At 63.5% G+C, this 46350-nt stretch carries 54 protein-coding genes; 25 read left to right on the top strand and 29 right to left on the bottom strand.

The annotated features are described in order from the left end of the window. The 8 genes from CSQ93_RS20845 to CSQ93_RS20810 form a co-directional block, all read right to left on the bottom strand. Positions 1–276, bottom strand: a 276-nt coding sequence (locus tag CSQ93_RS20845) for an IS1 family transposase (RefSeq protein ID WP_199534468.1), incomplete at its 3' end; no start/stop codon positions are given. A gap of 321 nt (positions 277–597) precedes the next feature. Further along, a complete protein-coding gene (locus CSQ93_RS20840; protein ID WP_099379681.1) occupies positions 598–1125 on the bottom strand; it encodes a DUF2867 domain-containing protein in 528 nt (175 codons plus the stop codon). 114 nt (positions 1126–1239) lie between these two features. Continuing rightward, positions 1240–1890, bottom strand: a complete 651-nt coding sequence (locus CSQ93_RS20835; protein WP_099379680.1) for a DJ-1/PfpI family protein — start codon at positions 1888–1890, stop codon at positions 1240–1242. Positions 1891–2020: 130 nt separating this feature from the next. Beyond that, positions 2021–2410 (bottom strand): hypothetical protein, encoded by a 390-nt coding sequence (locus CSQ93_RS20830; RefSeq protein WP_099379679.1) that lies wholly within the window; start codon positions 2408–2410, stop codon positions 2021–2023. 164 nt (positions 2411–2574) lie between these two features. Further along, positions 2575–3918 (bottom strand): ABC1 kinase family protein, encoded by a 1344-nt coding sequence (locus tag CSQ93_RS20825; protein ID WP_233516278.1) that lies wholly within the window; start codon positions 3916–3918, stop codon positions 2575–2577. Beyond that, entirely contained in the window at positions 3915–4649 is a 735-nt protein-coding gene (locus tag CSQ93_RS20820) for a TetR/AcrR family transcriptional regulator (RefSeq protein WP_158301307.1), read from the bottom strand. Before CSQ93_RS20820 ends, CSQ93_RS20825 begins: the two co-directional genes overlap by 4 nt. Positions 4650–5403: 754 nt before the next feature. Next, on the bottom strand, positions 5404–6855 hold the full coding sequence (locus tag CSQ93_RS20815) for a serine hydrolase (protein WP_099379677.1): 1452 nt from the start codon (positions 6853–6855) through the stop codon (positions 5404–5406). Positions 6856–7047: 192 nt separating this feature from the next. Continuing rightward, positions 7048–7464 carry a hypothetical protein gene (locus CSQ93_RS20810; protein ID WP_099379676.1) on the bottom strand — a complete coding sequence of 139 codons (417 nt, stop codon included), beginning with the start codon at positions 7462–7464 and terminating at the stop codon, positions 7048–7050. Between the two features lie 74 nt (positions 7465–7538). Between CSQ93_RS20810 and CSQ93_RS20805 the strand changes: the two genes are divergently transcribed. The 6 genes from CSQ93_RS20805 to CSQ93_RS20780 all read left to right on the top strand — a co-directional run bounded on the left by CSQ93_RS20805 (position 7539) and on the right by CSQ93_RS20780 (position 12139). Continuing rightward, positions 7539–8003, top strand: a complete 465-nt coding sequence (locus CSQ93_RS20805; RefSeq protein WP_099379675.1) for an SRPBCC family protein — start codon at positions 7539–7541, stop codon at positions 8001–8003. Between the two features lie 272 nt (positions 8004–8275). Beyond that, positions 8276–9046 (top strand): creatininase family protein, encoded by a 771-nt coding sequence (locus tag CSQ93_RS20800; RefSeq protein WP_099379674.1) that lies wholly within the window; start codon positions 8276–8278, stop codon positions 9044–9046. Positions 9047–9100: 54 nt separating this feature from the next. Then, positions 9101–10372 (top strand): YVTN family beta-propeller repeat protein, encoded by a 1272-nt coding sequence (locus CSQ93_RS20795; protein ID WP_099379673.1) that lies wholly within the window; start codon positions 9101–9103, stop codon positions 10370–10372. 114 nt (positions 10373–10486) lie between these two features. After that, on the top strand, positions 10487–10858 hold the full coding sequence (locus tag CSQ93_RS20790; protein ID WP_099379672.1) for a VOC family protein: 372 nt from the start codon (positions 10487–10489) through the stop codon (positions 10856–10858). A 26-nt stretch (positions 10859–10884) separates the two neighbouring features. Next, positions 10885–11220, top strand: coding sequence for a hypothetical protein (locus CSQ93_RS20785; RefSeq protein WP_099379671.1), 336 nt, complete (start codon positions 10885–10887; stop codon positions 11218–11220). A gap of 280 nt (positions 11221–11500) precedes the next feature. Beyond that, positions 11501–12139, top strand: a complete 639-nt coding sequence (locus tag CSQ93_RS20780) for a phasin family protein (protein WP_099379670.1) — start codon at positions 11501–11503, stop codon at positions 12137–12139. 118 nt (positions 12140–12257) lie between these two features. On the opposite strand, the gene CSQ93_RS20775 is transcribed toward CSQ93_RS20780, so the two are convergent. Continuing rightward, the gene (locus CSQ93_RS20775) at positions 12258–13292 is read right to left on the bottom strand and encodes an alpha/beta hydrolase (RefSeq protein WP_233516277.1); all 1035 of its coding nucleotides are present in this window, start codon (positions 13290–13292) and stop codon (positions 12258–12260) included. A gap of 105 nt (positions 13293–13397) precedes the next feature. After that, the gene (locus tag CSQ93_RS20770; RefSeq protein WP_099379669.1) at positions 13398–14288 is read right to left on the bottom strand and encodes a LysR family transcriptional regulator ArgP; all 891 of its coding nucleotides are present in this window, start codon (positions 14286–14288) and stop codon (positions 13398–13400) included. 202 nt (positions 14289–14490) lie between these two features. On the opposite strand from CSQ93_RS20770, the gene CSQ93_RS20765 reads away from it, so the two are divergent. Further along, positions 14491–15096: a LysE/ArgO family amino acid transporter gene (locus CSQ93_RS20765; RefSeq protein ID WP_034757131.1), complete on the top strand. Its 606-nt coding sequence runs from the start codon at positions 14491–14493 to the stop codon at positions 15094–15096. A gap of 4 nt (positions 15097–15100) precedes the next feature. Here the strand turns inward: CSQ93_RS20765 and CSQ93_RS20760 are convergent, their stop codons facing one another. After that, on the bottom strand, positions 15101–16528 hold the full coding sequence (locus tag CSQ93_RS20760) for a coniferyl aldehyde dehydrogenase (RefSeq protein ID WP_099379668.1): 1428 nt from the start codon (positions 16526–16528) through the stop codon (positions 15101–15103). Between the two features lie 147 nt (positions 16529–16675). On the opposite strand from CSQ93_RS20760, the gene trxC reads away from it, so the two are divergent. The 5 genes from trxC (at position 16676) to CSQ93_RS20735 (ending at position 19458) form a co-directional block, all read left to right on the top strand. Further along, a complete protein-coding gene (gene trxC / locus CSQ93_RS20755) occupies positions 16676–17128 on the top strand; it encodes a thioredoxin TrxC (protein ID WP_099379667.1) in 453 nt (150 codons plus the stop codon). 70 nt (positions 17129–17198) lie between these two features. Beyond that, on the top strand, positions 17199–17708 hold the full coding sequence (locus tag CSQ93_RS20750; protein ID WP_442778341.1) for a MarR family winged helix-turn-helix transcriptional regulator: 510 nt from the start codon (positions 17199–17201) through the stop codon (positions 17706–17708). Then, positions 17705–18451, top strand: a complete 747-nt coding sequence (locus CSQ93_RS20745; protein ID WP_099379665.1) for a HEAT repeat domain-containing protein — start codon at positions 17705–17707, stop codon at positions 18449–18451. The genes CSQ93_RS20750 and CSQ93_RS20745 overlap by 4 nt, the downstream gene beginning before the upstream one ends. An 18-nt stretch (positions 18452–18469) precedes the next feature. Further along, positions 18470–18805 carry a DUF6616 family protein gene (locus CSQ93_RS20740; protein WP_099379664.1) on the top strand — a complete coding sequence of 112 codons (336 nt, stop codon included), beginning with the start codon at positions 18470–18472 and terminating at the stop codon, positions 18803–18805. Positions 18806–18867: 62 nt separating this feature from the next. Further along, a complete protein-coding gene (locus CSQ93_RS20735; protein ID WP_099379663.1) occupies positions 18868–19458 on the top strand; it encodes a DUF1287 domain-containing protein in 591 nt (196 codons plus the stop codon). Here the strand turns inward: CSQ93_RS20735 and pdxR (CSQ93_RS20730) are convergent. Beyond that, entirely contained in the window at positions 19427–20899 is a 1473-nt protein-coding gene (pdxR, locus tag CSQ93_RS20730; protein ID WP_099379662.1) for a MocR-like pyridoxine biosynthesis transcription factor PdxR, read from the bottom strand. The two genes, CSQ93_RS20735 and pdxR (CSQ93_RS20730), sit on opposite strands and share 32 nt — an antisense overlap. 104 nt (positions 20900–21003) lie before the next feature. Here pdxR (CSQ93_RS20730) and CSQ93_RS20725 point away from each other — a divergent pair, with 104 nt between their 5' ends. Together CSQ93_RS20725 and CSQ93_RS20720 are read left to right on the top strand one after the other, a co-directional pair. Continuing rightward, on the top strand, positions 21004–21444 hold the full coding sequence (locus CSQ93_RS20725) for a carboxymuconolactone decarboxylase family protein (protein WP_099379661.1): 441 nt from the start codon (positions 21004–21006) through the stop codon (positions 21442–21444). Between the two features lie 80 nt (positions 21445–21524). Then, the gene (locus CSQ93_RS20720) at positions 21525–21833 is read left to right on the top strand and encodes a hypothetical protein (protein WP_099379660.1); all 309 of its coding nucleotides are present in this window, start codon (positions 21525–21527) and stop codon (positions 21831–21833) included. Between the two features lie 6 nt (positions 21834–21839). Here the strand turns inward: CSQ93_RS20720 and CSQ93_RS20715 are convergent, their stop codons facing one another. Next, positions 21840–23015, bottom strand: a complete 1176-nt coding sequence (locus tag CSQ93_RS20715) for a multidrug effflux MFS transporter (RefSeq protein ID WP_099379659.1) — start codon at positions 23013–23015, stop codon at positions 21840–21842. Positions 23016–23204: 189 nt separating this feature from the next. Between CSQ93_RS20715 and epsC the strand changes: the two genes are divergently transcribed. Next, positions 23205–24158 carry a serine O-acetyltransferase EpsC gene (gene epsC, locus CSQ93_RS20710; RefSeq protein ID WP_099379658.1) on the top strand — a complete coding sequence of 318 codons (954 nt, stop codon included), beginning with the start codon at positions 23205–23207 and terminating at the stop codon, positions 24156–24158. Between the two features lie 106 nt (positions 24159–24264). Here epsC and CSQ93_RS20705 read toward each other — a convergent pair whose 3' ends face one another. The 6 genes from CSQ93_RS20705 to CSQ93_RS20680 form a co-directional block, all read right to left on the bottom strand. Next, entirely contained in the window at positions 24265–24744 is a 480-nt protein-coding gene (locus tag CSQ93_RS20705; RefSeq protein ID WP_099379657.1) for an META domain-containing protein, read from the bottom strand. 72 nt (positions 24745–24816) lie between these two features. Beyond that, a complete protein-coding gene (gene bla, locus CSQ93_RS20700; protein ID WP_099379656.1) occupies positions 24817–25716 on the bottom strand; it encodes a subclass B3 metallo-beta-lactamase in 900 nt (299 codons plus the stop codon). 64 nt (positions 25717–25780) lie between these two features. Next, complete coding sequence (locus CSQ93_RS20695) at positions 25781–26566, bottom strand: hypothetical protein (protein ID WP_099379655.1); 786 nt, start codon at positions 26564–26566, stop codon at positions 25781–25783. A gap of 72 nt (positions 26567–26638) precedes the next feature. Then, positions 26639–28030 (bottom strand): LLM class flavin-dependent oxidoreductase, encoded by a 1392-nt coding sequence (locus tag CSQ93_RS20690; protein ID WP_099379654.1) that lies wholly within the window; start codon positions 28028–28030, stop codon positions 26639–26641. Positions 28031–28033: 3 nt separating this feature from the next. Beyond that, entirely contained in the window at positions 28034–28861 is an 828-nt protein-coding gene (locus CSQ93_RS20685; protein ID WP_099379653.1) for a MetQ/NlpA family ABC transporter substrate-binding protein, read from the bottom strand. Positions 28862–28882: 21 nt separating this feature from the next. Then, on the bottom strand, positions 28883–30097 hold the full coding sequence (locus CSQ93_RS20680) for an acyl-CoA dehydrogenase family protein (RefSeq protein ID WP_099379652.1): 1215 nt from the start codon (positions 30095–30097) through the stop codon (positions 28883–28885). Positions 30098–30351: 254 nt separating this feature from the next. Between CSQ93_RS20680 and ssuE the strand changes: the two genes are divergently transcribed. Genes ssuE through CSQ93_RS20655 form a run of 5 tightly spaced genes read left to right on the top strand, consistent with a single transcriptional unit; the run spans position 30352 to position 34825 of the window. Continuing rightward, positions 30352–30972 carry an NADPH-dependent FMN reductase gene (gene ssuE / locus CSQ93_RS20675; RefSeq protein WP_099379651.1) on the top strand — a complete coding sequence of 207 codons (621 nt, stop codon included), beginning with the start codon at positions 30352–30354 and terminating at the stop codon, positions 30970–30972. Between the two features lie 24 nt (positions 30973–30996). Continuing rightward, positions 30997–32004 (top strand): sulfonate ABC transporter substrate-binding protein, encoded by a 1008-nt coding sequence (locus tag CSQ93_RS20670; RefSeq protein ID WP_099379650.1) that lies wholly within the window; start codon positions 30997–30999, stop codon positions 32002–32004. 22 nt (positions 32005–32026) lie between these two features. Then, positions 32027–33187 (top strand): FMNH2-dependent alkanesulfonate monooxygenase, encoded by a 1161-nt coding sequence (gene ssuD, locus CSQ93_RS20665; protein ID WP_099379649.1) that lies wholly within the window; start codon positions 32027–32029, stop codon positions 33185–33187. 1 nt (position 33188) lies between these two features. After that, positions 33189–33980 carry an aliphatic sulfonate ABC transporter permease SsuC gene (gene ssuC, locus CSQ93_RS20660; protein WP_099379648.1) on the top strand — a complete coding sequence of 264 codons (792 nt, stop codon included), beginning with the start codon at positions 33189–33191 and terminating at the stop codon, positions 33978–33980. Between the two features lie 17 nt (positions 33981–33997). Beyond that, positions 33998–34825: an ATP-binding cassette domain-containing protein gene (locus CSQ93_RS20655; protein ID WP_099379647.1), complete on the top strand. Its 828-nt coding sequence runs from the start codon at positions 33998–34000 to the stop codon at positions 34823–34825. On the opposite strand, the gene CSQ93_RS20650 is transcribed toward CSQ93_RS20655, so the two are convergent. Both CSQ93_RS20650 and CSQ93_RS20645 read right to left on the bottom strand, forming a co-directional pair. After that, on the bottom strand, positions 34782–35492 hold the full coding sequence (locus tag CSQ93_RS20650; RefSeq protein WP_099379646.1) for an HAD-IA family hydrolase: 711 nt from the start codon (positions 35490–35492) through the stop codon (positions 34782–34784). The two genes, CSQ93_RS20655 and CSQ93_RS20650, sit on opposite strands and share 44 nt — an antisense overlap. 55 nt (positions 35493–35547) lie before the next feature. After that, on the bottom strand, positions 35548–36003 hold the full coding sequence (locus CSQ93_RS20645; RefSeq protein ID WP_099379645.1) for an META domain-containing protein: 456 nt from the start codon (positions 36001–36003) through the stop codon (positions 35548–35550). 152 nt (positions 36004–36155) lie between these two features. Here CSQ93_RS20645 and CSQ93_RS20640 point away from each other — a divergent pair, with 152 nt between their 5' ends. The 5 genes from CSQ93_RS20640 (at position 36156) to CSQ93_RS20620 (ending at position 41275) form a co-directional block, all read left to right on the top strand. Next, complete coding sequence (locus CSQ93_RS20640) at positions 36156–37100, top strand: hypothetical protein (RefSeq protein WP_099379644.1); 945 nt, start codon at positions 36156–36158, stop codon at positions 37098–37100. Beyond that, a complete protein-coding gene (pdxR, locus tag CSQ93_RS20635; protein ID WP_099379643.1) occupies positions 37097–38572 on the top strand; it encodes a MocR-like pyridoxine biosynthesis transcription factor PdxR in 1476 nt (491 codons plus the stop codon). Before CSQ93_RS20640 ends, pdxR (CSQ93_RS20635) begins: the two co-directional genes overlap by 4 nt. 124 nt (positions 38573–38696) lie before the next feature. Continuing rightward, a complete protein-coding gene (locus tag CSQ93_RS20630; protein ID WP_099379642.1) occupies positions 38697–39875 on the top strand; it encodes a benzoate/H(+) symporter BenE family transporter in 1179 nt (392 codons plus the stop codon). Positions 39876–39960: 85 nt separating this feature from the next. Continuing rightward, the gene (locus CSQ93_RS20625; protein WP_099379641.1) at positions 39961–40692 is read left to right on the top strand and encodes a CPBP family intramembrane glutamic endopeptidase; all 732 of its coding nucleotides are present in this window, start codon (positions 39961–39963) and stop codon (positions 40690–40692) included. A 43-nt stretch (positions 40693–40735) separates the two neighbouring features. Beyond that, on the top strand, positions 40736–41275 hold the full coding sequence (locus tag CSQ93_RS20620; protein ID WP_099379640.1) for a gamma carbonic anhydrase family protein: 540 nt from the start codon (positions 40736–40738) through the stop codon (positions 41273–41275). 4 nt (positions 41276–41279) lie between these two features. Here the strand turns inward: CSQ93_RS20620 and CSQ93_RS20615 are convergent, their stop codons facing one another. The 8 genes from CSQ93_RS20615 to CSQ93_RS20580 form a co-directional block, all read right to left on the bottom strand. Continuing rightward, positions 41280–41639: a hypothetical protein gene (locus CSQ93_RS20615; protein WP_099379639.1), complete on the bottom strand. Its 360-nt coding sequence runs from the start codon at positions 41637–41639 to the stop codon at positions 41280–41282. Further along, complete coding sequence (locus tag CSQ93_RS20610) at positions 41621–42016, bottom strand: helix-turn-helix domain-containing protein (protein ID WP_099379638.1); 396 nt, start codon at positions 42014–42016, stop codon at positions 41621–41623. Before CSQ93_RS20610 ends, CSQ93_RS20615 begins: the two co-directional genes overlap by 19 nt. An 82-nt stretch (positions 42017–42098) precedes the next feature. Next, positions 42099–43016 (bottom strand): acyl-CoA desaturase, encoded by a 918-nt coding sequence (locus CSQ93_RS20605; protein WP_199534466.1) that lies wholly within the window; start codon positions 43014–43016, stop codon positions 42099–42101. After that, positions 43013–43330: a DUF3144 domain-containing protein gene (locus CSQ93_RS20600; protein ID WP_034782889.1), complete on the bottom strand. Its 318-nt coding sequence runs from the start codon at positions 43328–43330 to the stop codon at positions 43013–43015. Before CSQ93_RS20600 ends, CSQ93_RS20605 begins: the two co-directional genes overlap by 4 nt. 70 nt (positions 43331–43400) lie before the next feature. Next, a complete protein-coding gene (locus tag CSQ93_RS20595) occupies positions 43401–43871 on the bottom strand; it encodes a gluconokinase (protein ID WP_099379690.1) in 471 nt (156 codons plus the stop codon). 32 nt (positions 43872–43903) lie between these two features. Then, positions 43904–44407, bottom strand: a complete 504-nt coding sequence (locus CSQ93_RS20590; protein ID WP_099379637.1) for an OmpA family protein — start codon at positions 44405–44407, stop codon at positions 43904–43906. Positions 44408–44423: 16 nt separating this feature from the next. Beyond that, the gene (locus tag CSQ93_RS20585) at positions 44424–45695 is read right to left on the bottom strand and encodes a diguanylate cyclase domain-containing protein (protein WP_099379636.1); all 1272 of its coding nucleotides are present in this window, start codon (positions 45693–45695) and stop codon (positions 44424–44426) included. Continuing rightward, a complete protein-coding gene (locus CSQ93_RS20580; protein WP_233516276.1) occupies positions 45692–46273 on the bottom strand; it encodes a YfiR family protein in 582 nt (193 codons plus the stop codon). The genes CSQ93_RS20585 and CSQ93_RS20580 overlap by 4 nt, the downstream gene beginning before the upstream one ends. Between the last annotated feature and the right edge of the window lie 77 nt (positions 46274–46350).

Here is a 46350-nt window from a genome sequence, read left to right as displayed (position 1 = left end):
ACGCAAGCGGGCCAGCGGCGTGCCCGTCAAGGCATTGAAAGTGCGCCCGCAGGGCACGCAGCGGTAGCGCTGCAAGCTGTGCGCATGGCCATGCCGGTGCAGGTGAGGCGAGCGGCAGGCGGGACAGACCAATCGCGGCTGCGCCACGCTTTCCAGCAACGCGACGGTCGCGTCTTGCGGTGCGTTGCCACACAGCAGAGCCATGCCTGTCTGCCGCTGGCGTCGGCTCAGGTGAGCAAACTGGGCGATAAAACGGATCCATTCGGCTGGCTGCATGATCTGCTCCCTGTGTGGTAAGTATGCAGAGTCAGACAGCAATGCCAAGGGAAGATTCCGGTAGTTCCCCTATTTGTCGATGACAGAGCCTTTTTTATGCGGCGGAACCATCCAATGCGCCAGCGATGACGTGCTGCGCCTGTGGCCCACTTCGTAACGGCCGCCAGGAGGCGCCGGATTTCATGTGGTTCGAATTCTTCCAGTCGCTCACCGATGTGTGGGGTGGTCACCGGGCTTGCGGAGGCTGTCCCGCAAGCCGGGCGCTGGAAACTCCTACGCTGCCTTTAGATGGTCAATATTGGCTTAGTGGCAACAATGAGGTCACCTTTCTGGCATACGGTGCACCATGTCGCGCCGCTTGACCGCGCGCTCCAACAGCGAGCGAGTCAGGAGCTTATGAAACGGCATGATGATAAACAAATAAACTCTTCCAAAGAGATTGTTTATTTTAACCAAGGTTGAAATCGTCACTTCCGATCCCTTCAGACTCTGTTGAATGCTTATCCAGATCCGAAAATCCAGATGCTTGTCGTCGCCACCGACAACGACTTCAGTGCCCGTACTGGAAATAATCGGAAACATGCCAATCTTCCCCAGCCCGCGATCGCTAAAGCTAATACTTTTCTTTAGTCCCAACGGTGCGACGATTGCGTTGCGCACAATAATGAGCCAGGTGAGCATGCGATGCGGTTCAGCGAACACGGCGCGCCCCGCTTGTTCGGCGTCAACGTAGGTTCGATCCGCCTGACCGGAATAGCCGTCGGAGAAATCAATGCGCGTCAATCCTGACGCCGACATGGCTGCTGCCGGTGCGGAAATGAAGAAGACTTTGTTTGCTTCGTTTGTCATGAATAAAACGCTCTCTGTAAAGTGAGTGAGTGACGGTTGGACTGCGGTTGTTTTGATTAGCGCGCATTCAAAGTCTGCAAACGTGCTCTGGCGAACGGAGTGCTTGCATCGTGGTCACATGGACCGGCATGCTCCATCTAATATTGCGCCAACTCCTGCTTTCGGGGCAATGGCGTCGCGGATACTCGTATCAATTAGTCGCTCATAGATTGCGCTTTGGCTGGCCGGAATAAGTTCCCTGAGTGTTTCTTTACGTTTGTCCCGGCCGAACAAGGCCTCAACGGCCCAACCGATCAGATACACGGCAGACAAACAGCCACCTGCGGTCGCAACATTCCCCTGGCATACCAAGGGCAAATCGAGAACGTCAATTCCCAGGGCTTGCAGTTCCTCTTTGGCATCGGGATGAGTCGTGGCCGGCCCCGATGCCAGCAGACCCAACTTGGCAAGAATGAACGAGCCGGCACAGATCGATCCGATGAGCTGCGTATCTGGATTCAGGGAAAATGCACGCATGAAATCCTGGTTGGCGATAGCGCCTTTCACGCCAACTTTACCGCTGGAAAACAATACAAGGTCTGCGTCATTCGCTTCGCTGATGGACCCGTGGGTCTTGATAAGCAGACCGTTTGCGGATGGGTGCGCTTCCTTTGTTCCCAATATCTTCACTTGCCAGTCCGTCTTGTTCCTGCCGAGGATGTCCCACATCAAGAACAAATCCAAATCGGTGAAATGATCAAAAATCACGATGACTATTTTCTTCATGTTGCGCTCCGCCGTTTGCGTCGATTCAAAATTAGACCACGGACGAGCACCACATTTTTTGAGTCCGAAGTTGTGAATAAGTCCACCCAATATCTGTTCGTGAAGAACTTTTTTCCTGATTGGACGGGCCTCAGTGCTGGCCCGCCAGGACAGTTCTTGCCGACCGCGCGTCGGCTTTCAGTGCGAAGTAGGTCCACACTCCTCCAAGAAGATCTGCTACTCCGAAAAAAACGATCATTGGGCTGGCAAGGCCAATGGCGGCGAAGGTCGTGAAGGCCGCGAATACGAAGAGGCGCGTGTATACCGACGCTACCAGAAACGGCTTGTTTTCGTGCTTGGCTGCGACCCACGCATAGACGCCAATCATGGATACGATAACGCCAAGCAAATGAATCCAGACCTCGGAGGTTGGCGGAATTTGAAAGATCGACAGCAAGAAGTTCGGCGCGACGACCAACATGGGCCCAACGACGAACAAGTAGATGGCGAATACTTTGGCGCTATACGCAGACTGGGACATGTTTTTTCTTTTCGAGCGAGTTGCCGATAGGCTTGATGGTTTCAAGGATCAAGTGCAACGCTGGGTGATTGAGCTGTGGTGCTCAGATATTGCGCGAGCGCGGCATGGCTGCTGCCAGGCATGATGAAGACTGCGCATCCCGGAAGCAGAAACGTGGTATGCATTTAACGAATCCAGGGGTTGGTGGTGCGCACACGTGCACCGAGGGTTTTGAGAAGCTGGATCAGACCTAGATAGGCCCGGTCTACGTAGGGCAGTTCCTCCGGCAAGGACTGCAGGTGCCGAAGTGCCTGGCGCTGATGCTCGGCTGACGGACGTGGGTATGGCGGGTGTTGCGCAAAGTCATATACCGCCACGGTAAACGGCAACTTCTGCCAGGCATGCCGCTCGGCCATTGCCGGCAGCAGTTGCTGGCAAAAGTCCTGCTCATTCAGATTCGGCTCAATCAGGCCCAGGTCCCGATAGGCCTGCTGCATGGCCCTGTGGTCCGCCGGGTCACGCAACTGTGCCGACCAAAGCGCGCTGAGCGCTTTGCAAAAGTCAGCGTCCAGCGTGCGGGTGCAGCCAAAGTCCAGCAGGCCCAGTCGGCCATCCGGCATGAACAGATAGTTGCCCGGATGCGGGTCGGCTTGCAAGCGGCGCAGCACAAAGGTGCAATGAAAGAAGGCGTCAAACAGCAACTGACCAGCTTGATTACGAGCGGCTTGATCGGGTTCGGTCAGCAACCATTCGTTGAGATGCAGTCCCGGCAGGCGTTGCATGGTCAGCACGCGGCGTGTGGTGCGGCCCATGACCGGCTGGGGGATCACCAGGCCCGGCAGCGTGAGATGCTGTGCAAACCATTGCATGGTCTGTGCCTCGTGCAAATAGTCCAGCTCCTCGGCCAGTTTCTGTTCGATGTCATCCATCATGCGCGCGATGATATCGGCTTTGGGCATCATATCCGAGCGTTCCGCAAAGGCTTGTAGCAGGCTGCGCAGCATATGCATGTCGCTGCCAATGGAGTCCGCCATGCCGGGGTATTGTAGCTTGACGGCCACTGCCAGACCGTCGGTCATGATGGCGGCGTGGACCTGACCCAGACTGGCGGCAGCAAAGGCGATCGGATCGAATTGCGGGAACAGGGCTTGCGGATCCTGGCCAAACTCCTGGCGCATCACTTTGATCACCAACGCGCGGTTCAGCGGCGTGACCTGGTAGTGGGCGCGGGCTAGTTCCTGGCGCATGCCCTCGGGTAGAAAGCCCAGTTCCATGCTGAGCAGCTGCGAGGCTTTGAGTGCCGTGCCCTTGAGCTGGTTCAACGCGGCAAACAGGATGCGCCCGAGTTCCGCCCCATGTGCCACCCGGGCCTGTTCCGTTTTCGCATCGTCGCGCGTCATCGACTTGGCCTTATGTCCCAGGTGGGTCAGCCCGGCCCGCGCCACTGCCATGCCGACAATCGCGCCACGCGAAAGACGCCCGGTACGCGGCAACTGCGAAACTTTGTTCGTCTTAGTCGTGGGCATCATGAGCGTACCCCGCCCAAGCCGCGGCGGGCCAATTGCAGCAGATCCAGCAAGCCATTGCCGTCTTGCAGCAGGCGCGCCAGCTGGCTGCGCACCATGAAGCCGCCCAGCTCGAGCAGCTTGTCCACCAGGCCGCTGCGCAAGGCTAACACCAGCACGCCCAAACTTAAATCGACCATTTGCGTGGTGTTGGAAAAATGCTCGGAGGTGTCGCGTAGCCAGTATGCAATGACGCCGTACACATAGTCGGCCAACAGTCCGGCCAGGCTGGGCTTGAAGCCGCAAGGCACGATTTCACCGGTCGTCTCGGCCTGCTCCAGCATCTGCAGGAAGGTTTGCCGGAGCAAAGGCTTGCCGGGTAGTTGCTCGCCCAACAGCAGCGTGGGAGCGCGCTCCACCATGCCGCGCGCCAGGCCCACAAATTCGCGGTCGGCCAGCAAACCTTCCAGCAGACTCTCGATCACCAGTTGCAGACGCTCCTGCAACGAAAATTCGTTCTGTCCCTCCGTCTTCTCGGCCTGCGCCACTGCGTCTGCAATTGCTTGCTGAAAGTAGGCGGTTACCAGTTTCTCCTTGGTAGGGAAGTATTTGTAGATGGTGGCATCACCCACGTCGGCGGCACGCGCGATCTGCTTCATCGTGGTGCCTTCAAACCCATGCTGGGTCATCAGCTCCACTGCGGTCTGAATGATCAGCCGATGGTTTTTGGCTTGTTGGGCTTTGGAAGTACGCATGATTGAAATTTGAAGAAGAGTGGAATGTCGGGGTTCAAAATAACTAAGTCTGGCCCATCCATGTAAGAAGTGCGGCGGCGGGCAGGCCGACCCACCCACCCCCTGGGATTGCCTCATGCCCTACATTGCGATGTCACTATTTGATATTCACTATCTATTGACTCAATATAATGTACTTCTATTGCATAGTCAATTTCTTTTATTCGATAAAAAGATATATGAATTACAAGCAAGGATTCATGCCAAGTGTCGGTGCGAATCCACCGAACTTAGCAGCGCCGCGCCTCAGCACGGCTTCTGATTCATTGATTTTTGCGATTTCGGACGTGGGATCCGAGGCTTCGATTTTGATGATGCCAGGGCGGTGCTGGCAGGGGGCGGCCGGCGATCAATCGTAGTGCGGCGAGCAGACGCGTGGCGATGCGGGCACCGGGCAGCGAGGAAATAACGGCGGCGCTGGCGAACAGGTGGTTGCGGCGGCTGGTAGTGCCGGCAACCTGCCACGCTCAAGCAGCTTTTGCTTGAGCGTGGCAGGAGTCTCTGCAGGGCAGGGGACAGGCAGGTCAAACCCGATCTCGTCGTTGCATCAGGCAGCTACGAGATCACCCACCAGGTGCCTGGCAGGAAATCCAGGCCTCTGACACGAACCATCGGTTTTCATCGTTCAAGAACGATGGATCAGGAGAGCAAGCTACTGGCAGCGTCTCAGAGCGCTAATCGGCTCCGTCCGCTTGCGCTCCGAGGCGGCCATTGCTCAGGGAGGTGTGTGCCGGAGCTTTTCCAGTTCTTCAGTCGCATGGCGATTGCCTGGATCTAAGGCCAATACCCTGGCATAGCCGGCGCGAGCGCCTTCGCGGTCTCCCGATGCAAGCAGGGCTTCAGCCAGACTATCGTGGACGTTATGGCTCAGGGGGTAGGCTTCTGCATTCCAGCGAAAGACCTGGATAGCCGCTTCCGGCTGGCCCTTGCGTAACAGGCTATAGCCAAAAGCGTTGAGTGCAGATTCGCTCACATCGTACATGGTGGACTCGCGTACACCTAGGCGGATGTAGGCGGCACGCATTGCGTCCAGGCCCTCACGAAACAGGATCGGCCCGAGGGCGGCCTGCAGGCTGCGTCGCGGCAAGGCCACCGCTTTTCCGTGCACAAGGTCGGCAATGTCTCTTGCCATCGCCACCACCGTCGCCCCTTGCCAGGCATTGTCAAGAATGACGATAGCCACATGATCGGATAAGGAGCGCACAAAGATACTCTGGTAGCCAGGGACGCTTCCGGTATGCAGAACAACGGGAAGTGGCGCATCTTTGCGTACGGCCCAGTCCTCTACCTCCCAGCCGTAGCCATAGCCCTTGCCTCGATTGGTAAACATGTCGCGCTGGGACGTCTGGTTGAGCAGGCGGCCACCGGCCAGTGCAGCGTCGAAGCGCACCAGGTCGAGTGCCGTCGAATATAGGCCAGCCGCAGAATAAGACACGGATGGATCGATATAGGGGGGCATTAGGCGCGTGCCATCGTCGGCCTGGACGGTTCCCTGTGCAAGTTTCGCGATAATTGTGCGGCCATCGAATACACCGCTGTCTTGCATGCCCGCCGGTGCAAAGATATATTGTTTCATATTCTCGGCATAGCTTTTTCCGGTGGCCGCTTCAACTATCATTCCGAGCAAGTAATAGCCGTTGTTGTTGTAGCGCCAGATTCCGGGTTCGCTTGCCAGTGCACCAGGAATCCATTCGCTGGCGAATTCCTTGGGCGTGTAATGACGGCGTGCGTCTTTGCTCCAGAATGGATCGGTGTAGCGGGATGGCAGATCGGCCAAGCCGGACGTATGTGCCAGCAGTTGTCGCACCGTTATTTTCCCCGCGTCAGTACCTGCATATGCAGCTGGCAGGTAGGTGGCAACGGTTTCATCGAGGTTGAGACGGCCAATCTCCGCGAGTCGCATGACCAAAGTCGCAGTCAGGGGCTTGCTGAGTGAGCCGATACGAAATACGCTATCGTCGGTGACCGCTACCTTCCAGGCCGGCTGTGCCATGCCAAAAGCGGCCTGGTAGATGGGCTGGCCATCGCGCGCGACCAGCACTACGCCGCTAAAGTCGCGCTGTTCAGCATAAGCGCGAACGAGTTGCTCAAGCGTGCTTGCCTGGGCATTCACAGCGGCGCTCAAGGCGAGTACGACCGCACATATCAGACCTATCGGTTTCTGCATTGTTTCCCCTTATTTGGCGGCGTGGTACCCGCCGCGCATGGTAAAGGTTTAACAATACGCTGTGATTTTTCACCGCTTAACAGGCATGCGACGGGCCGCTTGAAAAGCGGTACAGAACGCAAACTGGCCAGATGGATGGAAAGTGGGCCAATTACGCCATTGCTTGGGGCAGTTTCTGTCCACGCGCTGCTTTTAATCAAAGACAATCCGCTGTCCCGCCTCGAATTGATTCTCGTGGCAATAAAATAGGATAAGCGGCGTGTCCTTCGAATACATCATCGCGTCGTCACGCGAAGGGATAAAGATATCCGACCAATTCTCGACCACGAATACACTGCTGCAGACGAAGCATTCGTCTTCTCCAAACACCACGACGACCTGCTGAGTTCCCGGCATATGGGCACGTAACCATTTGGTTGCGATGGCCGCATCATTGCCGAATGCGAGCCGCTCGACGGAGTCAACGGTGTTAATGTTCAAGCCGAGATGCGTCTTCGAGTCATGAAGGCCCACCAAATCATAGGCACGGCGAGCACCCTCGGCATCAAGCCAAACGATATCGGCTGAATAATGTTTTAGCTCCTCAACCCGCCAATGTGTTACGTTCATAGTCTCTCAGATCCAAGGTAATCAAGTACAGCCAGCATGCAATTATATTGATATTCATACGGAGAACCCCACTGATGCAAATCGAAGAAAGCATTCACGTTGCAGTCCCGCCAGTTGTCATCGATCAAATTTGGAGCGAGGTCGACCGATGGCACTTGTGGGATCCGGATACAAAGCAAGCCCGGCTTAACGGACCATTCGCGGTGGGAACGCAGGGCAGGATCGTTCCCAGCAAGGGGATGGGTATTGCGATGCTGCTCACTGAGCGCACGGCAGGCCGCTCTTTCACCGTGGAAGGCTACATCCCTTGGTTCCGCATCCATTTCGAGCACACGGTTGTTGCCGCAGATGGCGGATCGCAAGTTGTTCACCGCGTGTGGTTCACGGGAGCGCTTGCCTTTCTGTTCGGGCCAGGCGTTGCCAAACAAGTCCGGCAGGGGCTACCCAAGACGATGCGCTCGCTCAAGGCTTATGCCGAGAAGCGCAAGGAAACGCTTCATGATGGCGAGGCGGGCAGGGCTAGCGCGACGACAGCCTGACAGATAGTTTCTCCTCGTCAATTCCTTGCAAACTGCCGCGTCAAATTAACGTGCCGTTCCCGTCATGATGGAATACAATTCTTGCGTGGCAGCCAGCTTGCCTGGCAAGGCCGGGCGCGGCGCCTTTGACCTTGGAAAGATGTTGGCTTATGACTCTGCAGTTCCCCCCGCGAACGGCGCCTTGCGCGCCATCCACGTTCCACCTTTCACGCAAACCCCTCGTTTCCCTGTTCGTCCTGACGTTTTCGTGCCTGCTGCTTACGGCGCCCGTCATGGCGGCTGCGGCTGCCAGCAGCAGCGTCATGCTGGAAGAGTTGACCAGCACGGAGTTGCGCAGCCGTATCGATCATGGCGCCACCACCGTGTTGGTGCCGATTGGCGGCGTCGAGCAGAGCGGGCCGTATATCGCGCTGGGCAAGCACAATGTGCGTGCCGGGCTGCTGGCGCGGCAGATTGCGCAAAAACTGGGCAATACCATCGTCGCGCCCGTTGTTTCCTACGTGCCGGAAGGCGCGATTGCTCCGCCGGCCGGCCACATGCGCTTTGCCGGCACGATTTCAATTCCACCGGCCGCCTTCGAAGCCGTGCTGGAAGGGGCGGCCGCCAGCCTGCGCCAGCATGGTTTCCGCGACATCATTTTCCTCGGCGACCATGGCGGCTATCAAAAAAACGAGCAGAACGTGGCGAATAAACTGAACCGTGCCTGGGGCAAAGCTTCCGCAGGCAAGGATGCGCGCGCTTACGCCTTGCTCGACTACTATGACATCACGCAATCGACCTATATTGCCGAACTGCAAAAGCGCGGCCACAGCAGCGCCGAGATCGGCCTGCACGCTGGTTTGGCGGATGCGGCGCTGATGCTGGCGACGGACCCGTCATTGGTGCGCAGCGAGGCCATGGCCCACGGGCCCAAGCCCGGTGTGGCGGATGGCGTGCGCGGCGACGCCACGCGTGCCACGGCTGAACTGGGCCAGATCGGTATCAAGTTGCAGGTGGACACCTCGGTGGCCGCCATCAGGCAGCTGCTGCAAGGTCATAAATAATTCCGCTGGAAGTGTTGAACTTCCGGCTTTTGCAACGAAACGACGCGAAATCACATGAAAAAATCTCAACGACGCACCATCGTCACCTTATCTGCCCTGGCTGCCGCACTGGCCGGCCTGGGCGTGGCCAGCCAGGTCATCGGCGCCAGCACAGCGGCTCCAGCCGCCGTCGCGCCAGCCGCCGCCTATTCGCCGCTGCCGGGCATGCCGCCGCTGGTGGACCCGAAAAACGTGTACGGCAGCATCGCCAGCAGCAATATGAGTCCTGTCGTCAAGGATCATTTGCGCCGGGTCTACGTGCCCAACCTGCGCTCGAACGATGTGTATGTGATCGATCAGGACAGCCTGAAAGTGGTCGACAAGTTCAAGGTCGGCAGCGGCCCGCAGCACGTGGTGCCGTCTTGGGATTTGCGCACCCTGTGGGTGGCGAACAATGCCGAGCGTACGGACAAGGGTAGCCTGACGCCGATCGACCCCTTGACGGGCAAGCCGGGCAAGGAAGTGCCCGTGGACGATCCCTACAATATGTATTACACGCCGGACGGCAAGTCGGCCATCGTCGTGGCCGAAGCGCGCCACCGCCTCGATTTCCGCGATCCGAAGACCATGGCGGTGCAGTATTCGATCGACACGCCCCAGTGCGGCGGCATCAACCATGCGGATTTTTCGAATGACGGCCGCTACGCCATGTTCACCTGCGAGTTCGACGGCACCATCGCCAAGATCGACCTGGTGGGCCGCAAGGTCGATGGCTACCTGAAATTGCAGATGCCGGCCAAGCGTTTTGCCGAGTCAGGCCCTGTGGGCGGCCCGGCGAACGAAATCTGCAGCGTCAAGAAGGGCATGCCGCAAGACATACGCATTTCGCCTGACGGCAAGAAATTCTTTATCGCCGACATGGATGCCGACGGCGTGCACATCGTCGATGGCGCCACCTTGAAGGAAATCGGCTTTATCCAGACAGGCGTGGGCGCGCACGGCCTGTATCCTAGCCGTGACGGCAAGAAATTGTACGTGGCCAACCGCGGCACGCACCGTATCCACGGCAAGCCGAAGGGCAAGGGAAGCGTCAGCGTGATTGATTTCGCCACCGAAAAAGTCGTGGCGAACTGGTCGATTTCCGGCGGCGGCAGCCCCGACATGGGCAATGTGAGCGCCGATGGCAAGTACCTGTGGCTGTCCGGCCGTTTCGACGACGTGGTTTATCGCATCGATACGAACAGCGGCGACGTTGCCAAGGTCAAAGTAGGCCAGGAACCGCATGGCCTGACCGTATGGCCGCAGCCGGGCCGTTATTCGCTCGGTCATACGGGCAACCTGCGCTAGCAGGCGCATGGCGCTTCCTGGAGCAACGGAGCGGGATCTGCAGTTATGCTTGCCTAAAAGGCAATATTGGAGCATACTGTATTTCCTATTTCACTACCGCCAGGGAGCGCTATCATGATTCTTGATCACATCGGTTTGAATGTCAGCGATGCACAGGCCAGCAAGGCCTTCTTTTCGGCCGCCCTGGCGCCCCTGGGCGTGTCGGTGGTGATGGAAGAGCAAGGCTGGGTCGGCCTGGGCAAGGATGGCAAGCCCGATTTCTGGTTCGGCGTGGGCGGCGCGCCGCATGCCGGCATGCACCTTGCCTTCGCGGCGGACAACCGTGCCCAGGTGGATGCCTTTTACCAGGCCGCGCTGGCAGCGGGCGGCAAGGATAACGGCGCCCCGGGCATCCGTGCCATCTATCACCCGAATTACTATGGCGCGTTCGTGCTGGGGCCCGATGGTCACAATGTCGAAGCCGTCTGCCACCATCCCGAATCCTGACACCGTTATTTCCTGAAGAGAGCAGCATGAAGCACAGCGCCACCCTGTTTGCCGACGATGCCGGCCGCTATGCCTACGTGAAAGCGGGTTTTTCCTGGCCGGCCCTGTTCCTGGGTTCGTTCTGGGCCGTCGCCAAGCGCCGCTGGTGGCTGTTGCTGCTCATGCTGGCGATGGATGCGTGCCTGTGGTTTGGCAGCCATCTGGCCACCGAACTGCGCATCGGCCCGATGATGCTGCTGATGGCCGCCGCGGAACTCAGTTACTTGCTGGCGCGTGGCTGGTATGGCAACCGCTGGCTGGAAGCTTCGCTGCGCAGCCATGGCTACAAGCCCGTCGCGCCGGGCGCGGGCGCCGCTTGTTGAGCCTGCCTGCCACAGATTTCCCATCCCGTCACTGACGTTTGCCAAGGGCAAGCCGTCCAGCCAAAACTTTCTGCGCAGCCTAGCGCACCTTTGATCCAGATCATCCCTCACCTGCGGTGCTCACGTAGCCTTGGGACTCGCGTTGCAAAGCATCTTCCCACCAATCGGATATGTTTTTTCGCGTTTCGTGGCGTAGCCCGGCCGTCTGCCTTACCGTTCGACAGCCGGTGGTGTCGCCATCTGTTTATGTCCACCCAACCGCTATTTAATGAGGAACTCCATGTATCCATATTCCCGTAGTGTTACCCCCGCCGCCAAAAACCACCTGGAAGCGCAACTGGCTTTTTTCAATGGATTGTCGAAGTCGCTGTTCCAGTCGGTGCAGCACTTCAGCGACTTGAACATGCAACTGGCGCAAGGCTTGCTGGAAGAAACCACCGTCACCAGCCAGAACCTGCTGACGGTCGAGCGCGCTGAAGATGTGTTCCAGGTGGCTGCTGCTTCCGGCCAGCCAGCCGCCGAGCAATTACGCAAGTACCAGCAACAGCTGTCGCGCCTGGCAGCCGATACGCAGGTCGAACTGGCCAACGTGGCAGAGCGTCATGTGAATGAAACGAGCCGTACCGCCAAGGCGCTGGCCGAAGAAGTGGCCCGCACTGCGTCGGAAGAAACGGAGAAAAACGTGCGCAAGCAGCAGGAAGCCATGCAGCGCATCGCCGAACCGTTCCAGGCCTATCATCAGAACGGCGCCAACCGCGACCAGCAACGCGGCGCGCAAAGCCGTGACGGTCAAAGCCTGCAAAGCGCCAGCCACCAGGGCAGCCAGCAGTCGGCCGGCAGCGAAGGCTCGGCCAGCGGCAGCGTATCGCAAGCGGGTTCCGCACAAAGCAAGAGCAGCAGCGCCAGCCGTAAAGAGTAAGCAAGAAGCTGCTTGCGGCTGAGCCGCATCGCGAGGGCCGAGCCTTGCGGTGCGGCTAGCTATGCGGCCAGCCGGCACGCAGCATCGTGCGTCCTGGCTTGGACAGAGCGCCCTCCCTTTATGGGGTGGGCGTTTTGTCGTATGCGTGCAGTCCAGGGGCTGGCGTGGCCGCGCCAGCTGAGCGGGACGGCAAGGTTATGCTTGCTGGCAAGGCAGCATCTGGCAAGACTGCAGACAAGTTTGCGGGCAAGAGCGCGGACGGGACCGCGTCACCGGTGCCGCTGTTGGCATCGATGAAGGCGCTGACGGCGTCCAGGGTGGGCGCCAGCCTGCGCAAGGGCGCGGCCAGCGTGGCGATCAGGGTGGCGTGGCCCACGTGGTCGAAATAGGTTTCCGTCACGGGCCTGGCAAGCGTCCGCAAGGCATTGGCCAGGCCGCCCGTGTTGCGTTGCGGATCGACCAGTTTATCCTGTCCGGGCAAGGGGGCGATCAGCAGGGCGGGCGGGGCCTCGGCCGTCACGTGATGGATGGGCTGCGAAGCGGCGGGCGTGTCAGGGTAAAAGAAAACGGGCCGGGTGGTGGTATTTTCGATCGGCAAAAAATCATAGGGGCCGGCCAGGCCTATCCAGCCCCGCAAGTCGTGCGGGCGCATGCCGTGGCGCGCCAGCAGGCTGGCGTCGAGCGCCACCATCGCCGCATTGTAGGCGCCGGCGCTATGGCCCATGACGAACAAGCGCGTCGGGTCGCCGCCATGGCGGCTGGACTCCATCGCGGCCCAGGCCACGGCGCGGGCCGCATCCTGCAAGATCTCGGGGTAGTGCACGTCCGGATACAGGCGGTAGTCGGCGATCACGGCCAGATAGCCGCGCGCCGCGAGCGCATGGCCAACGAAGGCATAGTCGGCGCGCTCGCCCGTCGTCCAGTTGCCGCCATAAAAGAACACCACCACGGGCACGGGCCCCGTGCGGGTCTTGGGGGCGTAGACATCGAGCTTTTGCCGCGGCAAGGGGCCGTAGGCCAGGCCGCGCGTCACTTGCGAAGCGCTGCCGGACGACAAGGCATTGATGGCCATCAAGGGCGAGCAGGCGGCCAGGCCGGCAGCCAGCGGGATGGCCGCCAGCACGCCGAGCAGGGTGGTGCGCAGGATCGTCATGCTTGCTCCTGATGGTGATGGCTGATGCTTGCAGTGTAGGCCAGGCAGGGCAGGGCGCACACGGGTAAGTTGCTGTATAGCATAGATAAATGTTGCATGCGTCAATCAATCCTGTAACAGCCATTTGCGCGCCGTGGCGATGACGGCGTCCGACAGGGTGCGCGTGAGCGGCGTCTGGATATCCCAGGCATGCCAGGTCAGGGGCACGTCGAGTGCCTGTCCGGCCGCCACGTCGACCAGTCTGCCGGCGGCCAGCGCCGTTTCCGCCTGCAGCAAAGGCACCATGCCATACGCATAGCCCGCTTCGATGAAGCGCACGAAGTCGCGCGCCGAACCGAGCACGTGGTGCGGATAGCGTCCCGTGTAGCCGAGGCGGTGCTGCAGATAGCGCTCGTGCAGCGCATCCTTGCTACCGAACGTGATGGCGGGTGCCTGGCTGACGGCTTCCACCGTAAATCCGTGGGGAAACCATTGCTGCGCGAACGCGGGCGAGGCCACGCACAGGTAGCGCATGCCACCCAGCGGCGTGGCCGTCGTGCCCGCCACCAGGTCGTTGGCACTGGTGACGCAGGCAAACACGCGCCCTTCGCGCAACTGGCTCAGGGTATGGTCCTGGTCGTCGAGGCGGATATCGAGCAGGCACGACGGCGGCGACAGCAGCGGCCCCAGCGCTTCCGGGATCCAGGTGGCGGCGCTGTCGGCGTTGACGGCGATGGCCAGTTCCGGCAGTTGCGTGGTGGGACCGGGCTGGGCGTCGAGCGCCGCTTCGAGCAGCTTGACTTGCCGGTAGTGGGCGATCAGGCGCTGGCCCGCTTCCGTCGGCAGGGGCGGGTGGCTGCGGATGATCAATAAGGTGCCCTCCAGGTTTTCCAGGGTGCGGATGCGCTGCGACACGGCCGGCTGGCTGATCGCCAGCGCCTGCGCGGCCTTTTCAAAGCTGCCCAGGCCGATCACGGCGTCGAGGGCGGCCAATCCACGGTAATCGACGACGCGCATAAGTTTCTCTTATATATGGTTAGAATCATTCATTATACTTATATTTACTTTTTCTTTACACTGTTGAAATAGGGTAACAACTCCACTCTCCCGCGCGGTCCTCCTGGTTCCGCACCACCCTCCACCTACCTCTGATGACTTTGCCGTTGCCGGCAGAGCGTGGGCGGCCGTGCGCGTGATGGAAAGCAATAAAGGAATCGATATGGACAGCGCAATCTTCTTGAAAGGCATGGGGCTCGGAGCGAGCCTGATCGTGGCCATCGGCACGCAAAACGCCTTCTTGCTCAAGCAGGGCTTGAAACGCCATTACGTGCTCACCTGCATCCTGGTCTGCCTCGTGTGCGATGCGATGTTGATCACGGCCGGCGTGGCCGGCATGGGCACCTTTATTGCCGACAACCCCAATTTCCTGCTGTGGGCCAAGGCCGGCGGCGCCACGTTCCTGATCGCGTATGGCTTGCGCGCGGCCAAGTCCGCCTGGCGCCCAACGGCCCTGACGGTGTCGGCCGCCAAGTCGCCCGAAGGTTATTGGGCCGTGATCGGCGCGGCGCTGGCGTTCAGCTTGCTGAACCCGCATGCCTTCCTCGATACGGTCATCCTGCTCGGTTCGATCGGCGGCCAGCATGAAGGCGTGGGACGCTTCTACTTCGCCGGCGGCGCCATCATGGCTTCGGCCCTGTGGTTCTTCCTGCTGGGCTTTGGCGCCCGCTACCTGGCACCCGTGTTCGCCAAGCCCATGGCCTGGCGCGTGCTCGACGGCATCATCGCCCTCGTCATGTGGGCCATCGCCGCTTCGTTGTTCCTGTAAAGCATCAGCGCGTCAGGAAGGCCAGCACGCGGCTGGCCAGCTTGCCATACGGCGGCCACAGCAGTTTCAAGGCGCTGTAGCGGGCCTGATAAAACACGGGCCGCAGCTTGCTGAAGGTGTGGAAACCTTCCACGCCATGGTAGTGGCCCATGCCGGACTCGCCCACGCCGCCGAATGGCAGGTCGTGCTGGCCCACGTGGTACAGGGCGTCGTTGACGGACACGCCGCCCGACATCACCCGGTCGATCAGCAGCTGCACCGTGCGGGCATCATTGCTGAATGGATAGATGGCCAGCGGGCGCGGCCCCGCGTTGATGCTGTCGATCACGCTTTCCAGGTCGGTATAGCCGCGCAGCGGCAGAATGGGGCCGAAGATTTCCCGCGTCAGCAGCAGGCTGTCCTCGGGCGCGTCGAGCACGATGTGCGGCGCGATCTTGCGCGTGGCGCGGTCATATGACGGCCCCGGCAACAGCGAAATCACTTGCGCGCCCCGTGTGCGCGCCTCGTCGAGCGCCTGCAGCAGGCGCTCAAAGGCAGCCGCGTCGATGATGGAGGTGTAGTCGGGCGTGTCCAGCCCGGCATAGCGGGCCGGCATGATCTGGCGCGCATGGTCGACGAAGGCGGCGATGCTGGCTTCGGGCAGCCAGGCGTGGTCGACGCAGGTGCAGATTTGCCCCGCGTTGAGGTACTTGACGAACAGGATGCGCTCGGCTGCCGTGCGCACATCGAAATCGGCGCAGACGATGGCCGGCGCCTTGCCGCCCAGCTCCAGGGTGACGGGACACAGATTGCGCGCGGCCGCCGCCATGACGGCGCGGCCCGTCTGGCCGGAGCCCGTAAACAACAGGTGGTCGAACGGCAATTGCGAAAACGCCATGCCCACGCCGCCCGTCTCGTCAAAGAATTGCAGTTTTTCAGGCGGAAAATAGGCGGGCATCTTGTCGATCAGCAGCCGCGCCAGGTGGCGCGAGTTTTCGCTCATCTTGACCATGGCGCGGTTGCCGGCGGCAAAAATGTAGGTCAAGGGCACCAGGCTCAGGTTCACGGGAAAATTCCACGGCACGATGACGCCCACCACGCCCAGCGGCTGCGGCATCACGCGGTTGCGGGCGCCAGGGAAATTGCGCCAGTCGACGCCACGGCGCTGCGGCCGCATCCATTTCTTCAAGTGTTTTAATACATGGGCTATGCCGTCGATGGCGGGAAAGATCTCCGCCAGCAAGGTTTCGTGGCGTGAACGGTTGCCATAATCGGCGCTGATCGCTTCGCAGAGCGCGTCTTTATGGTCGCGAATGAAGCGCTGCAAGGTTTGCAGGTCGCGTTTGCGCTCGGCCAGGCTCGGCACGGGGCGGGCCAGGCAGGCGGCACGCTGCACGGCCAGGACCGCGGCAAGTTCGGTGCTCAGTTCCCTATTTTCTGCGACATCAGGCATTGTTTTCCTTGGCTGGCTCGGCAATGTGCGCGCCGTTCCACCGCACTATAGTGGACTATCCGGATAAGTGCCGCCAGCGTGCCGACGGCCTTGCACGATACGCCGTAAAATGTCCGGCAACTGTACGCTACCCTTTCCAGGAATGCCATGACCTCGACCACGCCAGACTCCCTGCACATCGTGTGCCCCCATTGCGACGCCGTCAACCGCCTGCCGGCCGCCCGCCTGATTGAGCAGCCCACTTGCGGCAAATGCCAGAAGGATTTGTTTACGGGCCAGCCCGTGGACCTGGCCAGCGCCCGCTTCCTCAAGCATATCGAACGCAGCGACATTCCCGTGCTGGTCGATTTCTGGGCGCCGTGGTGCGGCCCCTGCCGCAGCATGGCGCCATTCTATGTGCAAGCCGCGAAGACCCTGGAGCCGGCGTTTCGCGTCGTCAAGGTGAATACGGAAGCGTCGCCGGACCTGGGCAGCCGTTTCAATATCCGCAGCATTCCCACCCTGGCGCTGTTCCGCAAAGGCGTGGAAGTGGCGCGCCAGCCAGGCGCCATCGATGCGCAAGCCATCATCGCGTGGGCGCGGGACAAAGCCCGCTTTTGAGCCGACAGGAAAACCGTGACGGTTTTCCATTTGACATTTAGTATGGTGCCATATTATATTGCGCCATATGATAAAACTCGAACAAAAATACGCGGCCCTGCTTGGCGACGTGCAGCGCCGCGCCAGCGGTCTCGACATGACGCGGTCCATCGGCCAGTTGCGGCTGTGCTTTGAAGTGCTGGGGCTGGCCTCCGCCATCGATGGCGATTGCGCCGCGCGCCTGGGCCGGCACGGCTTGTCGGAAGGTAAATTTGTCTTGTTGTCCCTGCTGCGCGACGTGCCTGACGGACTGTCGCCGCACGAACTGGCCGAGCGGGCCGGCGTGACGCGCGGCACCATCACGGGCTTGCTCGACGGCCTGGAGCGCGACGGTTTCCTGGCGCGTCACGCAGACCAGGTCGACCGGCGCAAGCTGCTGGTGCGCCTGAGCGCCAAGGGAGAAATGGCCGCCGCGAGCCTGGTCGATGAGCACGCGCAATGGATCGCCAGCCTGTTTGCCGATTTCACGGCTGAGGAAATGCAGTTGTTGAGCGCGCTGCTGGAAAAAGCCTGGCGCAAGACGGATCGAGGTGCCGCATGAGCCGTGGCGTCGCCGACATCGCTCCCGCGCGCCTGGCCCTGCTGAACGGGGGCAGCGTGGCCAGCGCCACCCTGACGGAAGGGCTGGCCATCGATTTCGCCCAGTTGCTGGCCGCGGCCGTGCCCGCTATCGGCGCCGCGCGCCTGGAGCAACTGCGCGCGAAGGCCGCAGCCGGTATCACCAGACGCATGGCACTGGCGGCGCAATTGCTGCTCGAGGCCAACACCGACCTGGCGCTGCTGCAAGCACATGCCTCCGACACGGTACGCGGCTGGGCCTGCTTTGCCATCGCCAGCCAGGCGGGCTGGCCCTTGCCGCAGCAGCTGACCGCCATGCGCCCGCTGGCCGATGATGGCCATTTCGGCGTGCGCGAATGGGCCTGGCTGGCGCTGCGGCCCCATCTGGCTGCGCAGCTTGAGGAGGCGATTGCCTTGCTGGCGCCGTGGACGGCAGACCCGTCGGAAAGAGTGCGCCGTTTCGCCTGCGAAGCGCTGCGCCCGCGCGGCGTATGGTGCGCGCATATCGCCCGGCTAAAAGAGCAGCCGCAGCTGGCCTTGCCCGTGCTGCAAGCCTTGCGTGCCGACCCGGCCGTCTATGTGCAGGATTCCGTGGCCAACTGGCTCAACGATGCGGCCAAGAGCCAGCCGAACTGGGTGCGCAGCCTGTGCGCGCAATGGCTGCTGGAAAGCCCCGTTGCCGCCACACAGCGCATCTGCAAGCGGGCACAGCGTTCGATTTCTTAATTTTTTTGGAGGAAAAACATGCATTACCTGTTAGAACTGTACAGCCCAAAACCCGCCTGGCTGGCCCTCGACGGCGCCGCGCGCCAGGCGTATTTCGCCACGGTGGGCGCCGGCATGGCGGCTTTGTCCGGCATGGGCGCCGAAGCGCTGGCCATGGGCGCCATCGATGGCGGCAAGCTGCATGCGGCTGCCCAGCAATTCTATGCCGTCTGGCGCTTCCCGGACGAGGCGGCGCTGGACGCCTTGCTGGCTGGCATCGCCGCCACGGGCTGGCATGATTATTTTGATACCATCAATGCGGCTGGCCCGGCCGTGGATTTTCCTGCCCACCTGGCGCAGCTGGCCGGCGTCTAAGCGTACGGCGTATTCCTTGCCACTGCGGTAAAGTTGGCATTTCCATCCGACCACCGACGTTGATGCCAATTAAACTGCTTTCCACCCTGATGCTTGCCCTGGCGCCCATGCTGGCGTCGGCAATCCCTGCCACCCCGCAAGCCCTCGTCGCCGCCGCCCGCAAGCAGGTGGGCGTCACCCTGCAATATGATCCGCGCTATGAACGGCTCGCCTATCCGGGCGGCGACGTGCCGCTCGAACGGGGCGTGTGCACGGACGTGGTCGTGCGTGCCTACCGCCAGCTGGGGCAGGATTTGCAGGTGCTGGTGCACGAAGACATGCGCAAGGCGTGGCAGGTGTACCAGCAGCAGGGACGCTGGCAAATGAAGGGGCCGGACCGCAATATCGACCATCGCCGCGTGCCGAACCTGGGCACGTACTTTGCCCGCCATGGCACCAGCTTACAGCCAAGCAAGGAAGCGAACGCTTACCGCGCGGGCGACATCGTCACCTGGCGCCTGCCGCGCAATCTCACGCACATCGGCATCGTCAGCGACAAGCAATCGTGGAGCGGCGTGCCGTTGATCATCCACAACATCGGCGAGGGCGCGCGCGAGGAAAATATTCTGTTCAGCTATCCCATCACGGGACATTATCGCTGGCAACCCCGTTGATGGCCAGCGGTGCTATTTCCTGCAGGATCGCCAGCACGAGGGCCAGCGCCGTGTCGATATCGAGCTTGTCGATGGCGCCATAGCCGAGAAACAGTCCTGCATGGCGGGCGGTGCCGTGATAAAAACCCGATAGCGCATACAGGCTGATGTCGGCCAGGCGCGCGCGGCGCAGCAATTCGGCGATATCGAGCGGCGCCTGGGCCAGGGCCGCCACGTGGAAGCCGGCGCTGGCCGGCACCAGGCGGAACCACGGCGCCAACGGGCCGTTGAACCAGTGCTGCAGCCGCTCGCGCCGCCCCGCATAAATATCGTGGCAGCGGCGGATGTGGCGCAGCAAATGGCCATCGCCGATGAACTTGGCCAGCGCATGCTGGCCCAGGCTGGCCGTATGGCAATCGCTCAGGTATTTCACCGTTTCCACGGCGGCCACGATGGCTTGCGGCAGCACCGCATAGCCGAGCCGCAATTCCGGCAGCATGATCTTGGAAAAGCTGCCCACGTGGGCGACGACGCCGTAGCGGTCCATGCTTTGCAGGGAATCCTCGGGCCGGCCTTCGTAACGGAAGGCGCTGTCGTAATCGTCCTCGATGATGATGGCGCCCAGCTGATGCGCCCGCTCCAGCAAGGCATGGCGGCGCGCCATGCTCATCGGCATGCCGAGCGGAAATTGATGGGCGGGCGTGACATAGATCAAGCGTGTGCCGTCCGGGATTTGCCCGACGATGATGCCATCCTCGTCCACGTCGATGCCCACCACGCGGGCGCCCTGGCTGGCGAACACGGCGCGTGCCACCGGGTAACCGGGTTCTTCCACGGCAACCGTGTCGCCCGCTTCCAGCAGGGTCAGCGCCAGCAGGTGCAAGGCTTGCTGCGCGCCGCTGGTGACGAGCACTTGTTCTTCGGTGCAATGGATGCCGCGGCTGAAGGCGGCATGGCCGGCAATCGCCGCGCGCAAGGACGGCAAGCCGGCGACAGGGCCATAGCGGCCGCGTGCCTGGCCACCCTGGCGCAGCGCGTGCAGCATGCAGGCGCGCCATTCATCCTGCGGGAAGTGCGCGGGCGTGGCGCGCCCGCCGATGAAGGCGTAGCGCGCTGGCGTTTCCTGGCTGGCGCGGCGCAGGGGCGTGGGCGTCGCTTCCCAACGGGCGATGCGCTGCGCACTGGCCAGCGGCGTGCTGGCGTGGCGGCGCTGCGGCGACGCGTGCGGCGTCTGCACGAAGCTGCCCACGCCCACTTTGCCGACCAGCAGCTTTTCATAGCCGAGCTTGTCATACACGTCGGACACCGTCTTGCGCGACAGGCCCAGCTGGCTGGCCAGCAGGCGCGAGGGCGGCAATTGCTGGCCGTCCGTCAGCCGGCCCGAGCGGATGGCCTCGCTGAGCTGGCGGTACAGCTGGCCGCCCAGGTCGCGCGTGCCGTCGATCAGGATATGTAATTCCATGGTGTGTCTGCTGGTGGTCTGCTGTTTTTCGGGAGGATTGGCCTGCCGCGCGTACTGCTTGCGCTTCTACAATGGTGCATCTTTACTCTCTCAAGGAATGCATCATGACACAGCAACGACTCGACTTCACACAAGCTTCGCCGGACGCCGTCAAGGCCATGTACGCGCTGGAAGCGGCGATCGCCAAGCTGGGCGTGGAACACTCGCTGCTCGAACTGATCCGCTTGCGCGCCTCGCAAATCAATGGCTGTGCCTTTTGCGTGGACATGCACACGAGCGACGCGCGCAAGGCGGGCGAAACGGAGCGCCGCCTGTATGCCGTGTCCGTCTGGCGCGAAACACCGTTCTTCACGCCGCGCGAGCGGGCCGTGCTGGCCTGGACGGAAGCGTTGACCCTGCTGCCGCAAAGCCAGGCACCGGATGAGGTGTATGCGGCGCTGGCGGAACAACTGACGCCGGCGGAAATGGTCAACATCACTCTGGCCATCGGCTCCATCAATACCTGGAACCGCCTGGCCGTGGGCTTCCGCAAGATGCCTGTATAAGTTCTGTGTTCGTTCGCGAACAGACGTATGGTTTGCTGCTGCGTAGGCTGGTAGGACGATTGATCAGCCAGGGAGCAGCCATGCAAGTACCTATCGGGGACGGCGCCGAAAAGACGCCGGCACAGCAGGAAGAAGCGCAGGAAGAAGCGCGCCGCGAATTCATCGCCGAACTGTGGCGGCGTTACGAAGCGTTGCAGGAATGGGCCGTCAGCCACTGGCCGGACCAGCAGCACCCCCTCAGTTCGGCCGACTTCGTCGAGGCGCGCAAGGAGATATTGAGCTTGCGTTCGCCGACCGGTTCCTTGAACCAGCCGGCGCAAAATGATGAGGCCGAACCGGAGCAGGGCGGGACGCAATACCAGGATGTGACGCCTGCGCCGTGGCCCTGATCCGACCTACTCGTTGGCCTTGCCCTGCGCAAACACCCAGCACAATAAACTTACCAGCAGTCCAGCCATCACGCCATACGCCAGATTCAAGGCGCTGTCGAACAGCAGCGGCGCCACCAGGCCCGAGACCAGCGCGAACAGCAGCATCTGGATGAACGATTGCATCGACGACGCCAGGCCGCTGTTGTTGGGGAAGTGGTTCAAGGCCATCAAAGTCATCGGCGGCATGGCGATCGACAGGGCGAACGAATAGAAGAACAGGGGCAGCACGGCCCACGGCACTTCGGCGGCAAAGACATAGTTGTAGCCGATGTTGGCTGCAGCCGCCACCAGCATCAGGATAAATCCGGCCCAGATCATCTGGCGCTGGCTGTAGCGGTGGGCGATTTTCGCCGACAGGGCCGAACCGAACACCATGCCGCTGATCAGGGGAATGAACAGCCAGGCAAATGCCGTTTCCGGCAGGTGCAGGATGTTGATGATGAAGTAGGCAGCCGAACCGATGTACAGGGCGAAACCGCCAAAGGCGGCGCCGATGGCCGTCGACAGCAGCAGGAACTGGCGGTGGCACAGCACTTTCCAGTAATTGACGGCGATGTCGCCCAGGTGGAAGGCGTGGCGCTGCTCCTTCGGCAGGCTCTCCGGCAGCGCGCGCCAGACGACGACGAACATCAGCACGCCAAACGCCGTGAGGAACCAGAAGATCCAGCGCCAGCCCAGGCCCACCTGCAGCCAGCCGCCCAGCACGGGCGCGATGGCCGGTGCCAGCGCGAACACCATCATGATGTGGGAGAGAATTTTTTGCGCGGCGGCGCCCGAATAGCGGTCTTGCACGATGGCGCGGCCGATCACGGAACCGGCGCCCGCCGACAGCCCCTGCAGCACGCGCCAGGCCAGCAGCCAGCCCAGCGACGGCGCCAGCGCGGCGCCCACGGAGGCGATCACATACAGCACCAGCGAGACGAGAATCACGGGACGGCGGCCGAACGAGTCGGACAGGGTGCCGTAAAACAGCATCATGAAGGCGAACGTGAACAGGAAAAAGCTCAGGGTCTGCTGCACCAGCAGGGGGCTGGCATTGAAATCGTGCACGATGGCGGGGAAAGACGGCAGATAGGTGTCAATTGCAAGCGGTCCGACCATCGCCAGGCCCGCCAAGATCCATGTTAATAATTTAGTCATGTTGAAGAGTGTTTTTGTTAGTCCGTCATTTTACGCTAGTGGCAACAATCGGGTTTGATCGCTGGCCGCCACGCGATCCATATGCGTTTTTCGCATATGCAACCTTGAAATTCTTCGTTTGCATCGCTTGTCGCCACCGCTAAGCTGGGGCGACCCGGCCTGTTCGCCGATTTCTGGAAGTGATACGCCATGCACAGCATTTATCCCGCGGCGCCCGCCGACGACACGGCCCAGTGGAACCTGGGACCCGTGATCCAGGCCTTGCGCAGCTCGCGCGAAGACAAGCACAAGATCCGCCATAACGGCAGGGTGCGTGAACTGCCGTCGCGCGAAGCCCTCACCACCATCGTCAACGGCTTGTCGGCGGCCCTGTTCCCCACGCATTACGGGCGACCCAACCTGACGGACGAAAGCATCGATTATTTTGTCGGCGACACCCTCAATACCACTTTGAACCGCCTCAGCGAACAGGTGCGGCGCGGCTTGCTGTTCTCGGCTCCGGCTCACGCCGTTCCGGCCGGCGATGAGGGCGATGGCGCCAGCGACGACGCGGCCCTGGCGCAGCAGGCGCGCGACATCACGCGCGCGTTCGCCGCCAGCCTGCCCGATATCCGCGCCCTGCTGGTGTCGGACGTGCAGGCCGCCTACGCAGGCGACCCGGCCGCCACCTCGGTGGCCGAGATCATGCTGTGCTACCCGGGCACCATCGCCATCCTGTACCACCGCCTGGCCCACCGCCTGCACGCGCTCGGTGCACCGTTCCTGGCGCGCCTGATCGCCGACATCGCGCACACCCTGACGGGCATCGATATCCATCCGGGCGCGCACATCGGCGCCTCCTTTTTCATCGACCATGGCACGGGCGTGGTGATCGGCGAGACGGCCATCATCGGCCAGCGGGTGCGCCTGTACCAGGCCGTCACCCTGGGCGCCAAGCGTTTTCCAGCCGATGCTTCCGGCGCGCTGATCAAGGGCACGCCGCGCCACCCCATCGTCGAGGACGACGTGGTCATTTACGCGGGCGCAACCGTGCTGGGGCGCATCACCATCGGCGCGGGATCGACCATCGGGGGGAATGTGTGGCTGACGCAGAGCGTGCCGCCTGAGAGTAACGTATCCCAGGCGCAGATGCGCAACGACTAGGTGCTGCGGACGGGAATAACCCCATAGTCAAGGCTGGGATCAGACCCGGCGGGGGAATGCGCCCCAAAGGGCGGATTCCGATCGCGAAGCGACTGACCCCACAGTTTTACTTCACCGTCAGCGCTTCATACCGCGCCACGGGCACGCCATCCTTCAGCAGCAGCAATTCCTGGTCGGCGTAGCGGTAGCCATTGACTTCGCCCAGGGTGCTCAAGAGCAGGCGCTCGAGGTCCATGTCCTGCGGCTGGCACATCATCATGGTGCCGGCCATCTGTCCAAAGTTCAGGGTACTGACGCCATCGCTGGTGTAGCCGCCCATCATCTGGTTACAGCCGCTGTTGCCGCTGGCGCGGCCTTCGGCCAGCTGCAGGGTCACTTCGCGCTGTTCGGGCGCCTTGCGCACCACTGGCTTGCCCTTCAATTCCTTCAGTTTCCACTGCGTGCCCGTCAGCTTCGGCGCCGGCTTGGCGGGCGACGTGGCGCCTGGCGCGGCGGCGGCAGCGTCGCTGCGCACGGGCGTTTGCGCGCAGCCGGCGGTGATGGCGACGATGGCGGCGAGGGGAATCAGACTGGCGAGTTTGAACATGGCAATCCTTCTTTAAATGAATGGCGCCAGCGTAGCAGATTGGCGCCGCGCCAGCGTGCACGGTTGACAAGTCTACCGTTCCTGCTCCAGGCGCGCCTCGAGCACGGTGCGCGCCGCCGCCACGTAGGCGCGGCAAGCCTGCGGGTCGATAAAGGCTTCGCTGCCGGCCGTGGTGCTCGCCTCCAGCCGTTGCCACAATTGCGACGCTTCCGGGTGGGCGGAGATCAGCACGTCGCAAGGCAGTTTTTCCAGGGTCTCGAAGCTGTGGCGCAAGTCCGCCACTGCGTTCGGATACTCGCTGCTGGCGCTGAATTTGAAGCCGGGACGCGAAACGGCGTTGACACTGTCCGCGTAGACCATGTGCAGGCAGCGGGGGCCGTCGCACGATTGCCACGTCCAGCTCAAGCCTCCGGGCGTGTGGCCCGGCGTGGCATGCGCCGTCAGGTTGACGGGGCCGACGTTGAGCTGGCCGCCGTCGCGCGCCAGGCGCATGTCCTTGACGGGCGGGTACTTGGGCAGCGCGTGGTATTGCGGGTCGTCCGGGCCCACTTCGCCCGACGCCAGGTCCAGCGCGGCCGACGGGCTGGCGGCCACCAGCGCATTGCTGCGCCGCTGCAGTTCGGCCAGGCCGCCCGCATGGTCGATATGGCCATGCGAATTGAGGATCAGTTTTACATCCTCGATGCGAAAACCCAGGGCAGCGATATTGGCGATGATCTTGGGCGCCGATTCCGGCAAGCCGCCGTCGATCAGCACGTGGCCCTGCGGCGACGTCACCAGCACGGAACTGAGGCCTTTCACGCCCACATAATAGGTATTACCGAAGATGCGGAACGGCGCCTCGTCCGCGTTCCAGGTGGCGCAGACCTCGCAGCCAGGCGTCGGCGGCGTGCCTGGCGCTTGCGCCAATGCCAGGGAGCCATGGCCTGCCAGCAGCGCCAGTGCCAGCGTGCGTGTAAGAGTGGGGGGCATTGCGATCCTTATCCGTGGTGCCAGGGTGGCATATGCTGACATGGAACGGGGCTGGACGCAAACGCTAAGGGGCGGCGGACGGCGCGCTGGCGGCATCCTGCTTGTAGACCAGTTCGATCAGGGTATCGTCCGCATAGCGGGTGTCGCCCAAGGGGGCCAGGAAGGACGTGCCGCCATTTTTCTCCTGCAGCGCGACGCGGCGCTCGCCATCGAGCAGGGTGGCGCTGGCGATGGCCGGATCGCTGTACGTGCTCATCTTGAGTTCAATGGCGGAGCACCAGTCGGTGGTGCGCAGCTTGGTGGCGACCAGGGTGCGTAGCAAGAAGGGCGTCTCTTTCTTGGCAATGGCGATGCCGACCTGGCACTGCAGGCGCAGGTCGCCCAGGCGGCGCATGCCGGGCGGTACATCGTCGCTGCGGACGATGGCCTGCCAGCGGAACCGATCTTTTTTCTGGTTGGTGACCAGGTCCGCGTCGTCGCTGTCGCCTTGCGCGCTGCGGGGCAGCACAAAGCTGCCATCTGCAGACAGGGGCACGCTGATCCCCGTCTCGTTGCCGACGATGCGCAAGGTTGCGTCCCGCAGGGCATCGGCCGCGACGCCGGGGCCGGGAATCAGCTGGAAGCGCACTTCGCGTGCCCTGGGCGCCAGTGCATGGTGGTCGTCAAAGGCATCGAGGCCGGCCGCCATCACGCGGTAGGATTTCAATTCCGGGTTGCGGATGCTGCTGACGTGGACGGACTGGCTGGTGTCGGCCGGCGCCTCTGGGGCTGCGTCAGCCTGCGTGCCAGCGTGCGCCGCGATGTGGCCTAGGGCCAGGATGGCGAGGATGGGAAGGGAAGGAAGGTGCACGTAGCCGCCTGTCTGTTTTTAACCTGGCAAGCTAACATGAATGGCAGGGCTTGTCACTGCCCCGCCTGGCATTCATGCGGAGGCCAGGGTGGCGCTGCCCGGTGCGATGCTGACCAGGCGGCCTGCATGGTTGGCGGGCAGGCGCGGACCCTGGCCGAAGACCTTGTGGCGCAAGCTGCCTTCCTCGTAATGGGTGCGGTAGCGGCCGCGCCGCTGCAGTTCCGGCACGATGTGTTCCACCACGTCGGCCATGCTGTCGTGTGCCACGGCGAAGGCGAGATTGAAGCCGTCGATGCCCGTTTCATCGAGCCAGCTTTCCAGCTGGTCGGCCACCTGATGCGCATCGCCCACCAGTACCGGGCCACGTCCGCCCAGGCCGATGTATTCGGCGGCTTCGCGCACCGTCCACGTGCGGTCCGGGTCGGCCTGGCTGAATGAGGCCAGCGCCGAGCGGCCGGCCGGGGAATCGATGTAGTCGATGGTGGCGTCGAGCGGATAGCGGCTGAAATCGACGCCCGTCCAGCCGGACAGCAGCACCAGGGCCGCCTCGATATTCACGTGGCGCAGGTAGTCGGCATGCTTGGCGCGCGCTTCTGCTTCCGTGGCGCCCGTGATGACCAGCGCCTGCGCGTAGATCAGCAGCGCGTCGCCATCGCGCCCGCTTTGCCGCACGGCGGCGCGCAGGTCGTCCGCATAGCGCTTCACCACCGTCTTGCTGGGGCCACTGACAAAGGTGGCTTCCGCATGGCGCGCCGCGAAGCGCATGCCGCGCGGCGAGGTACCTGCCTGGTACAGCAGGGGCGTGCGCTGGGGAGACGGCTCGCACAAATGGATGCCGGGCACCTGGTAGTGACGCCCGGCATGGTTGATCGGATGGACTCTGGCCGGATCGGCGTAGATGCCGCGCGCCTTGTCGTTGACGACGGCGTCGTCATCCCAGCTTTTTTCCCACAGCTTGTAGACGACGTCCAGGTATTCGTCGGCCAGATCGTAGCGTTCGTCGTGGCCCAGTTGCTGGCTCAAGCCCAGGTTGCGCGCCGCGCTATCGAGATAGCCGGTGACGATATTCCAGCCGATGCGCCCTTTCGACAGGTGGTCCAGCGTGGAAATGCGCCGCGCGAACGTGTACGGGTGTTCATAGGTGAGGGCGCAGGTGACGCCGAAACCCAGGTGCGTGGTCGCTTGCGCCATGATGGGCACGAGGGCCAGCGGGTCGTTCAGCGGCACCTGCACGCCGTGTTCCAGGGCCGCGTCGAGACTGTCCCTGTACACGTCATACACGCCCAGCACGTCGGCCAGGAACACCGCGTCGAACAGGCCCGCTTCCAGCAGCTGCGCCAGTTCCGTCCAGTGCGCGGGGTCCGTGTAGCGGTGGCTGCGGTCGCGCGCATGCGTCCACAGGCCTGGCGACTGGTGGCCGACGGTATTCATCTGGAAGGCGTTGAAGCGTATCGTCTTTGCCATGGCTTACTTGGCCGCCGTCTGCAACGCTTGCTGGTAGTCGGGTTTCGAATAGCCGGCAAAGTGCTTATTCGTGATGTCGAGGAATTCGCGCGAGCGGTAGGCGGCCGCCAGGTCCTTGGCGAACTGCTTGTCCTTGTCCGCCGTGCGGATGGCCACCAGGTTGATGTAGTTGGGCGAGATTTTCTCGGCTACCAGCGCCTCCGTCAGCTTCAATCCCGACGCCAGCGCGTAATTGCCATTGATGAAGGAGTAATCGGTGTCGCCCAGTGAACGTGGCAACTGCGCCGCTTCCAGCGGCAGCAGCTTGATTTTCTTCGTGTTGACGGCGATATCCTTTTCCGACGCGCGCACGGGGTCGAAGCTGGGGCGCAGCTTGATCCATCCCAATTGGTCGAGCAGCACCAGCGCGCGCGCCTGGTTGGTCGGATCGTTCGGCAAGCCCACCGTTGTGCCTTCCTTCACGTCGTCCAGGGTCTTGTGCTTCTTGCTGTAGATGGCAATCGGCGCCGTGGGTATCGTGATCAGGTCCGTCAGGGCCAGCTTGTGCTCCAGCGCGAATTTCTTCAGGTAGACGATGTGCTGGAAGACGTTGGCGTCCAGCGAACCCTCGGCCAGCGCGAAGTTCGGCTGGATGTAGTCATTGAATTCCACCAGCTTGACCTTGTAGCCCTGCTTTTCCAGGATAGGTTTGATGCCCAGCTTGATCTGGTCCGCGTACGGTCCCGCGCTGGTGCCGATGGTGATGTCTTTCGGGTCCTTGGCGTGGACGAAGTTGCTCGCCAGGGCGAGGGTCAGGGCGGTGAGGAGGATGCTGCGGCGGGCGATGGTCATGGTGACTCCTTGGTGGGTGAATCAGGAATACGCCGTCGGCTCGGGCAGCGTGCCATTCAAGGCAAAGCGTCCCAGGTCGCGCAGCTTGTAGTCGATGGGGTCGTGCAGGGTATGCACGCGCACGTTGCGCCAGTAGCGGTCGAAGCCATACTGGGCCGAGGTGGAACGGGCGCCCGTCAGTTCGAACATCTGGCTGCTGATTTCCAGTCCCGCCTTGTGCGCCAGGCATTTGGCTTCGGCCACGGCCACTGCCAGCAAGCCACGTTCGCGCGCCGTCACCAGCGCGCCCTTGCGGAACACCTTTTCCAGTTCCTGCGCCGCCGCGTCGGCCAGCACCTGCGCGGGGCGCAGCAAGAGCCACAGTTGGCCATAGCGGTGCTGCACCAATGGGTCGTCCGTTGCCTTGGCCACGCCCGAGGCAAACCAGGCCTTTGCCTGTTCGTCCGTGTACAGGCGCGCCGCCTCGAACGCGCCTTCGGCGATGCCCAAATACAGATTGGCCATGATCAGTTGCGCGATCTGCGAGCGCACGGTGGCTTGCGGCGTGGCGGCCTGCGCGGGCGCCTGCAGCACCAGCTCCCGCGGCAGGGTCACGGCCTGGAAGTGCACATTGCCGCTGTCCGTCTGGCGCTGGCCGAAGGCGTCCCAGTCCGCCTGCACGGTGAGGCCCTCCTGGTGCGTGGGCAGGGCGGCGATCAGCGCCGTCTGCGTGGGCGCATGCCAGGCGGAGACGGTCAGCCAGTCCGATCCCACGGAACCGGAAGAAAAGCTCTTGATGCCATCGAGGATATAGCCGTCGTCGCTGTCGGCCGCCGCGACCCGTTTGTCGAGCGGGTTCAAGGCATTGCCCCAGAACAGGCGCTCGTCAACGGTCAGGGTGAGCAGGCGGCGCTGCTGTTGGGCGCTGCCATACAGCTGCAGGCCGGCCAGCTGCAAATGGTGGAAGCCGAAGACATGCGCCAGCGCACTGTCGGCGCGCGCCAGGATGCGGATCACCTGGTACACGAGGGGCCACGACGCGCCCTGGCCGCCGAATTCCACGGGGATCGACAGGGTCAGCAAGCCCGACTCGCGCAGCCATTCGCGTTCCTGCGCCGCATGGCCGCCGGCCTGGTCGCGGGCATTGGCCGTTTCAGCCAGGCGCGCGGCCAGCGACGTGGCGATGCTGATCGCGTCCTGCAGGGGTTCCGGTACAGGCGGCTGGGGACGGGCGGCATGGAGAAAAACGCTAGACATGGGTGACATTCCAGAAAGACGATGACGCAGATATTGCACCGCCAGGCACGCGCCGTACACGAAGAAAACCGCGCATGGATATGCGAAAAAAGCCGTGCGGCTGAATGCACGATGGCGTGCGGGGCGTCAGGCCCGGATAGTCAAAAAACGCATATCGAAGCGCGAAAGCATTCGTTTTACACGGCTGCTGATGGCGATAGGCTGCAAGCATCCGAGCAACGCCACTTTCAACAACCTACAGGGACGGGCATCACATGAGCATCTTGTTATTGGGCGGTAGCCCGCAACTCCCATCGAGTTCCAGCCGCCTGCTGCTGCATATCGGCGAACAGCTGGCGCTGCAGGGCCATAGCTACGCCAAGCTGCATGTGCGCGACCTGCCGGCGCGCGCCTTGCTGCTCGCCGACTACGACGACGCGGCGATTGCCCGCGCCGTGCGCGCCGTGGCCGATGCCGACGCCATCGTGATCGCCACACCCATCTACAAGGCGTCGTATACAGGGCTGCTGAAAGCCTTCCTCGACTTGCTGCCGCAAGATGGCCTGGCCGGCAAGCTGGTGCTGCCGCTGGCCACGGGCGGCGGTCATGCCCACACCCTGGCGCTCGACTATGCGTTGCGTCCCGTGCTGCATGCGCTGGGCGCCAAGCAAGTGTTCACCAGCATCTATGCGAATGCGCAGCAGCTGGCGTGGCACGAGGAGCGGGGCCTGAGCCTGGATGCGCCGATTGCCGACCGCGTGCAGGCCGGTATCGAGGAACTCTCCACCGGCCTGTTCGTGCTGCACGGACAGCGCCCGCCCGCGCCGGCCGATATTTCGCTCCCCGTACGTTCGCTGCAAGACCAGCCTTACGCGCCTCACTATCAAGCCGCCTGATTATTCACCGACCAAGGAACCGCCATGACACACCGCCACGCACAACGACTCTCGCGCCGTACCACCCTGGGCTTGCTGTTTGCCGCCGCCGGCGTGATGGCGGCCGGCATGCCGGTCACGGCGCAGGCGCAGGCGCAGGCCAAGGGTGAGGTCCAGGTGCAGGTGCGTATTGGCTACCAGAAATACGGCACCCTGACCTTGTTGAAGGGGCGCGGCACCCTGGAAAAACGCCTGGCCGAGCAGGGCGTGGGCGTGAAATGGACGGAGTTCCCGGCCGGCCCCGTGCTGCTGGAGGGCTTGAACGTGGGCAGCATCGATTTCGGCACCGTGGGCGAGGCGCCGCCGATCTTTGCCCAGGCGGCCGGCGCCAACCTGGTGTATGTCGGCAATGAGCCGGCGTCGCCGGCCAGCGAAGCCATCGTCGTGCCCAAGGGTTCCGGCCTGCGCACCCTGGCCGACTTGAAGGGCAAGAAAATTGCCCTGAACAAGGGCTCGAACGTGCATTACCTGTTATTGAAGGCGCTGGAAAAGGCCGGTGTCGCGTACGCCGACATCCAGCCCGTGTTCCTGCCGCCGGCCGATGCGCGCGCCGCCTTCGAGCGTGGCAGCGTGGATGCGTGGGCCATCTGGGATCCGTTCCTGGCGGCCGCCGAGAAGCAGCTGGGCGCCCGCGTGCTGGCCGATGGCAAGGGCCTGGTGGCCAACTACCAGTTTTACCTGGCCTCGCGCACGTATGCGGAAAAAAATCCCGAGATCCTGCGCATTGTGCTCGATGAAGTGGCCAAGGTCGACGACTGGGGCCGCAACAACCCGGAAGAAGTGGCGACGATCCTGTCGGCACAGACGGGGCTGGGCAAGGATGTGGTGGCGCTGGCCGCCTCGCGCTATGCGTATGGCGTCAAACCCGTGTCGGTCGACGTCATCGCGTCGCAGCAAAGGGTGGCCGATGCGTTTTCCAGCCTGAAGCTGATTCCGAAACCGATCGTCGTCAAGGATGCGCTGCTGCCCGTCAAGCAAGTCGCCACCAAATAAACAAAGAGAGATAGAGAACGCCATGTCATTGAATATATTCTGGTTCATCCCTACGCACGGCGACAGCCGCTATCTGGGCACGTCGCAGGGCGCGCGCCCCGTCGATGCCGATTATTTGCGCCAGGTGGCCGTTGCCGCCGACACGCTCGGCTACGACGGCGTGCTGTTGCCGACGGGCCGCTCCTGCGAAGACGCGTGGGTGGTGGCGTCGTCGCTGATCAGCGTGACGCAAAAGCTCAAATTCCTCGTGGCTATCCGCCCCGGCCTGTCCACGCCCGGTCTGGCCGTGCGCATGGCGTCCACCTTTGACCGCCTGTCGAACGGGCGCCTCTTGATCAATGTCGTCACGGGCGGCGACCAGGGCGAGCTGGAAGCGGACGGCCTGTTTGCCGACCACGCCAAGCGCTATGAAATTTCCGATGAATTCATCAAGGTGTGGCGCGCCACCCTGGCGGGCGAGGGCGGCGCGGCCGGCTACGATTTCGAGGGCAAGCATATCCAGGTAAAGGGCGCGAAAACCCTGTATCCGCCCGTGCAGAAACCATATCCGCCCCTGTATTTCGGCGGCTCGTCGGAGCCCGCGCATGAACTGGCGGCCGAGCAGATGGACGTGTACCTGACGTGGGGCGAGCCACCTGCTGCAGTCGCCGAGAAAATCGCCGACATCCGCGCGCGCGCGGCAAAAAAAGGCCGCACGGTCCGGTTTGGCATCCGATTGCACGTGATCGTGCGCGAAACGAACGAGGCGGCCTGGCGCGCGGCCGATGAACTGATCAGCCACCTGGACGACGACATCATCGCCAAGGCACAGGCGGCCTTCGGCAAGATGGATTCCGTGGGGCAGCAGCGCATGGCGGCCCTGCATGGCGGACGGCGCGACAAGCTCGAAGTGTCGCCGAATCTGTGGGCCGGCGTGGGCCTGGTGCGCGGCGGCGCGGGCACGGCCCTCGTCGGCGACGGCCCGACCGTGGTGGCGCGCATGCAGGAGTATGCCGACCTGGGTATCGACACCTTCATTTTCTCGGGCTACCCGCACTTGGAAGAATCGTACCGCTTTGCAGAACTGGTATTCCCCTTGCTGGGCAAGGGCAAGGCCGTGGGTGAGCAGTCACTGACGGGGCCTTTCGGCGAAGTCATGGCCAGCAATATCGTGCCGGTCGCGCCACAGAAAAAGGCGGCCTGAGATGGCGACGGCCACCGTCAAGCATCAGCCAGGAACGTCCTGGCGTAATGCGCTGGCGCCGTGGGCCTTGCCCGTGGCGCTGCTGCTGGCCTGGCAACTGGCGGCGCAGTGGGGCTGGCTGTCGAGCCGCATCCTGCCCGAGCCGTGGGCCGTGGCGAAAGCCTTCTGGCACCTGGCCGTGTCGGGCGAATTGTGGCTGCACCTGAAAACGAGCTTGTGGCGCGCGACGGTCGGTTTCGTTATCGGCGCGGGACTGGGCTTGCTGCTGGGCCTATTGACGGGCAGCTTCCGCCATGCGGAAACCCTGCTCGACACGACCCTGCAAATGGTGCGCAACATCCCGGCCCTGGCCCTGATCCCGCTGGTGATCCTGTGGTTCGGCATCGACGAGACGGCCAAGCTGTTTCTGCTGGCTGTCGGCGTGTTCTTTCCCGTCTACCTGAACACCTTTCACGGCATCCGCTCGGCCGACCAGGGGCTGATCGAAATGGCGAAAAGCTATGGTCTTTCGGGCTGGCCCTTGTACCGCGACGTGATCCTGCCGGCCGCCATGCCATCGATCCTCGTTGGCGTGCGCTTTTCGCTGGGCCTCGTGTGGGTGCTGCTGATCGTCGCCGAAACCATCTCGGCGCAGGCCGGCATCGGCTACATGACCATGAATGCGCGCGAATTCCTGCAAACGGACGTAGTGCTGGTGGGGATTTTGCTGTACGCCTTGCTGGGCAAGCTGGCCGATTTGTTCTCGCGCCGGCTGGAACGCCATTGCCTGCGCTGGAATCCCGCCTACCGATAATGAGGAAAGAAACTACCATGCTGCTCGCCCCCATCCAGATCGAAACGGATTTTTTGTCGCACTTCGTTCAGTACGACCCGGCCAGCGCGCCGCAGGCCAGGACCGCGCCGCAGGCTCCCTCGGCGCGCCGAGGCGTGCCTTTGGAACTGACGCAATTGAGTAAGGCCTATGGCGAACGTCCCGTGCTGAAGAACGTCGACCTGCAGCTGGAAGCGGGAGAGTTCGTTGCCATCGTGGGACGCAGCGGCTGCGGCAAGAGCACCTTGCTGCGCTCTATCGCGGGCCTGGAAAGCGTCGATGACGGTAGTATCGCCATCGGCAGCGGCGTGGGCGCGCCCGACATCCGCATCATGTTCCAGGAATCGCGTTTGCTGCCGTGGAAAACGGTGCTCGACAACGTGGCCTTGGGCCTGCCCCGTTCCGTCGGTGCGGCCGCCGCTTCGCTGTGGACGGTGGGACTGGCCGAGCGGGCGGATGACTGGCCGTCAGCCCTGTCGGGTGGGCAGAAGCAACGGGTGGCGCTGGCGCGCGCCCTCGTGCACGAGCCGCAACTGCTGCTGCTCGACGAACCCCTGGGCGCGCTGGACGCCCTGACGCGCATCGAGATGCAGCAGCTGATCGAGTCGCTATGGCTGGCGCGCGGTTTCACGGCCGTGCTGGTGACGCACGACGTGGCCGAAGCCGTGGCCCTGGCCGACCGGGTACTGCTGATCGAGGATGGGCAGATCACGCTGGACGTGCAGGTGGACTTGCCGCGACCGCGTCAGCGCGGCCATGCGGCCTTCGCCGCGCTGGAGCAGGCTATCTTGTCGCGGGTGCTGCAGCCATCTCGGCCAGGACAATAAAGCCGTCGCCATCGACGCTTGCCACGATGCGCTCGTAGCTGTCGATGGCAGGGTGGCGCGTGGCCAGCGGGTGCGCGTGCGTGGCGGTGACGACGATGACTTTCGCGCCAGCCGCTTCGCCCGCCTCGATGCCGACCGACGCATCTTCGAACACCAGGCAGTCAGCGGGCGCCACGCCCAGTTTTTCAGCCGCCAGCAGGTAGCAATCGGGTTTCGGCTTGCCGGCCTTGACGTCTTCCGCCGTCACCATGATGGCGGGTATCGGCATGCCGGCCGCCTTCAGGCGCGCCGTGGCCAGTGCCCTCGGCGCCGAGGTGACGATGGCCCATTGCGCGGGCGGCAGCGATTCTAAAAAGCGCAGCGCGCCCGCGATTTCAATAATCCCTTCCACATCGATGATTTCCGCATCCGTGATGCCCTGCGACTCGCGCTGCGCGTCGACGCCGGGCAAGCGCAGTTTGGCGATGGTATCGACCGAGCGCGCGCCGTGGATGGTGGGCAAAAAGGCCGCCACATCGAGGCCCCGGCGCTGCGCCCAGGTGCCCCAGATGCGTTCGGCGGCGGCGATGGAATTGATGACGGTGCCGTCCATGTCAAAAAGAAAAGCCCGATAGCGGCCGGCGGCCGATGGTGTCAGGGATGAAGACGGCGAGGGCAGTGCGGACATGGCTTCCTTCCAGATGATGGGCTGGAAGCCATTGTAACGGCAGCCGGTTTTTATTTCACAGGTAGACCGATTCAAAGCGGGCCACGGGCGCGCCATCCTTGAGCAGGATCAGGTACTCGCCTTCGAAACGGTAGCCCGTCACGCTGTTCAAGTTGGCCAATACCTCGCTTTCCAGCTGCATCAGGGGCGGCGGGCAGGCCATGCGCGTGCCGGCCAGTTGCGTGAAGCGCAGGGCCTGGCCGGCCAGCGTATAGCCGCCCATCACGCGGTTGCAGCCCGTAAAACCATGGACCTTGCCATCGTCGGTGAGGGTGATGCGCACTTCGCGCTCCTGCTCCGGCGCCATCGTCACGGCGGCGCCATCGAGTTCCGTCAGCTTCCAGTAGGTATTCGTCAGGCTGTAGCTGGGCGTCAGGCCGGTGTCCGGCTTGGCGCTGTCGGACGTGGCGGCGCAGCCGCCGGCCATGGCGATGGCGGCGGCGAGGGACAGGTATTTCAGGCGAGGCAGCATGGGAGGCTCCTGTTCATGGGGGGAATAGCCGCCAGACTAGCAGTTTTTCCATGCCTGCCCGCGTACCGTAGCGGCGATTGTTTCCATTTTGCCAGTCCTGGCATTAAACTCATGCTTTCTATTGTTTTAACGTTGATCGGGGAGCCGGGCCGATGCTGCAAGCGCAAGCGCTGGATAATCGACTGGTCGCCACCAGTGCCGACGACGTGCTGGTCGACCGTATCGTGCCCGGCGCGCCGCTGGTCATCGCCTTCGGCTTCGTCTCGTGGACCACGCGTCCCGCCTTTGATTTTTACGGCCGGCTGAGAAAGCTGGAGCAGGCCAGCGGCCAGCCGCTGAACAAGATCCTCGTGCGCGATTCGGGCAATGCCTGGTACCACCGCCGCATCGCGGGCCTGGGCAACCACGTCGACGAGACGGCGCAGGCCTTGCGCGAGCTCGTGCGCCGCATCGCGCCCAGTCAAGTCACGACCCTCGGCCAGTCCATGGGCGCGTACGCGGCCGTCATGTATGGCTTGCTGCTCGATGTGCAGCAGATCGTCGCTTTCGGGCCATTGTCCTTCCTCGACGTGCGGCAGGCCCGCTTGTACCATGAGCTGCGCTGGCTGCCCGTGATGGAGTCGCTGGCGCAAGACCCGCCAGCGTCCGGCTACTACGACCTGGCGGCCCTGTGCCGCGCCAGGGCGACGGACGCCACGCAGCTGCACCTGGTGTTCGGCACGCGGCCCGATGTGGCCAATCCGGGCGCCAGTGCCAGCGAATCGGTCAACCTCGACGCCATGCACGCGCAGCGCCTGGCCGCGTTCGGCCGCTGCACCTTGCACCCGTATCCGCAGTCGGGCCATGCGGTGGTGCAGCACCTGATCGACACGAAGCGCATCAACGGCTTGCTGGCCACATGCATACTCGGTCTCACGCTGGACGATGAACCGATGCCGGAGATCGGCGCGGCATGGCAGGACTGGGTGGCGGAAAACCTGCGTTTGGGCTGCGCCGGCGAGCAACTGGTGGCGGTGCTGCAGCAGCACGGTTTTTCGCTGGCCAGCAGCATGGCCGCCGTGGCTGCCGTTGCTGCCGCCCGCGCCAAGGCCGTATGACACCGCAGTTCGAACTCGACACCCTGAAAATGCGCATCGCCGCGCCCGAACTGGCGGCGCTCGACTTGCGCGTGCGGGTGCAGCGCGCACTGCGCCAGCTGATACTCGACGGCGTGCTGGCGCCCGGCCTGCGCTTGCCGGCCACGCGGGCGCTGGCGCAGTCGCTGGGCGTGTCGCGCGATACGGTGGAAATGGCGTATGCGCAGCTGCGCCTCGATGGCTATCTGCGGCGGCAAGCGGGATCGGGCAGTTTTGTGTCGCCGACCATAGGCGCGAGCTTGCTGGGCAAGCCTGCGACGGCGCTGCCGGCCTTGTCCGTGCAGCCGGTGGCCCTCAGCGTGCGCGGCGCGCAGATTCTCGCCAGCGGCGGCGTGCTTGATCAGCAAAGCGTCAAGGCCTTCGCCACGGGCTTGCCGGAAACGCGGGCCTTTCCGCTCGACGTGTGGGAGCGCTTGCGGCGCCAGGCGGCCGGCGAACACCAGGCCGGCGTACTGCTGCACGGCGACCCGCAAGGCGCCGAGCCATTGCGCCAGGCCATCGCCGACTATGTCAACCTGGAGCGGGGCGCGCGTGCCACGGCCGATCAGGTGCTGGTGCTGAGCAGCACGCGCCAGGCCCTGTACCTGTGTGCGCAGGTGCTGGCCGACGCGCATGGCCCCATCCTGATGGAAGACCCCGGCTATTTCGGCGCGCGCAAGGCGTTCGAGATGGCGCAATTACGAATCGTGCCCGTGCCCGTCGATGCGGATGGCTTGTCCATCGAGCACCTGCGGGCGGATCGCAGCGGCGCGAACACGGTGTATGTCACGCCGTCGCATCAATACCCGACGGGCGCCACCCTGGCGCTCGAGCGCCGCCTGGCCCTGACCGCCTGGGCGGCCGAACGCCAGGGCTGGATCATCGAGGACGATTACGACAGCCAGTTCCACTATGCGGGTTGGCCGACGGCGTGCGTGCAGGGGCTCGACACGCGGCAGCGCACGATTTACCTGGGCACCTTCGCCAAATCGCTGTATCCGGGGCTGCGCCTTGGCTACATGGTGCTGCCGCCCGCGCTGGTGAAACCGATGACGTACGCACGCAGCATTGTCGATGGCCATACGCCGCAACTCGATCAATTGACACTGGCCCGTTTCATCGCCGATGGCCATTTCGCGGCCCATGTGCGCGCCATGCGCAAGGTCTACGCCGTGCGCCGCGATGCGATGGCGCAGGCCGTGCTGCGGCACTTGCCGCACGTGGTCACGGCGCAGCTGCCGCCGGGCGGCTTGCAGATGCCGTGTCTGCTGCATGAAGGCAGGGACGAGCTGGAGACGCTGCGCCTGGCGGCCCAGGCGGGCATCGTGCTGCCGGGCCTGAGCCGGCTGTATGCGACGCCGCCAGAGCGGGGAGGCTGGCTGCTGGGCTTTGCGGCCTTGACCCCGCACGAGATCGACAGCGGCATCGTCCGCCTGGCCCGCGCACTCGGTTAATGCTGTCAAAGTGGTCTGTTGTATGTTCTTGAATTGGCCTGCTTGAGCAGTCCATGTGGCCATTAATATGCTCCCTTTCAATGGCAGAGGCATATACATGACAACAACCACAACAACCGCCGCCATGGCCGCCAGGGCGCGCTGGCGCGACCTGGCTTCCCCCGCCATGGCGGCCTTCATTTCCGTCCTCGTCAACTATGGCGGCACCTTCGTGCTGGTATTCCAGGCGGCCCAGCTGGCCCAGCTGAGCGCCGCGCAGACGGCGTCCTGGGTCTGGTCGCTGAGCATCGGCGTGGGCGTGACGGGCATCTGGCTCAGCTACCGCTCCCGCGCGCCCATCATCACTGCCTGGTCCACGCCCGGCGTGGCCTTCCTGGCCACCGTCATGCCGCATACGCCGTATGCCGAGGTGATCGGCGCCTACATGGTGTCCGCCATCGCCTTCATTCTGCTGGGCATGTCCGGCGCCTTCGAGCGCCTGGTGCGGCTGATTCCTGGCGGCATCGCCGCCGGCTTGCTGGCCGGTATCCTGCTGCAGTTTGGCGTGAATGCATTCGGCGGCGCCAGCGCCGATCCCGTGCTGGTGGCGGTATTGCTGCTGTCGTACGCCGTGCTGCGCCGTTTCACGGCACGCTTTGCCGTGGTGGGCATCATGCTGATCGGCCTGGCCCTACTGCTGGCGCAGGGGCGCATCGATGCGCAAGGTATCGAGCTGGCCCTGGCTGCGCCCGTGTTCGAGATGCCGCGCTTTTCCGTGGCGTCCCTGCTGGGCGTGGCGTTGCCCCTGTTCTTGATCACCCTGACGGGGCAATACATGCCCGGCATGCTGGTGCTGCGCAATGACGGTTACCAGGTCAGCGCCAATCCGATTTTGACGGTGACGGGACTCGGTTCGCTGCTCATGGCGCCGTTCGGTGCGCATGCGTTCAACGTGGCTGCCATCACGGCCGCCATCTGCACGGGCAAGGATGCGCATGCGGACCCGTCGAAGCGCTATGTCGCGGGGCTGGCGTGCGGCGTGCTGTACATCCTGGTGGGTATCTTCGGTGTCACCCTGGCCACCCTGTTCATGGTCTTGCCGCGCCCCTTCATCACGGCGCTGGCAGGCCTGGCCCTGCTGGGCGCCATCGGCAACAGCCTGGCGCAGGCCATGGCGGAGGTGCGCATGCGCGAAACGGCGCTGATCACCTTCCTGGCGACGGCCGCGAACGTGACCCTGCTGGGCGTGGGCGGCGCCCTGTGGGGGCTGGCGGCCGGGTTGGCGGCGCATGGGCTGATGCATGGCTGGCGCAAGGCGGCATAGCAAGACAGGTTGCCCATGTTGCCCGCCGCCGCATACAATTGCTGCGCCCGTGCCCGTTGGCACCGTACTTTCCCCGATGTGAGCGATGGCCGACCTGACTTCCCTGACGCAGTATCTGCTGGCGATCACGCCCGCCTTCCTCGTCTGCGCCGCCTTGCTGCTGGCCATTCCACGGACGGTCCCGCTGCTGCGCGTGCTCGTGCACATGCTGTTTTTCGTGCTGGCGCGCGATGCGATGACGGCGCACGGCTATTGGCAAGTGGCGGCGGGCGGCTTGCGCTTCACGGCGCCGCCGCTGGTCTTGCTGGCGCTGGGCGCCATGTCGCTGGGGCTGGTGGCAAGTACTTGCTGGCTGGAAAGCGAGGCGCGCCGCCAGATCCGCTGGCTGGGCATGCGCCCGGCCCTGTCCGTGCTGCTGGGCGTGGCGGGCGCTTGCCTGATCGTCGCGCTGGCGACGGGCTTGAAAGTCCTGTTTGATTTGCCCTCGCTGGCGCCCGTCGCGCCATCCGCGCTGCCCTTGCTGCTGGGCTTTGCGCTGGCGGCCAACTGTTATGAGGAATTGCTGTTTCGCGGCTTGCTGCAGCAGCAATTGCGCGCCTGGCTGCCGGCCTGGCGCGCGGCGCTGGTGTCGGGCCTGCTGTTTGGCCTGTGCCACGCGTTTCTTGCCACCACCGTCACGCAGGTGGGCGCGCCCATCCTCGTGTTCACCGTGATCGAAGGCGTGGTGGCGGGGCTGGTATATTGCCGTGCCGGCTTGCTGGGCGCGTCCCTGGCCCATGGCCTGGCGATTTTTGCGCTGGCCGCCGGCTGGGTGTGAATCTTGTTGTTTACTTTCACTATTAATGAAAAGCGAGAAAGCGATGCCAGTCAGTTTCTACCTGAATACCCGTCCCGTCCTGGGCGAGCGCGTCTACCTGCATGACACGGCGCAAGTGATTGGCGATGTGCAGATCGGCGATGACTGTTCCATCTGGTGCAACAGCGTGCTGCGCGGCGACGTCAACCGCATCGTCATCGGCGAAGGCAGCAACATCCAGGACTTTTCCATGGGCCATGTGTCGCACAAGAACGCGGCCAAGCCCGACGGTTCACCCTTGACCATCGGCAAGTACGTGACCATCGGCCACTCCGTGATCTTGCATGGCTGCACGATCGGCGACGAGTGCCTGATCGGCATGGGCAGCATCGTCATGGATGACGTGGTGGTGGAAAAACACGTGATGCTGGGCGCGGGCAGCCTGGTGTCGCCGGGCAAGGTGCTGGAAAGCGGCCACCTGTACGTGGGCCGCCCCGCCGCCAAGGTGCGCGCACTGACGGACGCCGAGATCGCCTACCTGCGCTATTCAGCCGAGCATTATGTGCGCGTGAAGAACAACTACCTGGTGGGCGAACCGGGTTGATGCGTCAGGCTGGCGCCGTGGCCAGCGCATTGATGCGCGCCGCCATGGCGCGCGCATCAGGCACGCCCAGTACCAGGCGCGCCCATTTTTCGCCTTGCAATTCGATGACCAGTGGCTGCATGCCGCGCGTCATGAAGACGAACTGGCGGTCGCCGCCCTTGTGGTAAGTACCCGCCGAAATGACTCCCGGCAAGTTGGTGCCCGGTGCGCGCAAGCCCAGGGCCGCGCCGCGGAAACCGTCATCGTCGGTGGCGCCACGCACATGCCGCAGGGGAATGCACAGGTTGCCGTGGAAGGATGCCAGCTTTTCCCACAGGGCCAGGCGGATGGTCAGTGCATCGTCGTTCAATTCGAGGCTGGGCATGGTGTCTCCTTCGGTGGTTGATCCAGATGGCTTAACAGGCGTTCGCCCAGCAGGCGGGACGTATCGGCGCCCGTGTCCAGCACGGCGGCACGGCACAGCGCCGTGATGGCGGCGTCAGAGGGCGCCAGTTCCTTCAGGGCGATGATCAGCAAATCGACCGCTTCTTCCCGCGCCGGCCAGCCAGGCTGCAGTGCCTGTGTCAGCACGCGCTCAAACAGATGGCGCTTGGAGCCGAAAGCCTTGTACAGGCTGCCGCGCAGCAAACCCGTAGCCTTGACCAGGTCATCGATCGACGCGGCGTTGTAGCCCAGGCTGCCAAAGACGGCGGCAGCCTGGCTGGTGACGGTCGCTTCGTCAAAGTTGCGTGGTCTGGCCATGGGGCAGGAGGTAAGGTGTCTGGCGGGGCGGGATGCCCGTTTCTGTTACCACTATATGCATTGGTGAACGATTGGTCAATAACTATCTGCGGTCTGCCGTTTCGCGCAGTTCCGGCCGCGGCGCCAGGTCTTGCGGCAGGCGCAGGCCGGAGACGAGGCCCAGGCGCCGCAACAGCAGCAGCATCCACCAGCCCGGGTCCCATTCGCCCGGCAGCAGGCCCAGCCTGGCTGAACCCGGATACGCGTGATGGTTGTTGTGCCAGCATTCGCCCATGGTCAGCAGCGAGGTCAGGCGGATATTCCTGCCTTGCACGGCGGCGCCGTCGACATGAAAGTGCATTTGCCCATGGTTGTGGGCGAAGTAGCCGATCAGCCAGTGACCGAGCACGCCGGCGCTGACCCGCGCGCAGACGCCCCAGCAAACCAGGCCCCAGCCGCCCCAGACGTAGAACAGCACGGCCCACGGCAGTTGCTGCAGCATCCAGGTTTTTTCCAGAAAAAGGTAAAAGCGATCGTGCGCGATGCGCGGCTCGATGGCGATGTGCGGCGGGTGGTCGAGGTCCAGACGGCAATGCAGTTGCCACCACGCATCGCGCCAGACGCCGGCGCCGTGGCGCAAATAGGGGTGGCAGTCGGGCAGGCGCTGGGCATAGTCGCGCAGTTCATGCTGGCGCAGCAGGCCCAGCGGGCCGCTCAGGCCCACGAGCACGCCCAGGTACACGAGCAGGTATTCCAGCCATTTTGGGCATGCAAAGCTGTCGTGGATCAGCTTGCGGTGGCTGCCCAGCGAATGGCCGAACAGCAGGACGATGGCCGTACCGGCCGCAAACAACAGCAGGCCGGTCCAGCTGAAAAAGCACAGGGCGCCCGTCACGGCGCCGGCCAGCATGGCCGTCAGCCACAGCGATGGCCAAGGCGCGTAGCGCACTGTGCCGTCCAGCACGCTGTGCGCATGTGTGGCGCGGGCGCGGTGGCTGTCCAGGCTGGCTGCGATTATCAACCCTTGGGGGCCGACGACGGTTGCGTGTACTTGTCGAAGTTGGTGATGTAGTCGTTGAAGTTGTCGGTCAGCATGCGCTTGTACTGTTCCGTGAAGAAGGCCACGGCGCCTTCCTTCTCTTCCTGCATCTTGGCCACGTCGTTGCTCTTGCTGGCGACGAGGAAGGCGTTGAAGCGAGCCGCCGCGTACAGCAGCGAGGTGGCCACTTCATTGCCGCCGCTGTGCATGCATTGTTCATTGGCCAGGGCGATGACCTGGTCGGCGCGTTCCCAGAATTCAGGGCCTGGTGCTGGTTTTGTCGTTGGTGTGCTCATAAAATCCCTCATGAAAGTGCGCGCCAGTCTACACAGGGGGGCGCGGGCTGTCCAGCCGCGCGGCTGCCAGTCAGGGCGCTTGCAGGATCTGTTCCACCAGCACGGCCAGCGGCTGGCGGATGTCGAGCACGATGCCGGTTTCGTCGGCCTGCAGGGGCTGCAGGGTGGCCAGCTGGCTGTCGAGCAGGCTGGGCGGCATGAAGTGACCAGGGCGCTGCAAACGGCTTTCCAGCACGGCGCGCGGGCCGTCCAGGTGGGCAAAGCGCAGGGCCGGGTCGCCTGCGCGCAGCACGTCGCGGTAGGCGCGTTTCAGGGCCGAGCAGGAGACGACGAGGCCGCTGCCTTGCGCGCGGGCCGTGGCGATGCGCTCGCGCAGGGCGGCCAGCCAGCCGGCCCGGTCGGCATCGTCGAGCGGGATGCCGGCCGCCATCTTGGCCACGTTTTCCGGGGGATGTACGTCGTCGCCTTCCACGTAGGGCACGCGCAAGGCTTCCGCCAGCCGGCTGCCGACGGCGCTCTTGCCGCAGCCGGACACGCCCATCACGACCCAGCGCACGGCGGGCACGCCCAGGCTCAAGGCGCCGAAACGATGACGGTGACGCGGCGGTTTTCTGCCTTGCCCGTTTTGCTGGCGTTCGAGGCCACGGGCTTGCTCATGCCCAGGCCCTTGACGGTGATGTTGTCGCGCGGAATGCCCGATGCGCTCATGGCGTCGGCCACCACGTTGGCGCGCGCCAGCGACAGCTTGTTGTTGTACGCTTCCGTGCCTTCGTTATCCGTATGGCCTTCCACGCGCATGTGGGTGATGCCCACTTTCAGCAGGGCGGCGCTGATCTTCTGGATGGCGACGCGGCTGGGCGGGATCAGCTTGGCGGCGTCGAATTCGAACAGCAGCTTGTCGGTAAAGCTCAGTTCCCAGCCTTCATCGGTCTGGTTGAAGCCTTGTTCCTTCAGGGTGGCGACTTGCTCGGCGTTGAACAGCGGTTTGGTCTCTGGCGTGCTCTGGCAGGCGGCCAGCAGGCCCAGCATGAACAAGCCGAGGAAGCCGCGGCGTAATTGCGTGTAGATGAATTGCATGGTGTTGCTCCTTGGTTCAGGGGTGAATATGGGGTTGCGGCAGGCGCGCCACCTGGCGCGTGCCGCGTTGCGCCTGCTTGGCGCGGTACATGGCTTCATCCGCCGCGCCCACCAGCGAGACGGCGTCGATGGCGTGATCGGGGAAGACGGCCACGCCGATGGTCAGCGAGCTGACGATACTGTTGCCCGTGGGCAGTTCAATGGCTTGCGCCATGGCGGCGATGATGTTGTCGGCGATGTGCATGGCATCGCTGCTGTTGCGCAGCGGCTTGAGCAGGATGGCGAATTCGTCGCCGCCCAGGCGCGCCACCAGGTCGCCCTCGCGCAATTGCTGCTTGATGCGCGCGGCGATCGTCACCAGCACCCGGTCGCCCGAGGCATGGCCGAAGGTGTCGTTGATGTATTTGAAACGGTCGCTGTCGAGAAACAGCACGGCCACCTTGCCATTGCCGACCCGCGCTTCGAGGATGGCGCGTTCCAGCTCCGCTTCCATGAAGGCGCGGTTCGACAGACCCGTCAGGCTGTCGTGGTTGGCGCGGTGCGACAGCGAGGCGTTTTCCTTTTGCAGATGGCTTTGCCATGCTTCCAGTTCGTCGAGCAGGGCGTTGAAGTCGTCATTGATCTGGTTCAACTCAGCAATATTGGCCGGCGGCACGCGCAGTTCGAACGAGCGGTCGCGCCGCACGCGGTGGGCCGTTTCCGCCAGGTGGCGCAGGGGGGACGTGATTTCCGTTTCCATGCGGCGCGACAGGCGCACGGCGACGGCCAGGCTGAGCACCAGGCAAGCGAGCAGGCAGGACAGGCCGCTGAGCAGGAAAGGCAGCAGGCTGCGGCTGTGCGGCACCAGGGTGATGCTGCCGATGGCCTGTTCATCGTGCGTGATGGGGAAAACCAGCGAATCGGGCAGCATCCAGCCCGTCAGCGCGCGTTCGATGTAGTAGCGCGTGCCATGTTCGCCCCGTTCCCAGCGGGCCAGCACCTTGCCTGCCTTGTCGTTCACCTGCGCCCGGTCGATATCTTCATTGACGCCGATCAGGGCCAGCGCTTCCCTGGCGGCCATGGGGTCGCCAAAGACGACGGCCGCCTCCACCGTATAGCTCATCGAGCGGGCCACCAGGCGCAGGTTCTGGTCCGAATACACGCGCAGGGCCAGCAGCGCCACGGCCGTCAGGGTCAGGCCGGCCGCCAGCACGGCGATCAGCGACACGCTCAGGTGGGCGCGCCGCAGCACGCTGTCGAGCGTGGGACGGGGCTTGCGCACCAGTTTTTTTGGGATGCTGGCGCTCATGGCGGCGGTCCCTTGCGACGTGCAATTTGCAAGGCGTTCGGATGCACGCGCAGGCCGCTGCGGGCGATGGCGTCGAGGTTGACGTCAAAACCGATTTGCGCCTCGTTCAGGCGCAGGCAGAACATGGTGCCCACGGTGCAGGACGTGCCCGGTTCGGCGACCGATAAAATCGGCTTGCCGATGATCTGCGCCAGCAGGTGCTCGCGCTCGCCCTCGGGCAGGCTGCCCAGGTAGATGACGTCGCATTCGCTGGCCGCGCTGGCCACTGCCGGGATTTTCACGCGGATGCGCTGGCCCAGGCTGGAGGCGGGCGTGTCGACGATGGCCGCGCCGTAGCGGGGCGCACCGACCATGCAGACGCGCACTTCCTGGCGCGCCACGGGCCAGCGCACATAACTGATGATGCCAAACAGGACCTGGGCCACCTCGGCCGGACGCCTGGCGTCGGCCGCCGCGCCCGTTTGCGCCCACGCCGCGCACGGCGCCAGCGCGCTGCAGGCAAGCAACGAGGCCAGCAGCGCGACAGCGAACAGGGCAGGCAGCGCATGGCGCTGCCGGTGGCGAGGGAAGGAGGGCACGGCGTCGGTGTCTTTATTCAGGTCGGGTGGCTACTTAAAATGTTACTCAGCAACACAGACTCTACGGAAGTCCCGGT

This window comes from Janthinobacterium sp. BJB426, assembly GCF_002735705.1.
GTDB lineage: Bacteria > Pseudomonadota > Gammaproteobacteria > Burkholderiales > Burkholderiaceae_D > Janthinobacterium.
This window is presented reverse-complemented; position numbering and strand designations above follow the sequence as displayed.

Bases quoted from the DNA above. Each gene is read 5' to 3' on its own strand.
- CSQ93_RS20670 (WP_099379650.1), top strand. From the start codon at position 30,997: ATGACACACCGCCACGCACAACGACTCTCGCGCCGTACCACCCTGGGC.
- CSQ93_RS20775 (WP_233516277.1), bottom strand. From the start codon at position 13,292: ATGACGATCCTGCGCACCACCCTGCTCGGCGTGCTGGCGGCCATCCCG.
- CSQ93_RS20790 (WP_099379672.1), top strand. From the start codon at position 10,487: ATGATTCTTGATCACATCGGTTTGAATGTCAGCGATGCACAGGCCAGC.
- CSQ93_RS20595 (WP_099379690.1), bottom strand. From the start codon at position 43,871: ATGGGCGTGTCCGGCTGCGGCAAGAGCGCCGTCGGCAGCCGGCTGGCG.
- CSQ93_RS20680 (WP_099379652.1), bottom strand. From the start codon at position 30,097: ATGTCTAGCGTTTTTCTCCATGCCGCCCGTCCCCAGCCGCCTGTACCG.
- CSQ93_RS20720 (WP_099379660.1), top strand. From the start codon at position 21,525: ATGCAAGTACCTATCGGGGACGGCGCCGAAAAGACGCCGGCACAGCAG.
- CSQ93_RS20590 (WP_099379637.1), bottom strand. From the start codon at position 44,407: ATGCAATTCATCTACACGCAATTACGCCGCGGCTTCCTCGGCTTGTTC.
- CSQ93_RS20830 (WP_099379679.1), bottom strand. From the start codon at position 2,410: ATGTCCCAGTCTGCGTATAGCGCCAAAGTATTCGCCATCTACTTGTTC.
- CSQ93_RS20765 (WP_034757131.1), top strand. From the start codon at position 14,491: ATGGACAGCGCAATCTTCTTGAAAGGCATGGGGCTCGGAGCGAGCCTG.
- CSQ93_RS20835 (WP_099379680.1), bottom strand. From the start codon at position 1,890: ATGAAGAAAATAGTCATCGTGATTTTTGATCATTTCACCGATTTGGAT.
- CSQ93_RS20640 (WP_099379644.1), top strand. From the start codon at position 36,156: ATGCTGCAAGCGCAAGCGCTGGATAATCGACTGGTCGCCACCAGTGCC.
- CSQ93_RS20745 (WP_099379665.1), top strand. From the start codon at position 17,705: ATGAGCCGTGGCGTCGCCGACATCGCTCCCGCGCGCCTGGCCCTGCTG.
- pdxR (WP_099379643.1), top strand. From the start codon at position 37,097: ATGACACCGCAGTTCGAACTCGACACCCTGAAAATGCGCATCGCCGCG.
- CSQ93_RS20655 (WP_099379647.1), top strand. From the start codon at position 33,998: ATGCTGCTCGCCCCCATCCAGATCGAAACGGATTTTTTGTCGCACTTC.
- epsC (WP_099379658.1), top strand. From the start codon at position 23,205: ATGCACAGCATTTATCCCGCGGCGCCCGCCGACGACACGGCCCAGTGG.
- CSQ93_RS20735 (WP_099379663.1), top strand. From the start codon at position 18,868: ATGCCAATTAAACTGCTTTCCACCCTGATGCTTGCCCTGGCGCCCATG.
- CSQ93_RS20785 (WP_099379671.1), top strand. From the start codon at position 10,885: ATGAAGCACAGCGCCACCCTGTTTGCCGACGATGCCGGCCGCTATGCC.
- CSQ93_RS20815 (WP_099379677.1), bottom strand. From the start codon at position 6,855: ATGCAGAAACCGATAGGTCTGATATGTGCGGTCGTACTCGCCTTGAGC.
- CSQ93_RS20760 (WP_099379668.1), bottom strand. From the start codon at position 16,528: ATGCCTGATGTCGCAGAAAATAGGGAACTGAGCACCGAACTTGCCGCG.
- CSQ93_RS20610 (WP_099379638.1), bottom strand. From the start codon at position 42,016: ATGGCCAGACCACGCAACTTTGACGAAGCGACCGTCACCAGCCAGGCT.
- CSQ93_RS20645 (WP_099379645.1), bottom strand. From the start codon at position 36,003: ATGCTGCCTCGCCTGAAATACCTGTCCCTCGCCGCCGCCATCGCCATG.
- CSQ93_RS20800 (WP_099379674.1), top strand. From the start codon at position 8,276: ATGGCGGCTGCGGCTGCCAGCAGCAGCGTCATGCTGGAAGAGTTGACC.
- pdxR (WP_099379662.1), bottom strand. From the start codon at position 20,899: ATGGAATTACATATCCTGATCGACGGCACGCGCGACCTGGGCGGCCAG.
- CSQ93_RS20810 (WP_099379676.1), bottom strand. From the start codon at position 7,464: ATGAACGTAACACATTGGCGGGTTGAGGAGCTAAAACATTATTCAGCC.
- CSQ93_RS20740 (WP_099379664.1), top strand. From the start codon at position 18,470: ATGCATTACCTGTTAGAACTGTACAGCCCAAAACCCGCCTGGCTGGCC.
- CSQ93_RS20805 (WP_099379675.1), top strand. From the start codon at position 7,539: ATGCAAATCGAAGAAAGCATTCACGTTGCAGTCCCGCCAGTTGTCATC.
- CSQ93_RS20650 (WP_099379646.1), bottom strand. From the start codon at position 35,492: ATGTCCGCACTGCCCTCGCCGTCTTCATCCCTGACACCATCGGCCGCC.
- CSQ93_RS20685 (WP_099379653.1), bottom strand. From the start codon at position 28,861: ATGACCATCGCCCGCCGCAGCATCCTCCTCACCGCCCTGACCCTCGCC.
- CSQ93_RS20600 (WP_034782889.1), bottom strand. From the start codon at position 43,330: ATGAGCACACCAACGACAAAACCAGCACCAGGCCCTGAATTCTGGGAA.
- CSQ93_RS20770 (WP_099379669.1), bottom strand. From the start codon at position 14,288: ATGCGCGTCGTCGATTACCGTGGATTGGCCGCCCTCGACGCCGTGATC.
- trxC (WP_099379667.1), top strand. From the start codon at position 16,676: ATGACCTCGACCACGCCAGACTCCCTGCACATCGTGTGCCCCCATTGC.
- CSQ93_RS20615 (WP_099379639.1), bottom strand. From the start codon at position 41,639: ATGCCCAGCCTCGAATTGAACGACGATGCACTGACCATCCGCCTGGCC.
- ssuE (WP_099379651.1), top strand. From the start codon at position 30,352: ATGAGCATCTTGTTATTGGGCGGTAGCCCGCAACTCCCATCGAGTTCC.
- CSQ93_RS20620 (WP_099379640.1), top strand. From the start codon at position 40,736: ATGCCAGTCAGTTTCTACCTGAATACCCGTCCCGTCCTGGGCGAGCGC.
- CSQ93_RS20820 (WP_158301307.1), bottom strand. From the start codon at position 4,649: ATGCGTACTTCCAAAGCCCAACAAGCCAAAAACCATCGGCTGATCATT.
- CSQ93_RS20840 (WP_099379681.1), bottom strand. From the start codon at position 1,125: ATGACAAACGAAGCAAACAAAGTCTTCTTCATTTCCGCACCGGCAGCA.
- CSQ93_RS20630 (WP_099379642.1), top strand. From the start codon at position 38,697: ATGGCCGCCAGGGCGCGCTGGCGCGACCTGGCTTCCCCCGCCATGGCG.
- CSQ93_RS20585 (WP_099379636.1), bottom strand. From the start codon at position 45,695: ATGAGCGCCAGCATCCCAAAAAAACTGGTGCGCAAGCCCCGTCCCACG.
- CSQ93_RS20690 (WP_099379654.1), bottom strand. From the start codon at position 28,030: ATGGCAAAGACGATACGCTTCAACGCCTTCCAGATGAATACCGTCGGC.
- bla (WP_099379656.1), bottom strand. From the start codon at position 25,716: ATGCCCCCCACTCTTACACGCACGCTGGCACTGGCGCTGCTGGCAGGC.
- CSQ93_RS20715 (WP_099379659.1), bottom strand. From the start codon at position 23,015: ATGACTAAATTATTAACATGGATCTTGGCGGGCCTGGCGATGGTCGGA.
- CSQ93_RS20825 (WP_233516278.1), bottom strand. From the start codon at position 3,918: ATGATGCCCACGACTAAGACGAACAAAGTTTCGCAGTTGCCGCGTACC.
- CSQ93_RS20795 (WP_099379673.1), top strand. From the start codon at position 9,101: ATGAAAAAATCTCAACGACGCACCATCGTCACCTTATCTGCCCTGGCT.
- ssuC (WP_099379648.1), top strand. From the start codon at position 33,189: ATGGCGACGGCCACCGTCAAGCATCAGCCAGGAACGTCCTGGCGTAAT.
- CSQ93_RS20725 (WP_099379661.1), top strand. From the start codon at position 21,004: ATGACACAGCAACGACTCGACTTCACACAAGCTTCGCCGGACGCCGTC.
- CSQ93_RS20625 (WP_099379641.1), top strand. From the start codon at position 39,961: ATGGCCGACCTGACTTCCCTGACGCAGTATCTGCTGGCGATCACGCCC.
- CSQ93_RS20780 (WP_099379670.1), top strand. From the start codon at position 11,501: ATGTATCCATATTCCCGTAGTGTTACCCCCGCCGCCAAAAACCACCTG.
- ssuD (WP_099379649.1), top strand. From the start codon at position 32,027: ATGTCATTGAATATATTCTGGTTCATCCCTACGCACGGCGACAGCCGC.
- CSQ93_RS20705 (WP_099379657.1), bottom strand. From the start codon at position 24,744: ATGTTCAAACTCGCCAGTCTGATTCCCCTCGCCGCCATCGTCGCCATC.